The 57671-nt window shown below is 59.0% G+C and carries 43 protein-coding genes and 2 pseudogenes (1 of these 45 running past the window's edge); 34 read left to right on the top strand and 11 right to left on the bottom strand.

Annotated elements, in window-relative coordinates; translation table 11 throughout:
• A protein-coding gene (locus Q0X47_RS05005) for an aldose 1-epimerase family protein (protein WP_297723533.1) crosses the window boundary here: on the top strand, window positions 1-953 show its 3' portion. It extends 13 nt beyond the left edge of the window; the window shows 953 of its 966 coding nt (coding positions 14-966); its start codon lies off the left edge, out of view; the stop codon is at window positions 951-953.
• Between the two features lie 94 nt (window positions 954-1047).
• Here the strand turns inward: Q0X47_RS05005 and Q0X47_RS05000 are convergent, their stop codons facing one another.
• Entirely contained in the window at window positions 1048-1683 is a 636-nt protein-coding gene (locus Q0X47_RS05000; RefSeq protein WP_297723531.1) for a hypothetical protein, read from the bottom strand.
• 1183 nt (window positions 1684-2866) lie between these two features.
• Here Q0X47_RS05000 and Q0X47_RS04995 point away from each other — a divergent pair.
• Window positions 2867-3286: a hypothetical protein gene (locus Q0X47_RS04995; protein ID WP_297723529.1), complete on the top strand. Its 420-nt coding sequence runs from the start codon at window positions 2867-2869 to the stop codon at window positions 3284-3286.
• 116 nt (window positions 3287-3402) lie between these two features.
• On the opposite strand, the gene Q0X47_RS04990 is transcribed toward Q0X47_RS04995, so the two are convergent.
• Window positions 3403-4455, bottom strand: a complete 1053-nt coding sequence (locus Q0X47_RS04990) for a zinc-binding dehydrogenase (RefSeq protein WP_297723527.1) — start codon at window positions 4453-4455, stop codon at window positions 3403-3405.
• Between the two features lie 398 nt (window positions 4456-4853).
• Here Q0X47_RS04990 and Q0X47_RS04985 point away from each other — a divergent pair, with 398 nt between their 5' ends.
• The 3 genes from Q0X47_RS04985 (at window position 4854) to Q0X47_RS04975 (ending at window position 13836) form a co-directional block, all read left to right on the top strand.
• Window positions 4854-8363: a DNA-directed RNA polymerase subunit beta gene (locus tag Q0X47_RS04985; RefSeq protein WP_297723525.1), complete on the top strand. Its 3510-nt coding sequence runs from the start codon at window positions 4854-4856 to the stop codon at window positions 8361-8363.
• Between the two features lie 30 nt (window positions 8364-8393).
• Complete coding sequence (locus Q0X47_RS04980; protein WP_297723523.1) at window positions 8394-12287, top strand: DNA-directed RNA polymerase subunit beta'; 3894 nt, start codon at window positions 8394-8396, stop codon at window positions 12285-12287.
• 139 nt (window positions 12288-12426) lie between these two features.
• Window positions 12427-13836 carry an AI-2E family transporter gene (locus Q0X47_RS04975; RefSeq protein ID WP_297723521.1) on the top strand — a complete coding sequence of 470 codons (1410 nt, stop codon included), beginning with the start codon at window positions 12427-12429 and terminating at the stop codon, window positions 13834-13836.
• 153 nt (window positions 13837-13989) lie between these two features.
• Here the strand turns inward: Q0X47_RS04975 and Q0X47_RS04970 are convergent, their stop codons facing one another.
• Entirely contained in the window at window positions 13990-14454 is a 465-nt protein-coding gene (locus tag Q0X47_RS04970) for a PLDc N-terminal domain-containing protein (protein ID WP_297723519.1), read from the bottom strand.
• Window positions 14455-14610: 156 nt separating this feature from the next.
• Between Q0X47_RS04970 and Q0X47_RS04965 the strand changes: the two genes are divergently transcribed.
• Entirely contained in the window at window positions 14611-15003 is a 393-nt protein-coding gene (locus Q0X47_RS04965; RefSeq protein WP_297723517.1) for a hypothetical protein, read from the top strand.
• Between the two features lie 25 nt (window positions 15004-15028).
• Here Q0X47_RS04965 and Q0X47_RS04960 read toward each other — a convergent pair whose 3' ends face one another.
• A complete protein-coding gene (locus Q0X47_RS04960) occupies window positions 15029-16594 on the bottom strand; it encodes an AMP-binding protein (RefSeq protein ID WP_297723515.1) in 1566 nt (521 codons plus the stop codon).
• A gap of 34 nt (window positions 16595-16628) precedes the next feature.
• On the opposite strand from Q0X47_RS04960, the gene Q0X47_RS04955 reads away from it, so the two are divergent.
• From Q0X47_RS04955 to Q0X47_RS04915, 9 genes are all read left to right on the top strand, one after another.
• Window positions 16629-17753 carry a DUF3048 domain-containing protein gene (locus tag Q0X47_RS04955; RefSeq protein ID WP_297723513.1) on the top strand — a complete coding sequence of 375 codons (1125 nt, stop codon included), beginning with the start codon at window positions 16629-16631 and terminating at the stop codon, window positions 17751-17753.
• 44 nt (window positions 17754-17797) lie between these two features.
• A complete protein-coding gene (locus Q0X47_RS04950; protein WP_297723511.1) occupies window positions 17798-18850 on the top strand; it encodes a 1,4-dihydroxy-2-naphthoyl-CoA synthase in 1053 nt (350 codons plus the stop codon).
• Window positions 18851-18902: 52 nt separating this feature from the next.
• Window positions 18903-19808, top strand: coding sequence for a hypothetical protein (locus tag Q0X47_RS04945; RefSeq protein ID WP_297723509.1), 906 nt, complete (start codon window positions 18903-18905; stop codon window positions 19806-19808).
• Window positions 19805-20872 carry an enolase C-terminal domain-like protein gene (locus Q0X47_RS04940; protein WP_297723506.1) on the top strand — a complete coding sequence of 356 codons (1068 nt, stop codon included), beginning with the start codon at window positions 19805-19807 and terminating at the stop codon, window positions 20870-20872. Before Q0X47_RS04945 ends, Q0X47_RS04940 begins: the two co-directional genes overlap by 4 nt.
• A 47-nt stretch (window positions 20873-20919) precedes the next feature.
• Window positions 20920-21852 carry a PP2C family serine/threonine-protein phosphatase gene (locus Q0X47_RS04935; protein WP_297723505.1) on the top strand — a complete coding sequence of 311 codons (933 nt, stop codon included), beginning with the start codon at window positions 20920-20922 and terminating at the stop codon, window positions 21850-21852.
• Window positions 21849-22310, top strand: coding sequence for an FHA domain-containing protein (locus tag Q0X47_RS04930; protein WP_297723503.1), 462 nt, complete (start codon window positions 21849-21851; stop codon window positions 22308-22310). The genes Q0X47_RS04935 and Q0X47_RS04930 overlap by 4 nt, the downstream gene beginning before the upstream one ends.
• On the top strand, window positions 22310-26689 hold the full coding sequence (locus tag Q0X47_RS04925) for an FtsK/SpoIIIE domain-containing protein (protein ID WP_297723501.1): 4380 nt from the start codon (window positions 22310-22312) through the stop codon (window positions 26687-26689). The genes Q0X47_RS04930 and Q0X47_RS04925 overlap by 1 nt, the downstream gene beginning before the upstream one ends.
• A gap of 337 nt (window positions 26690-27026) precedes the next feature.
• Entirely contained in the window at window positions 27027-28871 is a 1845-nt protein-coding gene (menD, locus tag Q0X47_RS04920; RefSeq protein ID WP_297723499.1) for a 2-succinyl-5-enolpyruvyl-6-hydroxy-3-cyclohexene-1-carboxylic-acid synthase, read from the top strand.
• Between the two features lie 203 nt (window positions 28872-29074).
• Window positions 29075-31099 carry a S1C family serine protease gene (locus Q0X47_RS04915; RefSeq protein WP_297723497.1) on the top strand — a complete coding sequence of 675 codons (2025 nt, stop codon included), beginning with the start codon at window positions 29075-29077 and terminating at the stop codon, window positions 31097-31099.
• 159 nt (window positions 31100-31258) lie between these two features.
• Here Q0X47_RS04915 and Q0X47_RS04910 read toward each other — a convergent pair whose 3' ends face one another.
• Window positions 31259-32281, bottom strand: coding sequence for a LacI family DNA-binding transcriptional regulator (locus Q0X47_RS04910; protein ID WP_297723494.1), 1023 nt, complete (start codon window positions 32279-32281; stop codon window positions 31259-31261).
• A 142-nt stretch (window positions 32282-32423) separates the two neighbouring features.
• Between Q0X47_RS04910 and Q0X47_RS04905 the strand changes: the two genes are divergently transcribed.
• Both Q0X47_RS04905 and Q0X47_RS04900 read left to right on the top strand, forming a co-directional pair.
• On the top strand, window positions 32424-35486 hold the full coding sequence (locus Q0X47_RS04905) for a glycoside hydrolase family 2 TIM barrel-domain containing protein (RefSeq protein ID WP_297723492.1): 3063 nt from the start codon (window positions 32424-32426) through the stop codon (window positions 35484-35486).
• Window positions 35487-35498: 12 nt separating this feature from the next.
• On the top strand, window positions 35499-37022 hold the full coding sequence (locus Q0X47_RS04900) for an MFS transporter (RefSeq protein ID WP_297723490.1): 1524 nt from the start codon (window positions 35499-35501) through the stop codon (window positions 37020-37022).
• Between the two features lie 161 nt (window positions 37023-37183).
• Here Q0X47_RS04900 and Q0X47_RS04895 read toward each other — a convergent pair whose 3' ends face one another.
• The 5 genes from Q0X47_RS04895 to relB form a co-directional block, all read right to left on the bottom strand.
• The gene (locus Q0X47_RS04895; RefSeq protein ID WP_297723488.1) at window positions 37184-37465 is read right to left on the bottom strand and encodes a type II toxin-antitoxin system YafQ family toxin; all 282 of its coding nucleotides are present in this window, start codon (window positions 37463-37465) and stop codon (window positions 37184-37186) included.
• Window positions 37462-37734 carry a type II toxin-antitoxin system RelB/DinJ family antitoxin gene (locus Q0X47_RS04890; RefSeq protein ID WP_297723486.1) on the bottom strand — a complete coding sequence of 91 codons (273 nt, stop codon included), beginning with the start codon at window positions 37732-37734 and terminating at the stop codon, window positions 37462-37464. Before Q0X47_RS04890 ends, Q0X47_RS04895 begins: the two co-directional genes overlap by 4 nt.
• 143 nt (window positions 37735-37877) lie before the next feature.
• Window positions 37878-38570 carry a bifunctional demethylmenaquinone methyltransferase/2-methoxy-6-polyprenyl-1,4-benzoquinol methylase UbiE gene (gene ubiE / locus Q0X47_RS04885; RefSeq protein ID WP_297723484.1) on the bottom strand — a complete coding sequence of 231 codons (693 nt, stop codon included), beginning with the start codon at window positions 38568-38570 and terminating at the stop codon, window positions 37878-37880.
• Window positions 38571-38703: 133 nt separating this feature from the next.
• On the bottom strand, window positions 38704-38988 hold the full coding sequence (locus tag Q0X47_RS04880) for a type II toxin-antitoxin system RelE/ParE family toxin (protein WP_297723482.1): 285 nt from the start codon (window positions 38986-38988) through the stop codon (window positions 38704-38706).
• 9 nt (window positions 38989-38997) lie between these two features.
• Window positions 38998-39225 (bottom strand): type II toxin-antitoxin system RelB family antitoxin, encoded by a 228-nt coding sequence (relB, locus tag Q0X47_RS04875; protein ID WP_297723480.1) that lies wholly within the window; start codon window positions 39223-39225, stop codon window positions 38998-39000.
• A gap of 197 nt (window positions 39226-39422) precedes the next feature.
• On the opposite strand from relB, the gene Q0X47_RS04870 reads away from it, so the two are divergent.
• The 5 genes and pseudogenes from Q0X47_RS04870 to Q0X47_RS04850 all read left to right on the top strand — a co-directional run bounded on the left by Q0X47_RS04870 (window position 39423) and on the right by Q0X47_RS04850 (window position 43413).
• Entirely contained in the window at window positions 39423-40709 is a 1287-nt protein-coding gene (locus Q0X47_RS04870) for an ATP-binding protein (RefSeq protein ID WP_297723478.1), read from the top strand.
• 467 nt (window positions 40710-41176) lie between these two features.
• Window positions 41177-41724: pseudogene (locus tag Q0X47_RS04865) on the top strand (IS3 family transposase); the annotation flags it as partial.
• A gap of 29 nt (window positions 41725-41753) precedes the next feature.
• Window positions 41754-41933: pseudogene (locus tag Q0X47_RS04860) on the top strand (terminase TerL endonuclease subunit); the annotation flags it as partial.
• A gap of 12 nt (window positions 41934-41945) precedes the next feature.
• Window positions 41946-42557 carry a hypothetical protein gene (locus Q0X47_RS04855; RefSeq protein ID WP_297723474.1) on the top strand — a complete coding sequence of 204 codons (612 nt, stop codon included), beginning with the start codon at window positions 41946-41948 and terminating at the stop codon, window positions 42555-42557.
• Between the two features lie 307 nt (window positions 42558-42864).
• Window positions 42865-43413 carry a YbhB/YbcL family Raf kinase inhibitor-like protein gene (locus Q0X47_RS04850; protein WP_297723472.1) on the top strand — a complete coding sequence of 183 codons (549 nt, stop codon included), beginning with the start codon at window positions 42865-42867 and terminating at the stop codon, window positions 43411-43413.
• 649 nt (window positions 43414-44062) lie between these two features.
• Here Q0X47_RS04850 and Q0X47_RS04845 read toward each other — a convergent pair.
• The gene (locus Q0X47_RS04845) at window positions 44063-45367 is read right to left on the bottom strand and encodes an isochorismate synthase MenF (protein WP_297723470.1); all 1305 of its coding nucleotides are present in this window, start codon (window positions 45365-45367) and stop codon (window positions 44063-44065) included.
• Window positions 45368-45945: 578 nt separating this feature from the next.
• Here Q0X47_RS04845 and ndhC point away from each other — a divergent pair.
• From ndhC to Q0X47_RS04785, 12 genes are all read left to right on the top strand, one after another.
• A complete protein-coding gene (gene ndhC, locus Q0X47_RS04840) occupies window positions 45946-46305 on the top strand; it encodes an NADH-quinone oxidoreductase subunit A (protein WP_297723468.1) in 360 nt (119 codons plus the stop codon).
• 32 nt (window positions 46306-46337) lie between these two features.
• Complete coding sequence (locus Q0X47_RS04835) at window positions 46338-46883, top strand: NADH-quinone oxidoreductase subunit B (RefSeq protein WP_297723466.1); 546 nt, start codon at window positions 46338-46340, stop codon at window positions 46881-46883.
• Window positions 46880-47620, top strand: coding sequence for an NADH-quinone oxidoreductase subunit C (locus Q0X47_RS04830; RefSeq protein ID WP_297723464.1), 741 nt, complete (start codon window positions 46880-46882; stop codon window positions 47618-47620). The genes Q0X47_RS04835 and Q0X47_RS04830 overlap by 4 nt, the downstream gene beginning before the upstream one ends.
• Window positions 47617-48990 carry an NADH-quinone oxidoreductase subunit D gene (locus Q0X47_RS04825; RefSeq protein ID WP_297723462.1) on the top strand — a complete coding sequence of 458 codons (1374 nt, stop codon included), beginning with the start codon at window positions 47617-47619 and terminating at the stop codon, window positions 48988-48990. The genes Q0X47_RS04830 and Q0X47_RS04825 overlap by 4 nt, the downstream gene beginning before the upstream one ends.
• The gene (gene nuoE, locus Q0X47_RS04820; RefSeq protein ID WP_297723460.1) at window positions 48987-49688 is read left to right on the top strand and encodes an NADH-quinone oxidoreductase subunit NuoE; all 702 of its coding nucleotides are present in this window, start codon (window positions 48987-48989) and stop codon (window positions 49686-49688) included. The genes Q0X47_RS04825 and nuoE overlap by 4 nt, the downstream gene beginning before the upstream one ends.
• A 2-nt stretch (window positions 49689-49690) precedes the next feature.
• Window positions 49691-51019: an NADH-quinone oxidoreductase subunit NuoF gene (nuoF, locus tag Q0X47_RS04815; protein ID WP_297723458.1), complete on the top strand. Its 1329-nt coding sequence runs from the start codon at window positions 49691-49693 to the stop codon at window positions 51017-51019.
• On the top strand, window positions 51020-53632 hold the full coding sequence (locus Q0X47_RS04810; protein ID WP_297723456.1) for an NADH-quinone oxidoreductase subunit G: 2613 nt from the start codon (window positions 51020-51022) through the stop codon (window positions 53630-53632). It abuts the gene before it with no gap.
• Between the two features lie 5 nt (window positions 53633-53637).
• On the top strand, window positions 53638-54996 hold the full coding sequence (gene nuoH, locus Q0X47_RS04805) for an NADH-quinone oxidoreductase subunit NuoH (protein WP_297723454.1): 1359 nt from the start codon (window positions 53638-53640) through the stop codon (window positions 54994-54996).
• Window positions 54993-55721, top strand: a complete 729-nt coding sequence (gene nuoI, locus Q0X47_RS04800) for an NADH-quinone oxidoreductase subunit NuoI (RefSeq protein WP_297723453.1) — start codon at window positions 54993-54995, stop codon at window positions 55719-55721. Before nuoH ends, nuoI begins: the two co-directional genes overlap by 4 nt.
• Complete coding sequence (locus Q0X47_RS04795; RefSeq protein WP_297723451.1) at window positions 55718-56692, top strand: NADH-quinone oxidoreductase subunit J; 975 nt, start codon at window positions 55718-55720, stop codon at window positions 56690-56692. The genes nuoI and Q0X47_RS04795 overlap by 4 nt, the downstream gene beginning before the upstream one ends.
• On the top strand, window positions 56689-56988 hold the full coding sequence (nuoK, locus tag Q0X47_RS04790) for an NADH-quinone oxidoreductase subunit NuoK (protein WP_297723449.1): 300 nt from the start codon (window positions 56689-56691) through the stop codon (window positions 56986-56988). The genes Q0X47_RS04795 and nuoK overlap by 4 nt, the downstream gene beginning before the upstream one ends.
• Window positions 56989-57003: 15 nt before the next feature.
• On the top strand, window positions 57004-57671 hold a 668-nt coding region (locus Q0X47_RS04785), incomplete at its 3' end, for a proton-conducting transporter membrane subunit (protein ID WP_297723447.1).

Below are 57671 nucleotides of genomic sequence, written 5' to 3'. Positions count from 1 at the left end.
ATGACTTTATAGAACTTTGTGCCGGTCAATACCGCGCCCAGATTTCGCCTTTTGGTGGGGGCTTGTGGTCGTTGACTTTTGCGGGGAAGCCGCTGGTGGTGACCCCTCCTTTAACGCACCAGGGGTTGTCACGAGTGTCCCCGGTTCCGTTTGCGGCAGGGTGTCTGCTGGCACCGTGGCCCAATCGGGTGGACGGTGGAAATTTCACGTTCCAAGGCGAAACGTATCAGCTCGAAATCAACGAACCCGACCGCCGCAACGCCATTCACGGTTTCGTCAGGGAACGGCCTTGGCAACTCGATTCCGAAACGTCCGACAATCCCGCAGCGGTACGCCTCACGCTGGAAATGGAACCGCAGCCGGGCTGGCCGTGGCGACTCAAATACGTGATGAACTGGAGTGTTGACGCGACCCAAGGGTTGCGAGGCGAACTGCGGGTTTCCAACCTCAGCGATACGCCCTGCCCGTTTGGCTTCGGGTGGCATCCTTATTTAAGCGCGGGGGGCGCGAGCCTGGACGAATGCACCTTGCGCATCTCGGTAGGCAACCACCTCGTGCTCGATTCAACACGTAACCTGCCGACCGGTCTGGAGCAACCCGCGGACAGTGTTTTGGGCCAAGCGCGGCCGGTAGCTCTGCACGGACTGTGGCTTGATCACGCCTTTCGGGCGCAACCCGAGCCGGACGGGCGAGTCCGGGCCGCCTTGTGCCGGGCAGACGGTTCGGGGACGGAACTTAGTGCCGGGCCGTGGTGTCGGTGGCTCCAGATTTATACCGCTGACCCTGCTCACCAGCAGGCTTTCCCCGGCGTTCCTGACGGGCGCGCCCTGGCGGTCGAGCCGATGACCTGCCCACCTAACGCCTTGAGACGCAACCAGGATTTGTTGGTACTCGCGTCAGGAGAATCGCGTTCTTTCGCTTTCGGGCTACGCTCCCTCACCGCGGCACGCTGATGAATAGCCGTCACCCCGCACCCCCGACCGTGAAAGCCCGATGCCGGGCTTCGGAATCGTAACTTTCTCTATTTACATCGTCTTAAGAAGAGCATCAGAAGTTGGGTAACGAATCCTCGGCAGTGACAGGAAGAACGTCAGGCAGTTTGTCCGACAGGGCTAACGCAATTCTTTTATGGCATGAAACATAGATTCTGTCAGAATAGATTGGCTGAGTTAATACGCACGAAATTGAGGAATTAAAAAGGAGAGATGGCAGGCAAGAATTTAACGCGCTGGTGAGTTTACGTGACGAAAACTCACGTAGCGTGTATTCTTCAGGGCGTAGGAATGAATCAACAGGGCCGATGAGATGAGCCTGTTCTGCGCATACGGCATATCCACTCCAGAATATACCGTGCCAGGATTCGTATTCGGAGAAATCCGCGAGCGTGGCAGTCAGCTGAGATAAGTAAACTTCACTGTTAATTACGCCCTCGGCGAAGTGCAATTTGGAACCGGTGTCGATTGTTTCGAGTAGCTGAGGATTCCGGGAAACTTCAACCAAGGAGTAATGATGTTTCGCGGCGAGGTCCGCCCAGGAAAATGTGTCCTTCATATTTCCTATTGGTAGAAGCAGCATCAGAGTGGCATCAAAGTGTTTAAAGACCAAATCAGATACATACCCGGTACGATGGTCATTAGACCGCAGCGCGAGATTCGGGTCAATCGCTTTTAAGAATGAATACATAGTTTGCATGGTTCATCGGGCTATCAGTAGAGGCTTTGTCCCAACCATTTGCATTGGGATAAAATATAGATAATGTCACGTATTTAGACTTCATTGTTACAGGTAGCCTTAGCTCTATGAAGGAGTCTCTTACCTGCCAATCTTCCTGTAAATTGATGCCGAATTCTTGGTATGTGCATTTGTCGGGATTAACTGATTCTTTCTTGTAAATTTGCTCACACTGACGAACTAAAGTCGAGGGCGGCGGGGCGATTCTGTAAAACCGCAGTTCGAGAAGAGTGGGATTCTTTCGTGTTACGACTGGTATGTCCTCCATAGGTGTCGCCGTGTTGCCTATCTGTGCCTCGAAATCGGGTAACCACAGAAACTCGACTGGTGTAATCTCTTTTCCATTTACAACGAGTGTAGGGGGTGCGTCTGGTCCTACGTAAGCATATTCCAGAGCCGCAGGTGACGGATCTCGTGAAGTAGAACCTGTTGACCCGAGGGTGCAAGATGCCAGAGCAACTACAATCGCTGCAACTGAGGTGAAGTATAATGTCCGAGTTAGCATGAAAATCTACTGATTCGGTTATTGCCACCATTACCTGTCCTGGCGAAGTAATTCTTTCCATTCTCGGTTGTAAAATGTGCAGAAAAACCCCAATATGTGTGTGTTCCAGTACCTGAACAGGACTGGTGAGGATGTGCATCGTTGCTTGTATTCTTTCCGGTAGTTTCTGATCCATCGGAAGCCAACGGTTGGAATCCGTACGGAGTTTCGCGGTAGAGAGATGTCACTGTCTTAAGGTATTGAACGTTATTTGAGCATGTTATACGACCGTGTACCGATGCCATGTTGCCGCTCTTATGGGGCAGGAAGGTGTATCCCGTGCACTTCGAAGGTGAATAGACCGGTTTCGTGGGTACCACGGCACTCGACTGTGGACGCGCAGGGTTGGAGAAACTGATTCTACTGAGTGTTGAATCAACCTCGACTAGAGGAGTGGTTGGGCGTATCATTTCGCTGCGGCTATTGATGGGTAGAATTGGAGCACTGTCATTTTGAGAAGTGGCAACGCTGTCGAATCCCGAGGTGCTTAGTGCAAGAAGAGAAATAGCAGCAAATATAGCCTTGTTAGTAAGCATATAAGCCTCCTTGTAGTTTCAAGATTAATACCAACACTATATCACGGAGCTAGATGTGTTACATCACTCTCATAATCGATTTGCATTTCTGCCCGGGGTTTACGTTTTTCTGGAGCAGCCCGCGGACACTGTTTTGGGTCAAGCGCGGCCGGTAGCGTTGCGCGGACTGTGGCTTGACCACGCCTTTCGGGCGCAACCCGAACCGGACGGGCGAGTCCGGGCCGCCTTGTGCCGCGCCGACGGTCTAGGGACGGAACTCAGTGCCGGGCCGTGGTGTCGGTGGCTCCAGATTTATAGCGCCGACCCTGCTCACCAGCAGGCTTTCCCCGGCGTTCGCGACGGGCGCGCCCTGGCCGTCGAGCCGATGACCTGCCCACCTAACGCCTTGAGCCGCAACCAGGATTTGTTGGTACTCGCGTCAGGAGAATCGCGTTCTTTCGCTTTCGGGCTACGCTCCCTCACCGCGGCACGCTGATGAATAGCCGTCACCCCGCGTATCCGGCTGCGAAAGCCTAGTTCCTGGCTCAAGCAGCCGGATACGCCCTAATCGCTGTGGGTTACGGCGGATTAATGGGGGCGAAACGGTGGGGATTAATCAGCCCAAGGGTCGACCAGGATACGAATCGGGTCGCCTTCCTTAGTCTTGGTCATCTCGATACCGCGTTCAATTTCCCGCAGAGGCACAATACCGGATACGGAACGCGACAAATCCAGGCGTCCGGCCTTTAACAGCTCTGCCAGTAGGAAAATATCGACCGGTTTGTAACCCAAGTGACCAATTATCTGGTTACGCTGCAGACCAAACTTCAGAATCGGTCCGGCGTTCAAGTCTTGGGCGGACAAGCCTACCAGGACAGCGCGGCCACGATAGTCAAGCGAGGCCACCGCCTGCTTAAACGTGGACTGCAGTCCGACCGCGTCGAAAGCCACATCAATCATGCGCCCGTTGGTAGCCTCTTCAATCTTTTTTATTAAATCCGGGTCATCGGAACGGAACGCGTAATCGGCACCCAACTCTTTGGCGCGTTCCAGCACAGAATCACGAATGTCTATGGCAATCACGGGCAGTGCGCCGGCCAGTTTTGCCAGCTGGACAATATGAGTTCCTACCCCTCCCAGTCCCCACACCGCGACCGCGTTGCCCAGCGAGACTTTGCCGGAATCTTTCACCGCGCTAAAAGGTGTCGCCACCGCATCGGCAAGGATTGCCGCCTGATCCATCGGGACATGCTCGGGAACCCTAGTCATCCCTGCTGCATCCGCAACTGTGTATTGCGCCCAAGCGCCGTCATAGGCAAAAGCCATCAGCTGCAGGTTCTGGCAGTCAGCAAAGTTTCCGCGCCGGCATTGGCGGCAAACCATACAGGGACGCCCCGAAACCGGGATGACTCTATCGCCGACCTGCCAACCGTTCACGCCTGGACCGAGTTCGACGATTTCGCCGGAACACTCATGCCCCTGGGTGATGACTTTTTGTTGGGGTGGAAAGTTGCCGTCCAACAGGGAAAGGTCAGAGTGGCAAATGCCGCAGTAGGCGACCTTAATCAGCACCTGCCCGATGCCGGGTTTCGGAATTGGCACCTCCTCAATTTTCATCGTCATGGTGTCCGTGTACAGACGCTGGGCGAGCATTGTTCCTTCCATTTTTCTCCTCTTTCAGGGTGATAGCTGCATTGCTAATAAGCGGCGGAGCTAAGCTGCAGCGCTGAGCGCAACCGTGATTTGAGTCTACTCTCGTAAGACAAGAAATTAGGACTTAATGCCCAGAAAAAGTTTTGGGGTATCGGCACGCAGGCCGGAAAATTGCGTGAGGGTGGGAAAAGTTATAGAGTAGATATTTGCGTGTTCTTTGTCCGAGGCGACCTTAAACCGTTGATATTGCGTAAGTATGCGCCGGCAATATCAGGGCAGGTCAGCGAGGGACGAGATGTTCAAACGCCGGAGCGCATCGAGATTTTCAAGGCTGATTGCCGCGGTAGTGTGCGCGGTCGAGCCCGCCCTGAATTCTCGACCATCCATACAACATAAAGGAAACGGAAATCTTGGCTACGAAATCCAAAGAATCCTCCACTCACCCTTTCCGGGTGTCTTTTGCCCAAATTGATGAACCGATGGCACCGCCGAATTTGTTGGCGCTCCAGACCGAATCTTTTGACTGGTTCCTGGGGAATGAAGCCTGGCAGGAGCGTGTTAAGAAAGCCGATGAAACCGGTGATAAGCATGTTCCCCGCACTTCTGGCCTGCAGGAAATCCTGAACGAAATGAGCCCGATTGAGGACAACGGCGGCACCATGAGCTTGTCCTTTAAGGACTACACCTTGGAAAGCCCGCACTACACCATCGACGAATGCAAGGACAAGGACCTGACCTACAACGCGCCGATGTACGTGACGGCCGAATTTATTACCTACGAAACCGGCGAAATTAAGACCCAAACCGTGTTCCTGGGCGAATTTCCGTTGATGACCCCGCGCGGTACCTTCATCGTCAACGGCACCGAGCGGGTGGTTGTGTCCCAGCTGGTGCGTTCCCCCGGCGTGTATTTTGAAAAGACTGCGGACAAGACCTCGGACCGGGACATTTACTTGGGCAAGGTCATTCCCTCCCGCGGTGCTTGGCTGGAGTTCGAGATTGATAAGAAGGATACGGTTGGGGTGCGTATCGACCGCAAGCGCAAGCAGTCCGCCACCATTTTCCTCAAGGCGCTGGGCATGAGCATCGGCGAGATTCGCGAGGCTTTCCAAGACTTCCCGTTGATGCTGGAAACCCTGGAAAAAGACGGCGCGATTGAAACCCAGGATCAAGCCCTAGAAGATATCTACCGCAAGATTCGTCCCGGCGAGCCGCCCAGCGTGGAGGCCGGACGTAACCTGCTACATAACTTTTACACCAACCCCAAGCGTTACGACCTAGCCGAGGTGGGACGCTACAAGATCAACAAGAAGCTCGGTGTCGAGCGGGAAATGGGCGAACGCACCCTGGACCTGACCGACATTGTCGCCGCGTTCCGCTACCTGTTGGCGCTGCGTGCCGGGGACGATACGGTCAAGGTCAAAGACGCGGCCGGCAAAGAAACCGAACTGCACATCAAGACCGACGACATCGACCACTTCGGCAACCGTCGGGTGCGTCCGGTTGGCGAGCTCATTCAGATGCAGGTGCGCACGGGTATGTCCCGTATGGAGCGCACCGTAAAGGAACGCATGTCCACTCAGGACGTCGAGGCCATCACCCCGAACTCGCTCATTAACATTCGTCCCGTCGTGGCGGCCATCAAAGAGTTCTTTGGCACCTCGCAGCTGTCGCAGTTCATGGACCAAAACAACCCGTTGGCGGGTCTGACGCACAAGCGCCGTCTGTCAGCTTTGGGTCCGGGCGGCCTGTCCCGTGACCGGGCGGGTATGGAAGTTCGTGACGTGCACCCCTCGCACTACGGGCGCATGTGCCCGGTGGAAACTCCCGAAGGCCCGAACATTGGTTTGATTGGTTCGCTGGCGACTTTCGCGCGGATTAACCCTTACGGGTTTGTGGAAACCCCCTATCGCGTGGTTAAGAAAGGTGTCGTCACCAACGAAATCCACTACATTACCGCGGACGACGAAGAGGGCAAGAACATCGCCCAGGCCTCCGCGCAGCTCACGAAAGACGGACACTTCGTTGAATCTGCCGTGCTGTGCCGTTCCACCGGCGGCGACCCGGTGCTGGTCAGCCCCGAAGAAGTCGACTTGATGGACGTTTCGGCTCGTCAGATGGTGTCGGTCGCGACGGCGATGATTCCGTTCTTGGAACACGACGATGCGAACCGCGCCCTGATGGGGGCCAACATGCAGCGTCAGGCAGTGCCGCTGCTGAAGACCGAAGCTCCGCTGGTGGGCACCGGCATCGAGAAACGCGCCGCGATTGACGCCGGCGACGTGGTCGTAGCGAAGAAGGGCGGTGTCGTCACCGAGGTCAGCGCCGATATGGTACGAGTCCAGGAAGACGACGGTGAAACCCGCGTTTACGCGCTAGAAAAGTTCAAGCGTTCCAACCAGGGCAACTGCTACAACCAGCAGGCTATCGTTGACGAGGGCGACCGGGTCGAAGCTGGCGACGTCCTGGCTGACGGTCCCGCTACTGACGGCGGAGAGATGGCTTTGGGCAAGAACCTGCTGGTGGCCTACATGTCCTGGGAAGGGCTGAACTACGAGGACGCCATCATTTTGAGTCAGCGGGTCGTTTCCGAAGATTTGCTGACCTCGATTCACATCGAGGAACACGAAATCGACGCGCGCGACACAAAACTCGGCGAGGAAGAAATCACGCGGGACATTCCCAACGTTTCCGAAGCTGCCCGCAAAGACCTGGACGAACGCGGCATTATCCGTGTCGGTGCCGAAGTTAGCGCGGGCGACATCCTGGTCGGTAAGGTGACCCCCAAGGGTGAAACCGAACTGACCAGTGAGGAACGCCTGCTGCGGGCCATCTTGGGCGAAAAAGCGCGGGAGGCTCGCGATACTTCGCTGCGGGTGCCGCACGGGGAATCCGGCATCGTTATCGGTGTCAAGGAATTCGTGGCCGGTGACTGTGAAGACGCCGCGCTGGGACCCGGCGTAAACCACATGGTTCGCGTCTTTATCGCCCAGCGCCGCAAGATGACGGTCGGGGATAAGATGGCTGGACGCCACGGCAACAAGGGCTGTGTCTCCAAGATTCTGCCGGTGGAGGATATGCCGTTCCTCGAGGACGGTACCCCGGTAGACATTATCTTGAACCCGATGGGTGTGCCTGGTCGTATGAACCTGGGTCAGGTACTCGAGTTCCACTTGGGTTGGCTGGCTCACGAGGGCTGGGACATTAGTGAAGCTCGCAAGGCCGGTGAAGAGTGGGCTCAGGAGGTTCCGTTGGAGGTTTGCGAACCGGGACAGCACGTGGCGACCCCCGTGTTCGACGGTGCGGAGGCAGACGAGATTACCGGCCTGCTGCGCAACACTCGCGTCCGCGACGACTTCGACCGCCCGCTTATCGACGAAATGGGCAAAGCCAAGCTGTATGACGGCCGTTCCGGGGAACCTTTCCCGTACCCGATTGCTATCGGCTACAAGTACATGCTGAAACTGCACCACTTGGTTGACGACAAGATTCACGCCCGTTCTACCGGCCCGTACTCCATGATTACCCAGCAGCCTCTGGGTGGTAAGGCCCAGTTCGGTGGCCAGCGTTTCGGTGAGATGGAGGTGTGGGCTATGGAGGCTTACGGCGCCGCCTATGCCCTCCAAGAACTGTTGACGGTGAAATCCGATGACGTGCAAGGACGTGTGCGGGTTTACGAGTCTATCGTGCGCGGTGAGGACCTGCCCCAGCCGGGTATTCCGGAATCTTTCCGCGTGTTGATGCAGGAAATGCGTTCGCTGTGCCTGAACGTTGAGGCCTTGGACGCCGCCGGCAACGCCATCGACTTGCGTGACGATGACGACGAAGCCGGCCGCGGACCCAACAGCCTCGGTTTCGACTTGGGCAAACGGCCTAACGCCCCCGGCCTGCTGACGACCGACGAATTCATCAACGCCTAAGACGGACCGGAAGAAGAGGAAAGAACACAAATGTTGGATGCAAACAAGTTTGACAAGTTGCACATCGGTTTAGCGACCGAGGACGACATCAATGGCTGGTCCCACGGCGAAGTTAAAAAGCCGGAAACCATCAACTACCGGACGTTGAAGCCGGAAAAGGACGGCTTGTTCGACGAACGGATTTTCGGGCCGACCCGCGACTGGGAATGTGCCTGCGGCAAGTACAAGCGCGTGCGTTACAAGGGCATTGTCTGCGAACGCTGTGGGGTGGAAGTCACCCGTTCCAAGGTGCGCCGCGAGCGGATGGGTCACATCAAGCTGGCTGCCCCGGTGACGCATATCTGGTACTTCAAGGGCGTGCCCTCCCGGCTCGGTTACCTGCTGAATATCGCTCCGAAAGATCTGGAAAAGGTCATTTACTTCGCGGCTTACATGATTACCGAGGTTGACGAGGAACGCCGCCACAAGGACCTTGCCGATATGCAAAAGGAATCCGACCTGGCTCGTGAACAACTCGAAAAGAACCGCGACCTGGACGTCGAAAAGCGCGCCCAAAAGATGGAACAGGATATGGCGGCGCTGGAAAAGGACGGCGCCGAGAAATCCGAAATCGACAAGGTCAAGCGCAACGGCGAAAAGGAAATGCGCGCCATTCGCCACCAGGCCGAATCTGACCTGAAACTGCATGACGAAGTTTGGGAACGGTTTAAGAGCCTGAAAGTCGGCGACTTGGAGGGCAACGAGCTGGTCTACCGGGAAATGTATGCCCTGTACGGCACCTACTTCAAGGGCGGCATGGGCGCCCAAGCGGTGAAGGATCGTCTGGAATCTTTCGACCTGGTAGCTGAAGCCGAGGCCTTGAAAGAGGTCGTAGAGAGCAAGTCCGGTCAACAGAAAACCCGTGCTCTGAAACGTTTGAAAGTCATTAACGCTTTCCTCCAGACCGGCAAGCCGGCCTCGGCGATGGTGTTGGACTCGATTCCGGTCATTCCCCCGGACCTGCGCCCGATGGTGCAGCTGGACGGCGGACGTTTCGCGACTTCTGACCTGAACGACCTGTACCGTCGCGTCATCAACCGCAACAACCGTCTGCGCCGCTTGCAAGACCTGAACGCACCGGACATCATCGTCAACAACGAGAAACGTATGCTGCAAGAGGCCGTGGATGCCCTGTTTGACAACGGTCGGCGCGGTCGGCCGGTGACGGGTCCGGGCAACCGTCCGTTGAAGTCCCTGTCCGATATGCTCAAGGGCAAGCAGGGGCGTTTCCGTCAGAACTTGCTGGGCAAGCGCGTGGATTACTCGGGTCGTTCCGTCATCGTGGTCGGTCCGCAGTTGAAGTTGCACCAGTGCGGTTTGCCCAAGACGATGGCTCTGGAACTGTTCAAGCCTTTCGTGATGAAGGTGTTGGTGGAGAACGGGGACGCCAAGAACGTCAAAGCTGCCAAGCGGATGGTGGAGCGGCAAAACCCCCAGGTCTGGGACGTTTTGGACGAGGTTATCACCAACCACCCGGTGTTGTTGAACCGGGCGCCTACCCTGCACCGTTTGGGTATCCAGGCTTTCGAGCCGCTGCTGGTGGAGGGCAAAGCTATTCAGCTGCACCCGCTGGTGTGTGGCGCGTTCAATGCGGACTTTGACGGCGACCAAATGGCTGTCCACGTCCCGCTGTCCGCCGAAGCCCAAGCTGAGGCCCGCGTGCTGATGCTGTCGTCTAACAATATCTTGAAGCCCTCGGACGGCCGCCCGGTGACCATGCCCTCCCAGGACATGATTATCGGTATCTATCACCTGACTTCGGACGAAGATCCGGAAATGGTGCATAACCCGCGGTTTGATCCTGACGGCAACCGGGTGTTGAAGTACTACTCCAGCCCCGCCGAAGCCCGCTTGGCTTACGACAACGATGATCTGGCTTTGCAGGAAACCTGTGTGATCCGTATGGAACCGGGCGACTTACCGCCGGAGGATATGGAAATGCCGGAGGGGTGGCAGCCGGGAGACCGCTTTGAGCTGGAAACCTCCCTGGGGCGGGTTATCTTTAATGACTCGCTGCCGCGTGACTACCCGTTCGTGAACTACGTGGTAGAGAAAAAGAAACTCGGCAAAATCGTCAATGACCTGGCGGAACTGTATCAAAAGGCCGATATTGAGGTGTCCCTAGACGCGCTCAAGTCCTTCGGTTTCCACTGGTCGACCTGGTCGGGGATCACGATTTCTTTCACGGACGTGGTGCCGCCCTCGACCAAGCCTGCCATTTTGGAAAAGTACGAGAACCTCGCTTCTGACGTGCAAGCCGACTACGACCTGGGTGCCATCACCGAGGACGAACGCTACAGCGCCTTGATTGACCTGTGGCGGGCGTGCACGAATGAAGTGGCCGAGGAAATGCGCGAGAACTTCCCCGAACGCAACAATGTGTACCGCATGGTGAAGTCCGGGGCGCGCGGTAACTGGTCCCAGATTCAACAGATTGCTGGTATGCGCGGTCTGGTGTCCGACCCGAAGCAGCGCCTGATTGAGCGCCCGATTAAATCGAACTACCGCGAGGGTCTGTCCGTGCTGGAATACTTCATCGCGACCCACGGTGCCCGCAAGGGTCTGGCGGATACCGCCTTGCGTACCGCGGAATCCGGCTACCTGACCCGCCGTCTGGTGGACGTGTCTCAGGACGTCATTATCCGTGAGGAAGACTGCGGGACTCGCAAGGGTCTGACCATTACCATCGGTTCGGTCAACGAAGATGGCCAAGTCGAGCCCGACGAGCTGGTCGAGACCACCGCTTTTGCGCGTACCTTGGCTGTTGACGCGGTAGATGAGGCCGGTAACGTCGTGCTTGAGGCCGGGCAAGATGTCGGCGACGTGGCGATTAAGAAACTGCTCAAAGCCGGTATCACCCAGATTAAGGTGCGTTCCGTGCTGACCTGTGATGCGGCGATTGGTACCTGCGCCGCCTGCTACGGGCGGTCCCTGGCTACTGGCAAGCGCGTGGATATTGGCGAGGCTGTCGGTATTATCGCTGCTCAGTCCATTGGTGAGCCCGGTACTCAGCTGACGATGCGTACCTTCCACACCGGTGGTGCGGCTTCGGCGGCTGATATTACTCAGGGTCTGCCGCGTGTACAGGAGCTGTTTGAGGCGCGTACCCCCAAGGGCGAAGCGACCATCACCGAGGCTGCTGGCCGGGTGAAGATAAACGACGACCCGTCCGGCCCGCGCGAGGTTATCATCACTCGTGACGACGGCAAGGAGGATCTGGTCATCGAGGTGTCTCGCCGCCAGGCTCTGTTGGTTGCAGACGGCGATCACCTGGAGGTAGGTGACCGCCTGACCCAAGGTCCTATCGACCCGAAGAAACTGCTGCGCGTGAAAGGCCAAGCCGAAACCCAGCGTTCCCTGGTCAACGAAGTGCAGCAGGTTTACCACAGCCAAGGCGTAGATATTCACGCCAAGCACATCGAGGTCATCGTGCGCCAGATGCTGCGTCGCGTCACCGTGCTGGAGTCGGGCGACACTATGTTGCTGCCCGGTCAGCTCATCGATCAGGCGAAGTTCCGTGAAGAAAACAAGCGAGTCGTGGCGCAGGGCAAGCAGCCTGCCTCGGCACGTTCCGAGCTGATGGGTATCACCAAGGCGTCCTTGGCTACCGATTCCTGGCTGTCCGCGGCTTCCTTCCAAGAGACCACGAAGGTTCTGACCAACGCGGCGATGGAAGGCATCGACGACCCGCTGTCGGGCCTGAAAGAAAACGTCATCCTGGGCAAGCTGATTCCGGCCGGTACCGGCCTGAGTCGTTACCGCCGGGTGGAAATCAAGCCTTCCGCGAGCGGTCATGAGATGCTGATGTCGCAGCTGCCTTACAGCGACACGACCGGATTCGGGCTGTTCGATGACGATGTCGACCTGGAACACCCCTGGGGTTAGGGTCGAAAATGCCTGGTGACCTGTGATTACAGGGCTGAATCGGGTTTAATTCAATAGTTTCGGGGTTCCCGGTTCGCCAGCTGCGGTTGGCGGGCCGGGAACTTCAGTTTTTCAACACCCGGTTGATAGGGTTATGGCTATGGGAATGATAGATAAGGCCAAAGGGATGGTTCAGGCGGTAAAGTCTGGTGCCTCCGGTGACGAGTCGAGTAACCCTGCAGATGCGGGGAACACCGTCGAGGTAAAGGCGTCAGAGGTGAAAGTCTCCGGTTTGGCGGCCTGGCCTACCGGGATGCGCTTCGCTTTCGCGCTGGCTGCCAGCGCGCTGATAATTTTCCTGCTGTCTCTGATAGCCGGGGTGTTCATGCCGACTTTCCTGGCGTTTTCGCTGGCTTTGGCGGTGCGCCCGGTTTCCGAGTGGCTGATTCGCCACCGCTGGCCGGTGGGATTGGCAGCTTTGGTCAACATCGTGCTGCTGTTCGCCATTCTCTTTGTCATGCTGGGGTTGATTGCGATTGCCATCACCGCGATGGTCACGGAGTTACCCCGCTACGGCTCAAAGTTCCAGGCACTCTATGAGAACGCCATCAGTCAGTTGGATCAGCGCGGCCTGGACACTTCCGCCGTGTTGGATTCCTGGAAGAACGTGGATATCAACCGGATATTTTCCTACCTGTCCGGTTTTGCTAACCAGATTAGCGGCGCGGGAACGACCCTGTTCTTTATCATCATGGTGGCGATTTTTGTGGTCGGAGACATCGTCGTGGTGCGCCGCCGCGCCGCTGAGCTGGCTTCCTACGCGCCAGGTTTCGCCATCGCGCTGCGCAACTTCTCCCTGCGGGTGCGGACCTACTTCCTGATGACCACCGTCTTTGGTGCTGTCGTGGCGCTGGTGGACGTTGGAATTCTCTATGTGTTTGGCGTGCCGACCCCCTGGACCTGGGGCATCCTCGCTTTTGTGGCGAACTACATTCCCGCGGTGGGATTCATCCTCTCCATGATTCCCCCGATTCTGCTGGCTTTGGCGCTGGGCGGAGTGTGGCCGGCCGTCGGGGTCTTCATCGGTTACATGGTCGCATCGATGCTGTTCTTGAACATTTTGCAACCTCGCATAGCCGGCAACGCGGTGGGCTTGAACGCCACCGTTTCGTTCCTGTCTTTGATGGTGTGGTCCACGGTGATGGGCCCGCTCGGAGCGATTCTGGCGGTGCCTCTCACGCTGTTCTTCAAAGCTATCTTTGTGGACTCCGACCCGCGCACGGCCTGGATCGATGTGTTCTTCCGGCCTTCCGATGAACCCACCTCCCTGGTGTCCAGCCGCAAATCGCGTGACCGTGACGGCGATGGTTTGGATGATTCCACCGGGAAACCCCCGAGCATTGATACTCGGTTGCGTGAGGAACAAATCCAGGACGCGGCTGAGAAAGAGCGCGCTCGGGCGCAAGCCACCCTGGAGGAGCTGAACCAGGAGGCTTTAGAGCAAGCCGCTGAAAAGGCTGAAAAAGAGAAAGCCAAGAAGTCAGAACCCTCCGAGAAAAACGAGGAATAGCCGTCTGGCCTGTTACTTTCGCCCGGTAGCAGGTGAGATTTTCTCAGTTCACTAGGCCGGTGCGTGCTGTCCGCTGTGCGTCTCAGGGTTGCTCGGTGCGTGCGGTTGCACTAGCGAGGGCACAAGTCCGGATGGTCAGGATTTCGTTTCGGGTCAGTCCGCGGGGTCCGGCGGATTTTTCGGGTCAGTAGGTTTCTTTGCGTCGGAATTATCGTTCGGGCGGGGCTGGAGTTTTTCGTCCTCTTTCTCCCGCTTCTTGCGTTCGTATTCTTCACGCTGTTTTTCGCGCAGTTTCCGGCTGACTTCCTCGAGGAACTCCGGGTCGTCGTCAGGAGCACTAGGTTGCTGTGGGGCTGGTTTTCGCCCGAAACTGAGGGGTACGGATTCTTCACTCGACCAGATATTCGGTTCGATAACCCCGCCTTTGGCTTCTGCAGCGGCGACTCGCGACACGATTATCCACGCAATCGCCCCGATCGGGCTCAGCAGCAAAATCAGCAAAATCCACAAAATCTTTGGCACCTTGCCGGGCATGTTATCTTTCGGGGTGCGAATGCAATCAATCAGCGCATACAGGGTCAGCGCCAACCACAAGATAAACAACAAAACTCTGGCCACGGCTTCATCTTAACGTATAACCCGTGGTCTTTCTTGTTTTGTCGATTTCTGGACATGCCTGGAAGATGCTAACGGAGAAAATAGTATAAATAATGCGGGGGGACTACCGGTATCATGGTTTTTAAATTGTTTTCATTCGCAAAGGAGGGGTCGTAGATGTCTAACCCCAAATCACGCTGGATTCTCTTAGCCGCTTATGCCGTGCTGTTCCTGGCTTTGCCCTATTTGACCCAACCGATTTTTAAGTCTGTAGGCGATGGCGGTTTTGGGTGGATTTTGATGATTTTCTACCTGGCGCTACCACTGTTGGGACTGGGATGCGGGGTCGCGGACGGGATTGTCAACGGCTGGTCACTGTGGTGGCTCATCGCGCCGGTAGTACTGTTTATTCCGCACTTTTTTCTGGCGATGAACGCGGCTGCCGACCTCAGCGTCCACTGGGACGAATTTGTCCTGTTCACCGGCATCTATGTCGGTTTTGCGTTTATCCCCAACCTCATTGCGGGACTGGTCCGGAACTACCTCCAGCGCTCCCGAGCAAAGTCCTAAGCCCGCCCGGCCCTGCGGGGCTCGGTTAGCGTACCCAGGCGCGACCGGCGCGAAGTTCCCGTTTCGCCAGCTCGGTAACCTCGTGACGAGCCACCTTGCCCGGCCCTAACGTGGGCAGGTGCTGCACCACCACGACCACGCGGGGAGCGTGGGCGGCACCGAGTTCCGCGGTGACGGCGGTGCGAATCCGCGCCGCCAGAGAATCCGGCTCAGAAGTTCCGTCTTTCCCGCGAATTCCCAAGGAAGCCGGGGAGCCCAACATCGGGGCTAGCAAATCCACGTCAAGGTCGTCTCCGGGCACAACCACCGCGGTGACCAGTTCACCCCAGCGGGCATCGGGCAGCCCGACCACACACACTTGACCAACCCCCGGCACACTTAACGAGGCCTGCTCAACTGCAGAAGCATGAACCTTTACCCCGCCGGTATTGATGACATCATCGGTACGTCCCTGGATAATCAGGCGCGGGCCCTCCATACGGCCGGTGTCGGAAGTCTTAAACCAGCGGCGCGGCCCCATCTGAATCCACGGCGAAGCCTCCGCGGGATCGACTCCAGCCGGCGGTTTCTCCACGTAGCCCTCCATCAAGGACGTGCCGGTAATCCACACGGTATCACCCACGGTAGAAACTTGGGTACCCAGCAGGGGAATCCCGTCATAGACGCAGCCCCCGCAGGTTTCCGTCATTCCGTAGGTTTCCACCACGTGCCAGCCCACGGCCTTTGCCCGATCGGCCAGGAACGGGGTAAACGCAGCACCCCCGACCAAGATGGTGTCCACTTTCGCCAAAGCCGCGACCGCGTCCCCGCCCTCGTCCAGAATCTTTGACACCTGGGTGGGCACCAGCGACAGATACACCGGCAGAGTTGAATCCTTGGTGGCGCGTTCAACCGCACGCGCCAAGCTGGCGGGCTTAAATCCGTTGGTAGTATCCACGATGACGGGTTTTGTCCCGGAAATGAGCGAACGGGTCAACACCTGCAGCCCGGCCACGTGATGAGTCGGCAGTGCCAGAATCCAGCGGCCCGGCCCGCCCAGTGCAGCCAAGGTCGACCGGGCAGAGGACACCAGGGCGCTGGCGGAAATCGCCACCAAATGTCCGTTGCCGGTCTGGGAGCCGGAGGTCTGCATAATCAAGTCCGTTTTGGCTGGCAGCGGTCCGTTCAAGCGCGACCGCAGGGTTTGGCGGGCCTGTTCCGGATCGACTCCCGGAGCGATGGGAACCAGGATTTCGCGGACAAACTCGCTGGGGGGTACGTCCTCGGGTTCGCCCTCAAAAGCTCCACCCACGGGTATTTCGGTGTCGGTGGCGTCGAGGGAGGGCTCACCGGGTTGTGCGGGTGAGTCCGATTCCGCAGGCAAGTTCGGGGTTTGTGAGTCCTCTTCGGCGCGGACTTCCGCTAACGCCGCCTCCCAGTCGTAGTCGTCCGCGATTTGCCGACCGCTGCGGGCGAGTTCTTCCTCGGTAGTCAGAAAAGGCTCAATCGTGGTATCCAAAAATTCGGCCAGACTGACTACGTCCTGGGGTTTCGTGCCACCCGTCAGGAAACAGAACCGGACGGGAACTCCCCGCTTCGCTGTGTCACTCACCAACTTCACCCTGCCTTAACGCTAAAGTTCAATTATGGCTGTAACCTGGGATAACACCGCAGAAAATGTGGCAAACAAAGTTGTTTGCGCCGGACGTAGCAACGTGCCCGGAACCCGTCATACAGCCGGTTTCAATAAGATTCTAGCGGTTTTCGTGGCTTTCTGGACAATGCTGGGGATGCTCGGGTTGACGGCCTGTGCAAATTCGACTCCTGAGCCGGAAAAGACCCCTCCCCCCACCACCCAGCCCGAGGAACCCGCCTCTTGGCCCTTGACCGGCCTACCTCGTGAAGACCTAACCCCGCACCCCGCGGTGGCGGTGAAAGTGGAGAACACCGTGGCGGCTCGTCCGCAATCCGGGTTGGAGGACGCCGACATCGTGTTTGAAGAACAGGTTGAGGGCGGTATGACCAGGTATAACGCTGTGTTTCATATGCATACACCCGAGGAAATCGGCCCGGTGCGTTCCGTGCGGCCGATGGATCCGGGTATCGCGGCTCCGTTCGGGGGAATGCTGGTCTATTCGGGGGGAACTCCAGTGTTTGAATCTCGGGTTCCCGCTTCCGGGTTGCGCGGATTCAACGAGGATCAGGCGTTGGGTGCGCTGTATCGCGTGAAGTTTCGTGCCATGCCGCACAACCTCTACCTCTCGATTCCTAAACTTTACGAAAAGGTCGGCAAAGACCACACTATTGAACCCGACGCGCCCCCGATTCTCGATTTCGTCAACCCTGACCTAGGGGAGCCTCCCACCGCGGTTTCGTCAGGAACTCCGGCGAACACCCTGGCGGCCCGCTTCCCGTCCCTAGTCGCGGGCTACAACTGGACCGGTTCGCGCTGGCAGCGCACTGATGGGGGTGTGGCGGCGAGCGCCCGCTCGGGAGCCCCGCTGCAAACCGATAACGTGGTGGTGGTGTTGACCACCATCGTCGACACTGGCGCGAAAGACGCGGCCGGGGCTGCTGTCCCGGAAACGGTGTTGACCGGTGGCGGAACCGCCTATGTGGCGAGCGGGGGCTCGGTCGCCCAAGTGACCTGGTCCAAGGATTCCGAAGGCTCGCCGCTGCTGTTGACGGACTCGGCCGGCAAGCCCGTCCTGCTCAACCCGGGCACCACTTGGATTGAGCTGCTGCCCAACACTAACTTCAGTTTCCAGTAACCCCAGCCGGCCGCAACCCCCTGGTGAACAGTTAGAATCTAAGCGTGGACAATAACGCGGTTTCAGATGTTTTTGAGGCAAAACGGTGGCGAGAAGTCAGTCTGGAGGGGCTAAGCGATGTGACCTATCACCGGGGTGTGTTGGCGGACGGCAGCCCGGCGCCGGTGGTGCGCATTGCGTTCAATCGGCCCGAAGTGCGCAACGCTTTTCGTCCCCAAACTGTGGACCAGCTGTATCGTTGCCTGGACCACGCTCGCATGACTGCCAGTGTGGCCACGATTTTGCTGACCGGTAACGGCCCGGCGCGCGACGGCGGCTATGCGTTTTGCAGTGGCGGGGACCAGCGGGTTCGCGGCGCTGACGGTTACCAGTATCACGTGACCGTACCGCGCGACGACGCACCACAAGCGCCAGAGGGCGTGCCAAACCCGCCCGAACGCCCTTGTGAAACCCGAAACCCGGCCGACCGGACTGTTGACCTGAAACACCCGGAAACCCCAGAAACTACTGACAGCTCCGACCCGAGAGACGCGGCCGGACGCTACGGGAGGCTGCATATCCTGGAGGTACAGCGCCTCATTCGCGCCACCCCGAAACCGGTCATTGCGCTGGTCAACGGGTGGGCGGCCGGTGGGGGACACTCGCTGGTGATGGTCTGCGACCTGGCGCTGGCCAGCCGGGAACACGCCCAGTTCAAACAGGTCGACGCGAATGTTGGTTCGTTCGATGCCGGATACGGTTCGGGGCTGCTGGCGCGGCAAGCCGGGGATAAGCGCGCCCGCGAGATATTCTTCCTCGCCGAAACCTATTCCGCCGCCCAGGCCGAGGCTTGGGGAGTGGTGAACCGGGCGGTGGCGCACCAGGACCTGGAACGCGTGGGTTGGGAATGGGCGCTGACCATCGCCGGGAAATCCCCGCAGGCGATTCGCATGTTGAAATACGCTTTCAACGCGGTGGACGATGGCCTGGTCGGAATGCAAATGTTTGCCGGGGAGGCGACTCGGCTGGCGTACGGGACCGCGGAGGCTCGCGAGGGGCGCGACGCTTTCCTCGAGAAGCGGGCCCCGAACTGGGACGAGTTTCCGTATTATTACTAAGAGGGCTCGGTAACGGTCCAAACCCGAAATGTAAACCCGAAAGAAGGTCAGAGTGGATTTCACGTTCCTGGTTGCCACGCTGGTGGGAATCGCGCTGATAATCGTGACCTGGGTGACGCCCTACGCCAAATTCCTGCGCGATGGTTTTGGGAAAACTGAGCTGGGTAACCGGGTGGTGGCCATCATGATTCCCGGCCTGACCATTCTGTGCCTCGGGGTGACGATTTTCGAGGCCTGCGTGACTTACGGCACCGGCTTGTCCTTTTGGCGAGTGTGGGGGATTCCGCTGGCGGCCTTGCTGGCTTTGATTGGCCTCGGGGTGGCGTTTTGGGCGTTGATTCCCGCGCCGGTGCCGAGTTTCCTGCAGCCGCGATGGATGAAAGAGGAACGCCTCTATGGAGCTTTGGGAGCGCTGGAACGCACTCGCTGTGCGCAAAGGCGCCGGGAACGGGAAGTGAACCGGCGCGGCTTTGACTATTTCGACACCCAGATGATTGACGGGGTTTCGCTGGCTTACCCCGAAACTTGGGTGTTGAACCTGGAGCCGAGCGCCCCCGCGCGTGTTTCCGGGCTGAAACTGGAAAGCCGTTTTGCGCTGGATACGCCCCACGACTTTATCCCGCATTCGCGGATTTTGTTGATGTCCGCGCCCTTGACCAGCCCGGAGGACAGCGTGAACTGGCTGCGCCGCCTGGCGGTACCCGCCGGTTGGCAGCCGCGAGAAGTCGCGACTTCCCAGTTGGCCGAAAACCCTGCTATCTGGGCTGATTCGTGCCTGCCGGATGGTCGGGGAGTGCAGCAGCGCTGGGCGGCGGCTATCGGGGATACTTTGTGGGTGTTGGTTTTTCAGGTCGCCGGCTCCGATTTCGGGCCGCTTGCCGACGTGGGAGCGAAAGTCGCCGCCTCGCTGACCCTGCCGGACTCCGGGAGGACAGCCGGTCCCGTGGTGGCGTCGTGACCAGCAACGTTGAGGGTCGCAGCAGTTCCGCCCGCCTATCCCCTTTTGAACCAGGCCCGGCTGGTGCCCAGCTGTTTACGGCGCAGGGAATCAAGCGGGCGTGGGTGTTTTCCGTGCCGATGCGCGTCAAGTTTCGCAATATCACGGTGCGGGAAGGGCTGATTTTACAAGGCCGTGCCGGCCTGGCTGAGGCGGCACCGTTCGACAACTATCCCCCACAAGTCGCCGCCACCTGGTTTTCCGGGGCGTTTGCGGTGGCAGCACAGGGGTTACCGGCCTCGCCTTCCCCCGTTCCCCTCAACGTCACGGTGCCGGTCGTAGACCCCGACACCGCGGCGCGGCTGGTTCGCGAGTCGGGGTGTGGCACGGCAAAAGTGAAGGTTGCCGACCCGCGCAGCGACCTTGAGGACGATATCGCCCGGATTCGCGCGGTGCGTTCGGCCCTCGGGACGGAGGGGCAGATTCGGGTGGACGCCAACGCGGCGTGGAGTCTGGCTGAGGCAAAAACCGCACTGCCGCGTTTATCCGAGGCGGCCGGACCGGGCGGGTTGCAGTATGCAGAACAGCCCTGTCAGACCCTCGATGAACTGGTCGAGCTGCAGCGCGCGACGGGAATTGAGGTGGCGGCTGACGAAACTATCCGCCTGGGCGGACAGCTCACCGAGGTCATCGCCAGCGGGCTGGCCGCTGCCGTCATCAAAGCGATGCCTCTGGGCGGCCCAGCGTGTGCCGCGGCCCTGGTGGCGGACGGGCTGCAGGCGGTTGCTCCGGGTGGCACCAACGCGCCCCTCCTGGTGGTGTCCTCAGCTTTAGACACCGGGGTGGGCTTGAGTGCCGGACTGGCCCTCGCGACCCAGCTGCAAACGACAGTCGCCTGCGGGCTCGGGACACTGCGCTTGTTCACCGACAGTATCCTCACCGCGGATCCCCGCCTCGAAAACGGTTGCCTGTACCCGGCAAAAACCTTGGAATTGAAAGGAAATCTGGCGCCCGTGAGCCCGGCGGTCAGCGAACGGTGGCGCGAAAGAGTTGAACAGGTAGCCGCCGTGTTCGCTAGACTTTAGTTAGCAGCGGCAACGAAACTGCAAATAAGGAGCGAAAGACGAAACCGATGGAAATCGAAACCGGCACCTGGACGCTTCCCCACGGGGAAACACTGCGCTGGGCTGCCGCCACCGATATCGGCTTGAAACGAGCCGAAAACCAGGATTCATTCCTGGCGACTCTGCCGTTCTTTTTAGTTGCGGACGGAATGGGTGGTCACGCCGGAGGTAAACAGGCCTCGGCCACACTGCTGGGGCATATTCAGCCTCTGACCGGCACGAAGGTGAGCCTGCCGGTGGTGCGCGAATCCCTGGAGGCGGCCTGCGAGGAAGTCATGGGGCTGGTCGAAGAGAATATCGATTACACGATTTCGCCGCCGGGAACCACGTTGACAGGTTTGGTGTTGCTGGGTTCACTAGGAGGGTCCGCGGCTGACGGGACAGCGTCAGCCACTGCTACGGACGGGTCGGAAGCGGCGCAGTTCTTGGTTCTCAATGTGGGCGATTCGCGAACTTACGTGTTGAGAGAGGGGTTGCTGACCCGACTGACGCGGGATCATTCCCAAGTCGCCGAGATGGTTGAGGCGGGGATGCTGACCGTGGAAGAAGCTCGGGTCTGGCCGACTCGTTCGGTCATCACCCGCGCTATCGGAGCTGGTCAAGCTGGGTTGCCACAGATTGATACCTGGACTTATCCGGTCGCGGCGCCCCGGCGTTTCCTGGTGTGCTCCGATGGGCTGCATTCCATGATTGATGACGGCGCAATCGGGCGGGCTCTGGGAGACAATCCCACCCCCGAAGCGGCAGTAAACTCCCTGGTGAACCTGGCCTTGCAGGCGGGCGGGACCGATAATGTGACCGCGATTGTGGTCGACGTGACCGCCTCAGAATCCGCAACCACCCCCACTGAATCGACCGATTCCGCGCAATCCGAGCCGCCGGAGCCGCCGAGCTCCCTTCTGCCACCCCCGCCTCCCCCGAACAGCGAGGGACAACTATGAAACACAGCGCCGATGGGGGCAAAACGTTTACCGTGCGGATTTGTCCTCTGGGCCACCACAATCCGCCGGATTTTCCCCGCTGCCGGGTTTGCGGTGGAGCCCTGGATGCTCCGATTCAGGTGGCTTTCCCGAAATTGGGCTGGGTGCGTTCCACCGACCGGCAAACTGTTGAGCTGACGGGCGATTTGGTGGTGGGTCGCGCCCCGGAAACCCACGGGCATGAAGGGGTGTTTTCCCTGACCACTCCGCCCGAAATCCTCGAGATTTCCCGCACTCACGCCCGAATTTGCACCGAGGGATGGGAAGTCACCGTGGAGGATTTGGGTTCGGACAACGGTACCCGCTTGTGCCGGACGACAGGCCAGATGGTGGACTTACAGCCGCACACGCGGTACAACATTCAACCCGGTGACGTGCTGGAACTGGCGCCAAACTACCTGTTGAGGTTTGAAGCCTGATGCGCCGACCGGTTCGAATCTTGGTGGATGGCAGCCCCGCCGAAGTGCTGTTAAACGCGGACGCGCGAGCCCGAGTTGCCGATGTGGCCACAGCTTTGGGCGGGGGGCCGACGTCTCGTCTCAGTGTGACACCGTTGGCGCCCCTGTTGGATCCGGGCGGCACCGGGTCACTGCCGGTCGTTGCTGAGTCTTCTGGTTCACAAGTCTCGAGGGGCGAGGCTGGCGGGGCAGGTCCGGCTCAGGTCGGTAAACCTTACGTGCTGCCGCGGGCCTTGCCGGTGGCAAAAGCGCCGATACCGCCGGGGGCAGGTTTGGCGCTGGTGGGGGAGAGTGACGAGCTGCCGCCAGCTCCGGCGGGAATGAAGTCACTGCTGGCTTATTCACCGCAACCGGTGACCGACCCCGAACCGTTGGGAATCAACGTAGAAATTCCGGCTCGGCCCCGCTTGTGGCTGGCGAATCCTGCGACGCTTGCCGTGCCCGTGGTGCCGGTGGCCCTGTTTGGGGTGTTAGCGGTCATTTTTCCCAGTGCTGCGGCGTTTGCCCTGCTGGGGCTCGCCGTAGTAGCGGGCGGCGCCGAAGTGGGGTGGGCTCTGACCCAAAACCGGGCGGCTTGGGTGCGTTATGAACGCGACATGGCTGCGCTCACTCCGCAGATTCAGACGGCTTTGGACCAGCGTGACGCGGCGATACGTGCCAGTGTCACCGACCTGGCAGATCCGCGCCGCGCCCTGCTGCCCGGACTGTGGGGACACGCGAGTACGCAGATGCGGATTCCGGTCGGTTTTACCCAGGTTTATCCTGAAATCACGTTGAAAAACTCCGACCAGGCAGCGCCGTTTCGTGGCTGGGGACCGATGGCGGGGACAGTACATGAATCCGGCGCCGTTGTTCACCGGCCAGGCGGCACCGCGGCCCCTGAACCGGCCTCTGGCACGGAGACGAGTCACCCGACCTCGGGACAAATCGCAGCAATTAACCGCAGAATCAGCGCGATTGGTGCCGCTACGGTCGGTGAGGGGCATACCGGCTGGGAGGTCGCCTATGTTCCGGCGGATTCCGGGCCGCTGGCGGTGACCGGTCCGCGAAACCTGCGCGGACCCGCGGTGAATCAGTTGCTGATTCGCGCCGCCCTACGTTATTCCCCAGCCGACCTGAAAATCGTGGTTGCCGCGGCGAAACCTGCACAATGGGCGTGGGTTAGCTACCTGCCTCATGGTGAGGCGGTGCGCGAGGATTTAGAGTTAGAGCCGGTCAGCGATTTGAGCGAAATCAGCGCCGAACGCCTCACGCAAGCCTGGACCAGCCGCAAGGGCCAGCGCGGCTCACGCCAACGCCTGTTGCTGGTGGTGGACGGAGAAGTCCCGGCCGGCTCACAATGGGAAAATTTCGGTGCGGAACCTGGCGTTTGGCTGGTTAACGCGGTTGACGACCTCAGCAGTGCGGTTAGTGCTGCTCGGCAAGTCCTGGACCTGGCGACCGGGTCTTGGCAAGACGGTGTGTCCCGCATTCCCGGAACCGTACCGCCCAGTGCGCACCACACCGCTTCTAACGGGATTCCGCTGCAGTCCGCCCGCCCGACCCTGCTGAGCGTGGAACCTCTGCTGCTGACCACCCCCAGTGCGCGAAAAGTCGCCGAACTCCTGGCCAACCTGAAGCTGCCCGGTAAAACCGCCGAGCCTTTGCCGGTAGTTGCCCAGCTGACCGATGTTTATCCCCTGACGCCTGGCGAAAACGCGGCTGTTTTAGGCGAGTTGGGGGACGGGTCCCGCTGCGCGGCGGCCATTGGCTACGGCACTGCCGGCCCGGTGATCTTGGATTTGGCTGACGGCAAGAACGCCATCGTGGCAGGAGAAAACCAGGCTGCCCGAACCAATGTCATCGCTGCCTATCTGGCGGGCTTGGCATTGACCCAGCGCACGGAGGACGTGAACTGGGTCATTTTTGACTCCCGCGGCACGAAATGGGGCGAACTGGGGCAAGCCCCACATTGTTTAGGTATCGAGCCGGGGCGGGGAGATGCCGTGTTTGCCCGGCTGCTGCGCTACTTGGAAGCGGAAACCGAGCGGCGCGAAATTTGGCTGCGCGAATCCGGGGCGGGCAGTCTGGCAGGGGCGCGCGGAGCCAAAATCGCGGGAGTCCCGGCGGATTTAATTGTTGTCATAGCTGTCGGGGAGGCATTTACCTCACGGCAGCTCTCGCAGCTGGCGGAGCGGCTGCATATGTACCGCGCCCTAGGGTTGCACCTGCTGCTGAGCAGCGGGGATACCGAAAAGCTCCCCCGTGAAGCCCTGAAGTACCTGCCGACACGTGTGGTGCTACACCTGGAGGACGCAGTCCTAGAGATGGTTTGCGGCAGTTTTGAAATTGACCCGCACTCGGCTTTCTCACAATCCGGTCGCGGAGTCCTGCTGGTCGGCGGGGTGGCCACTGGTTTTCAGACCCTAAATACCCTGATGACTACCGATTTTACCGACCCGCAGTTGGCTCCCGTGAGCTTCACCGCCTTGGGCGGAGCGGCGTTCCCGACAGCCTTATCGGCGGGCGGACAGGAGCGAGTGCTAGCCCTTATGGGTGGGCATTCCAGCCGGGCTGGCAAGAGCGGGCATCAGCCCGCGGCTGAGGTGCCGCGGGTGGCAACGCCGCTGGCTGTGCTGGCAGGGTCGTTTTGCCGCGGGAAATCCGCAATCCGGCGCTGGACTTCCGGGCTGGAAAAGGTCTATGACTTGGCCGCCTTGGGGCAATCCAGCGACGCGGAGTTCCGCCTGGGGGTGCGCGATGACCTGGGACGCCAAGATGTCGTCCCCTTTGGCTTTAGTCCTGACCGCGAGGGCAATCTGTTTGTGGCGGGTCCGCGCGGCAGCGGGCGCACCGGAGTGTTGCGAGCTATCGCTGCCGATAGTTTGAACACCGGGGGTCGTCCCGTCACTCTCTATGTTTGCAGCGCCGACCCCACCCTCGATGTCTTGTCGAGCTGGGCAAACGTGGGCGTGGTAGCTCATGCCAACGAGCCGGAGACGATTGCTGACACGATTGAGTACCTGGTCAGCCGGTGGCGTTGGCGCACCGAAATTGCGTTGCGCAACGCCACCCGCAGTTTCCCTGAACTGCGCGAAGTGCTGCGCGGCGAACAGCCCGGTGAGCAGCCCGGCGAACGGAACGGTGCCAAGTTCCCGAACTCGGCTATACCCGGACAGGACGCCGGTGCGAACGCAGGCAAAGCCCTCGGCGCAACCCGCAGCGCGAACCCCGGGGCAACCCGCAGCGTGAACCTCGATGCTAATGGCGTAGTGGGCGGTGAAACCGACCGTGGCGAGCGCATTATCGTCGCGATTGACGGCCTGGAAGCCGTGCTGGAATCCCTGCCGGGAGCCAGTTCCGCCAGTTTTCTGGAACTCATCACCGGAGGCAGAGTCGTCGGAATCCATTTCGTCATCAGCGCCGAAAGCGTCGAGAACCTCCCGGCAGCGTGGCGAGGCGCATTCGGAATGCGAATTGAGCTAAACGGTTCCGTCCCTGGCCGCGGCCTCGTCGCGGATGACCCGCGAGCTATTCAAATCGCTGTCCTCGGTAACGATCCCTCTGAACCCGCCCAGACACGCATCCTGGAACGCTTGGGCACACTGGCAAAACCCGTGGCTCACCAGATTGACCGATTGGCGGTGCCGGTGTTCGCCACCGCCCTCACCGTTGCCCCCAAGGGAGAAATGGCGCTGGGGCTGAGCGCCCCCGGAGGCTGGCAAATCAATAACATCACTAGCGGGGTTTACCTCATCGCGCGAGGCGACGGGGAAGTCGACCGGGCGGTGAGCTTAGCGGTCATGCGCTGGCTGGCTCGTTCGCTGCGTACTTCCAGCCCGGACACCGGTATGGTACTGTTGTCTGCCCAGAGCCGTGAGGACAGCTCACCCGCGCTGGAAACTCTGGCTGGCCTGGAGATTTGGGACGCGGTAGCCTGTGGTTTCGCCGACTTCCGCGACTTTTATCACCAGCTGCTTTCCGTTGCGGAACAAAAATCCCCGTCGGGATTCCCCGGTTTAGCTATCTTTATCGCCGACCTGCCCGGATTTGCTCAAAACACGGACTCCGCGACAGCCATGGCAGAAGTCCTCCGCGCTGCACGTAGCCGCGGACACCTGGTTTTCGCCTCGGGCGCTGCCACTTCCCGTGATGGGCTGTCCTGGATGACTGACTCCGAGTTGAATGCGGTAGTGAAAGCTCCCGCTGCGGGACTCTCTCTCGGTTTGAGCGCCGCCGACACCACCGCCATCTTCGGCGTCAGCGTCCCCCAAGACGGTACCGCATTCCCGCCCGCCCGTGGCTATTGGATTCACCGCGGACAGGCCACCAAAATCCAGCTTCCCCAAGAAAACGGCTAAACACACGCGCTGTAGACAACCAAACGCTCGCGCCACAGCATGGCTGAACATTAGCCCTGCAAAATGGTTTAGCATCAGTGCTACACAACGGCTAACGTCAGCACTACCAAACTGGCGAACGCCCGCGCAACCAGACGGCTAGCCTCCCGCGCTGTGCCGGTATTGAGCTGAATCGAAACCTGTTGACTGGGTTCTGTGCATAAACCTCCTTTCGATGTGTGCGATAGTACTTGAAAGGTAGCATTGACCCCGGAGACGAAAATTTTGCAGTTTTTGAAACGGCATTCGTTTCCCGGCATTCCAACGGTTTACCGGCTTTGCGGGGAACGCGAAAGGCATGATGCGAACAGTGAAAGGGCGAGTTGTGGGCGACACCAGTCAGCGGGACAATCAAGACGCTTCAAACCAGCAATACGCTGAGGAATTGGTGCGTTTACTGGTGAAGCAGGGATTCAGGGACTGGTTTTACTGCCCCGGCTCCCGTGATGCCCCCTTGGGTTACGTCCTGAACCACTTAGCAGCCAGCCACCGCCTGGACCTACACGTTCGCATTGACGAGCGCGATGCGGCTTTTATGGCTCTCGGGGCGGCGCGCGCGGGGCATCCGGCAGTTTTGGTGATGACGTCCGGCACCGCGGTGGGCAACGCCCTGCCCGCGGTGATGGAGGCGGCCCACGCGGGTCTGCCGTTGTTGGTCCTTAGCGCGGATCGTCCCGCGGCGCTGCGCGGCACCGGCGCGAACCAAACGACCTGGCAGCCAGGGATTTTTGGGGATTTCGTGCGTTTTGTCGCGGATATTCAACCCGGCATAACCCCCGCGGAGCTGCAAGATGCCGTGTCGGCAGCGGTGGCAGCTTGTCAGGGCGAAAGCTGCTCGCCCCACCCTGCCACCGACGAAAAACACTTCCCCCTCCCCGGGCCGGTACATATCAACGCCAGCTTCATCGAACCTTTGGCACCTCCCGAAACTATAGAAGCGTTCGCCGCTCGAGCTTCCGCCAGCGCTATCGCTAGCGAGGAACCTCTGGATCCACACCAGGCGCCGTGCGGCACCCTGCTGATTGCCGGAGACCTCAGCGACGCCACCTACGCGAACTTGTGCGAGGCGGTCGAAATCGCGGGGATTCCCGTCCTGGCCGAACCGCAAACTGCCTGGCGGCGCCATCCTCACGCGGTGCGGGCCTACGCCAAAGCCGCCGGAACCACATTGGCGGCGGTGGTCGAACACAACCTGGAGCGAGTCATTGTCGCGGGTCGTCCTACCTTGACCAGGCCGATTACGCGGCTCATTTCCCGCCGCGACATCCCCGTGGAAACCGTGGGGGCGCCGGGCACAACGGTCAACCTGGCCGACAACATCGCACGCCAGTGGGCGGACGCGTCCACCCTGGCTTGTGAACTGGCGAAAGCGGCGCAACCGTCACAAGGCTCGGCTCCCCACCGACCCGCCGCCGAGGCTCCGGAAAGCTGGCTGGAAATGTGGCGTGCCGCGGGCGAAAAAGCAGCCGCGGCACTGACCCAGGACTGGGGTTTTCACAGCGCGGCGCAGGTAATTTGGGACAGCACTATGTATTCGCCCGAGCCGGTGGACCTGTTCCTAGGGGCTTCCCTGACTATCCGCGTTTTCGACGCGGTGGCGCGCAATTCGGCCCCGAACCCGATTCCGGCTCTCCCGCGGGCGGACGTGCTGATTCCGCGCGCACCGAGAGAAAATCCCGCACACCCCGACTCCTCCACACCCACTCAGGCCGTAAATCCCCAGGTCAGTTTCCTTGCCTCGCGCCGCGTCTTTACCAATCGGGGCCTAGCTGGGATTGATGGTACCATCGCCTCGGCATGGGGGGCGGCGCTGGCGCGGCGTCAGCCGATGCGGCTGGTCTTGGGGGACGTGTCGTTTTTCCACGACTTGGGTGCCCTGTGCCACGGCCGCGCTGAAGAAGTGCCGAACTTGCAGGTCATCGTCATAAACAACGGGGGCGGACGGATTTTTGGCGGTCTGGAGCACGGCGCGGCCACGGCGGATACCTTCACCAGGATGTTCCTAACTCCCCAGGTAGGAGACGTTTGCGGGTTGGCTCGGGCGGCGGGCTGGCAAGCCGAGCGGGTCGACAGCTTGACGGGGCTGGCCTCGGCCCTGGCCCAACCGGTCAGGGGGCTGAGCCTGTGGGAGGTCGTCCTGTGAGCTTAACTTTGAACAATCCGGTGGTGAGGGAATTTATTGCAAAAGTGTCGAAATCAGAGATAGGAACTCTCGTGCCGGTGTCTGAGAACCCAAACCCGGCAAATCCTACCTGGGAATGAGCTTTGACGGCAGGCCTCCGCCAGAATCCCAGGTAATTTTGAAGTCACCGGGTCAAAACCGGTGAGAACTTATGAGGAGAAACAGTGAGCGATACGAATAACCCCTGGGCTTCCCCCGAGGAAACGCCCGCGTCGGAACACCAGGAAAACGCCGGGTCCACTCCGGAACATCAAGAAACGCAGATTCCCGTGAATCCCCAGAACTCTAATGAGGGCGCAGCGCTAGACAACCCGCAGCCCGCCCAGACACAGACCCCGAGCCTGAGCGGTCGGATTATCTCGGTTACCCCCGCCGGTCAGGCCAGCGCTGAGCCTGCTGAGGCCAGCGATAACGCCGACCTGTCCGGTGCTAGGGCGGTTGCGCAGGGTTCTAGTGAAGTCGCGAGTGCGGGGTTCACCAGTCCGTCCGGTGACGGTTTCACAAGACCGGGTGGGGACGGTTTCACGAGTCCGGGTGGTGACGGGTTCACCAGTCCGTCCGGGAGCGTCTCCGCTGGCCAGCCTGTGAACAGCTCCACCGGTTCGTTCGATACCACCCCGACCAACGCGACTGCCCCCACTTCTGCCAACGCCGCCAACGCGACCAATCCGGCGAGCACGAACCCTTCGGCACAGTACGGAGCCAACGCCTTTTGGGGCACCACTCCGGGCTTTTCCGACCCCCTCGCGAACCCGGCCAACCCGCTATCCGGCGCGGCCAGCCCGAACCAAGGTCAGCCAGTCGGCGCCAACCCCGGCATACCGGGCAACCCCGGTGGTAACCCCGGCGGCAACCCGTTCGCGACTTCCGACCCCTTTGCCGGCACCCGCGGGGCGACGAACCCGCTGCAAAACAGCTTGACCTGGGCGGCGACCCCGGGGGATAAAAAGGAAAAAAGCCGTCCCGGATGGGGAGCCTTGATTGGCGTGGCGGTGGCCGCATCGCTGCTGAGTACCGGCGGTTTGTACGCTATCGAACAGAGCGGCTTGTTCGGGCATGACGGGGAAACCACCAGTTCCACCCTGTTCAATCCGGAGGACAAGGACGTCGCCACCCCCGAGCCGGTGGCAAACTCCAACTCGCAGAACCCGAACTGGGAGGCCGTGGCCAAAGCGGTCCGCCCCGCCGTGGTGGCGATTTCGGTGGAAACGAATAACGGATCCGATCAGGGCTCCGGCTCGATTATCGACTCGAAAGGCCACATCCTGACCAATAATCACGTGGTGGCGGGAGCAGCGGACGGCAACGGAATCATCACCGTAGAACTGTATGACGGACGCTTGTACAAAGCGAAAATCGTGGGCCGTGACGTGCTGACCGACCTGGCGGTGATAAAAATCGAGAACCCGCCGAAAGATTTGACCGTGGCGCCGTTGGGTAACTCCGACAACCTGAAGGTCGGGGAATCGGTCGCGGCCATCGGTAACCCTCTGGGGTTGTCGTCTACCGTCACCACAGGCATTGTCTCGGCGCTGAACCGTCCCGTGCGGGTGCAAGCGGTGCAGGGAGGCAGTCCCGACAGCGAGGATGAGCAAGATCCCTTTGGTCTGCGGCGTTACTTTGGTGGCGGGATGCTGCAACCTTCTCAGCCTGAAAAAAGCACCGCTCCTACCGAAGTCACCACGAACGCGATTCAGGTGGATGCGGCGGTGAACCCGGGTAACTCCGGCGGTCCTTTGTTCGATTCACGAGGGCGGATAGTGGGCGTGACCTCGTCCATTGCGAGTCTTTCGGGTTCCGGCGGCTCGACCGGCGAGGGCCAGGCGGGCTCTATCGGATTGGGCTTTGCCATCCCGATTAATCAGGCTTCGATGATTGCCACCCAGCTCATTGATCACGGCGAAGCGGTGCACGCGGCTCTCGGTGTCGTCGTGGGCCAAGAGGTCGCCACCGTGGACAAAGTGTCCCGTTTGGGTGCGCGGGTCCAGGAAATCAACTCCGGTTCCGCCGCGGATAAAGCCGGTTTGAAACAGGGCGACATCATCACCAAGATTGATGGCAAGCCCGTGAAAGGCTCGTTGTCCCTGGTCGGCTTCGTGCGCCAGTATGCCGTGGGCGACACGGTGGAACTGACCGTGGTGCGTGACGGAAAGGAACAGAAGATCCCCGTAACGCTCCAGGCGCAATAGCCGCGAGCACGTGTTTGGCTGGCCTGGCCGCTGCCTTCGGGCGGCGGCCAAGCCAGCATTTAAGCCGGGCGGCGGCCCCAAGTGAGGCGTTGGTGAGTTTTTTCAGGACACCGAACTTTCGCGTCGCTAGGTTTCCGTTCAGATTCCCAGCCGCAGCGTTCACAAGTGGGGTGGGGCGGCAGTGGTAGACCTCACGATGAGTTCGGTGGGAATCGTCCGGTGCAGGTCGGTGGTTTCCCCGGCCAGCTGACGGACGATGAGATTGACCATTTCCACTCCGGCCGCATAAAAATCCTGACGCACCGTGGTGAGGGGCGGGAAAGAAAACTCGGACATTTCGATACCGTCAAAACCGATAACGGAAACATCTTGCGGAACTCGAACCCCGTTCTCGTGCAAGGCCCGCACCAGCCCCAAAGCGATTTCATCGTCCGCGCAGAAAACCGCGGTCACATCGGGATTCTGTGCGAGTCGTTTCCCGGCCGCATATCCTGCCTGGGCCGACCAATCTCCGGGAATGACGGGCGGCACCTTTCGCCCGGCCGCCCGAAGACACTGTTCCCAAGTTTCCTGGCGAACTTGGGCGGAACGGGAACGTTTCGGGCCGCTGATGTGAAAAACTGTTCGGTGGCCCAGCTCCAGCAGGTGTTTCATGGCAGCTTTGACCCCGCCCACCTGGTCGGCAGAGGCCGAGGGATAAATGTCCACCAAGTTGGAATCCGAGGACGCCACCGGCAAATGGGGAGGAATCGCCAGTTGCTCCGCGCTGGCGTCCCCGCATTGCACAATGACCAGTCCATCAATATCCTCTTGGGACAGCAGTGACATAGCGCGGTGGGCCTGGGAGGTGTGCGGATATTCCACCTGCACCAAACTGACGGAAAAACCAAGTTCAGCAGCCCGGTCGATGACCCCGTTGGAGGTGTGTGCCTCCCCGGTGCGCCGAATTTCTTGGGTCAGCAGTCCGATGACGTCATAGGTGCCGGTGCGCAAGGCACGGGCGGCGCGGTTGGGGGTGTAGTTGAGTTCGGCGATGGCGCTCAACACGCGCTGGCGGGTTTCGTCAGAAACATTTTGGTGTCCGCGCACGACCCGAGAAACTGTCTGCGCCGATACTTCCGCCCGCAGTGCCACGTCATGTATAGAGCTGGCACCGTTTGTTTTGCGGGGATTTCGGGCCATGGGTGTAGCGTATCAAGCCCCAGTGAAGTTTCATTTGCGACTTGCCCAGCGAAAACTGTGTTATCGTTACCAGTATCGGTGAGAACGATAACACCAGTGTCGGTGTATTCGATTCCCGCGGTATCGCCACGAGGAGACTTCTATGCAGCTACCAAATCACCACCAGAACCTCAACGTTTTGCACGAAAATACTTTGGCGCCACGGGCCTACTACATTCCGGTTTCTCCTAAGGTCGCGCACGCCTCGGAACATATCCCGAATTTCAACCTGGACCGTGAACATTCGGACCGTTTCCAGCTGCTCAACGGTGCTTGGGAGTTCGGATTCTATCCCTGTGTAGAGGACGTGCCGGAGGATTTTTTCACTCCCGGAGCCCCGGCGCTTCCCGACACGATTCCCACCCCCGGTGCGTGGCAGTACCACGGTTATGATTCCCACCAGTACTCGAACATCAACTACCCGTTCCCTTTGGACCCCCCTTATGTGCCCCACGCCAACCCCACTGGTGCCTACCGTCACAAGTTTCACTACCAGCCAGATCCGCAAGCTCCCGACGCCACCCTCGTTTTTGAGGGCGTTGACTCGTGTTTCTACCTGTGGCTGAACGGGCGTTACGTGGGGTATTCACAAGTCGCCCATGCGACTTCCGCGTTCGAGGTCACCGAGTTTCTGCGGGAGGGGACGAATACGCTGGCGGTACTGGTCTGCAAGTGGTCGGACGGCAGCTACCTGGAAGACCAGGACAAGTTCCGCTGTTCGGGCCTGATCCGTGATGTCTACCTGCTGAAACGCCCCGCGGTACACCTCAACGATTACTTCCTCACCACCGAGACACAGCCCGATGGTGCCTGCGTAAAACTGCGCGCGAATTTCAGCGGGGAACCCTGCCCGGTCGCGGTAACGCTCACCGACGGCCCCAACATTCTGGGGCAAACCGAGCTACACCCCTTGTGCGACGGGGACGAAACCTACACCCATGCCACTGAGTTCCACCTCGAACACCCGAAACTGTGGAATCCCGGCGCACCCCATCTCTATACCCTGGTGATGGAGTCTGCACACGAAGTCATCACGGAACGGGTCGGTATCCGTACCGTGACCATTACGGACGCCGTGCTGAAAGTGAACGGCAACCCCATCAAGATTAAAGGCGTAAACCGTCACGAAAGTGAGGCTCAGACCGGACCGGTCGTCTCGCTATCCCAGATGAAACGGGATTTAGAACTGATGCGCCAGCACAATATCAACGCGGTGCGCACCGCCCACTACCCGAACTGCCCGCAGTTCTATCATCTGTGCGATGAGCTGGGATTTTACGTGATGAGCGAAGCGGATAATGAAAGCCACGGCACCCGAAACCGCGTCCTCGCAGACGAAACGGAAGAGAACGTGGTGGAGCTGTGGAACAAACCTATTGCGGACAACCCGGAGTGGATTCCCGCCACCCTGGATCGGGTCCAGCGCTGCGTTCATAGTGAAAAGAATCGTCCTTGCGTGTTTTCCTGGTCGACGGGCAACGAATGTGCCTACGGGGTGACTTTTGAAACTGCGCTGCAGTGGATTAAAGACTTTGACCCCACCCGAGTGACGCACTACGAAAGCGCCTACTATCGGTCCCACGACCGCTCTTATGATTACCGCAATATCGACCTGTACGCCCGTATGTACCCCCCGTTTTCCGACATCACCGACTACCTGGAGAACCTCGGCGACAAGCCGTTCCTGCTGGTGGAGTACTGTCACTCGATGGGCAACGGTCCGGGAGATTTGGAGGATTTCTGGGCTCTGGTGGAGGCGGACGCGCGGATGTGCGGCGGGTTCATCTGGGAATGGTGTGACCACGCGGTGCCAGACGCCGACGGCCGTCTGCTTTACGGCGGAGACTCGGGGGAATACCCCCACGACGGGAACTTTTGCGTCGACGGGTTGGTCAGCCCCGACCGTACCGAGCACATCGGGCTGTTGGAGGCCAAGAATGTGTACCGTCCTTTGCGCTTTACCTATGACCAAAAGGCTGGGCTACTGCGGGCTACCAATACGGCTGACCACCTCAATGCTGCCGATTTCGCCACCCTGAAATGGGTGAGGGTGCGAGACGGTGAGGAGGACAGCGGCACTCTCGAGCTGCCCCCGATTGCGCCTCACCAGAGTGTAGAGATTCCGTTTTCCGTGGACGTTCCTGCACAAGGGCGGTGCTTCCTGAGGGTGGAAACGTACCTGTCCCGTCCGTTCGCCTGCCTGGAGGCGGGACATTTGTTGGGGTTCGACGAGTTTGCTCTGGACAACGCCGACCCGCGCTGTCTGCCCGCCCGGCAGCTCAGCCAGGAACTCCAGACTATTCCGGCGCCTCATGCTCCCCGCATCGAAACCAACCCCAAGGAAATCGCGATTGAGCTGGGCGCATACACTTACGTGTTTTCCCGGTTCACCGGAATGCTCACCGATTGGCGTGGCGGCGCGGGGTCGCTCCTGACCCGGCCGATGGAACTCAACATTTGGCGCGCCCCGACCGACAACGATATGTATATCCGGCCGCGGTGGGAGCGGGCGCACTACGACCGTTGCACCCCTTATGCCTATTCAGTCGAGGTGGTGTCCGGTGCGAGTGTGGTGGTGAAATCGCAGGTAGCGATGGTGGCGCCGTCGATTCAGCCCATTTTGAAAGCGGACCTGGAGTGGACATTAGGCGCCGATGGGGCCTTGCGAATGAACGCCAGCGTCACCCGTGATATGCAGTTTCCGGAACTACCGCGCTTGGGATGGCGAATCTTCTTGGACCAAAACTTTACCCACGCCGACTGGTCAGGGCTGGGACCGCACGAAAACTACCTCGACAAACGCCGTTCTGCCTGGCACGGGCGTTTCCACAGCGCTGTTCGCGACCTGTTCCAACCCTATCTGCGGCCACAAGAAAACGGGTCGCGCTCCGCTTGTGACTACCTCAAGTTGAGCGGGGAAAACGCCAGTTTAGAGGTGGTGAGCGCGGCGGAGTTCAGTTTCAACGCGTCGCACTTTACGCAAGAAGAACTGGGGGAGAAAGCCCACGATTATGAACTGGTTGAAACCCCGGAAACCGTACTGTGCCTGGATCATTGCATGGCGGGAATCGGTTCCCAAAGCTGCGGACCGAAGTTGCAGGAATGCTACCAAGTCGGCGCACCGCACTACGACTTTTCTTTCACTCTCAAGTTTTCCAGCAACTAAGAAAGGTGCCTCATGGAAGAAAAGAAATATCTCAAGTGGTACAACAAGGTAGGGTACGGCTCTGGCGATATTGCCGGAAACGTGGTCTACGCTTTCCTTTCAGCGTTCGTGATGATTTATCTGACGGACACGTTAGGGCTCAGCGCCGGCGTCATCGGAACTTTGATTATGGTGTCGAAGTTCTTTGACGGGTTTTCGGACATTATCTTTGGGCGTCTAATGGACCGAACCCACACCAAGATGGGCAAAGCACGTCCGTGGATGTTCTGGGCGTTCTTTGGCTGTGCGGCCATGATTATTGCGATTTACGCGATTCCGACTTCTCAGGGCAAGACCGCGCAATATGCCTGGTTTTTCATTGCCTACACCCTGCTGAACGCGGTTTTCTATACCGCGAACAACATTGCTTACGCCGCGTTGACGGCTCTGATTACCAAGAACCGTTCCGAGCGTGTCCAGATGGGCTCCATCCGTTTCATGTTCGCTTTCGGAACCAGCTTGACCATCCAAACCATCACGGTGGGAGCGGTTCAGATGATGGGCGGAGGCGCTGACGCTTGGCGGAACGTGGCGATTATCTATGCCATCGTCGGCATCCTTTCTAACAGTTTGGCGGTCTTTTCGGTGCGGGAGCTGTCTCCCACCGAGCTGGCGGAAGGTGATGCACAGGCTGCGAAAGACGACGACGATGTCACTTTCTTGGAGGCGCTGAAGCTGTTGGGCAACCGCTACTACGTCATCATCGTGGTGTGCTTTATCTTGATGCAGTTCTTTACCGCGACGTTGAATATGGGCATTTACTTCATGACCTACATCTTGGGTAACGCCAACCTCCTGGGGGTCTTCGCCTGGGCCATCAACATTCCCTTGATTATCGGGCTGTTGGTGACTCCGCTGGTGGTAGCCAAGATTGGGCGGATGCAGCCTGTGACCATCGTGGGATACGTGGTGGCGGTGCTGGGACGTCTAGGGGTTATCATCGGTGCCTCGATGGGGTCGATTCCCCTGATGCTGTTCTTCTCCGGTCTGGCGTCCCTGGGTATGAGCCCCCTGCAGGGGACGTTGAACGCCTTGATCGCAGAGATTAGTGAAAATACGTTCTTGCGCACCAAGAAACGTATCGACGGCATGATGTTTTCCTGTTCCTCACTAGGGGTCAAGATTGGTTCCGGCGTCGGCACGGCAGTCGCGGGCTGGCTGCTGGAGTTGGGCGGATACGACGGCACCGCGAAAGTCCAGAGCGCTTCGGCTCTCCAGATGATTCAGTTCATGTATCTGTGGGTGCCGATGATTGCTAACCTGCTGATTTTGGGGTTGCTGTTCTTCTTGAACGTGGAAAAGAAGAACGAGAAACTTCGCGAGAACCTCGAGACTGGCGAGCTCCCCGTAGTTTCAGCGTTGCTGGAGCACCCCAATCCGGAAGAACCTATCTCTGAAAGGATTGTGCAAGGCCACGCTATGGGTTCAGGCGCCGAGGAATCGAAGGGTCTGCACCCGCACGAACCTACCGACGAAAAACCTGATTCTGAGGAGTGAACGCGGGGGCGGCGGCGGGTCTAATCGTGCGGTTAGACCCGTTGTCGCCCTCCGGGTTTAATTTGCGCCCGGGGCGGCGGCTACTTCAGCTTGTAACCCCGGTGCAGAGCGACGATACCGCCGGTGAGATTCTTGAGCTGCCTGGAAACAGGCAGCTCAAGTTATTTCTGGAACAGTTCCGCGTGGGTTCCGAGTCGATAGAGCATCAGCACGAGCACGTTGCTGCGGATTTCGTAGATCAGCAGCCAGTCCGGTTCGATGTGGCATTCCCTGGTTCCCGCGAAAGCGCCGGAAAGGCCGTGGTCGCGGTATCTTTCGGGCAGAGTGCCTCCCTCTGCCAAGACTTGGATAACTTTGAATAGTTTTTCTAAATCCCGGTGCTGCTTTTTTGCGAGTTTCACGTCCCTCTTGAACTGACTCGTAAATCTGACTTCGTACTTCATACTTCCAAGGCGGCCTTTAGCTCATCGAGAGTCGAGTAGCCCTTTATGTTGGGGTCGGCTGCTATCCGTCGCCCCTCCCTTATCGCGGCAGCGGTAGCGTCATTGGGGACATTCAGACTCAACTTGAAAGGAATTCCCTGTTCGCGAATAGCAGTACGCAAGAACATATTAATCGCTGTGGTCATGTTGAGACCCAGTTCCGAAAAGACGCGGTCGGCCTGTTCTTTGACCTCTTTGTCAGTCCTGATGTTCAAATTCGTTGTCGTCATAGTGCCCCTCCTAAGTTCGATTTTAGTAAAAAGTTTGTCTATCATCAACACGATGTCATTATAAAAGCCGAGCATGCGACGAAAAAACGTCACAAGGAACTTTTGCGTTTTGGCGAATCTAGGAGATGCGCACGGGGTGGCGGCTACTTCAGCTTGTAACCTCGGTGCAGAGCGACGATACCGCCGGTGAGATTCTTGAGCTGCAGGCGCTCGAAACCCGCCGCGCACAGTTGGGCGGCGAACTCGTATTGGGAGGGCCAGGCCAAAATGGATTCGGCCAGGTAGTCATACGCCACCGCGTCGGTGGAAAACAGCCGGGCAATCGGCGGCATGACCCGATGCAAAAAGAACCGATAAACTGCTCTAAACGGGGCAAAGGTTGGGCGGGAAAACTCGCACACCACAAGGTGGCCGCCGGGCTTCAAGACGCGGTAAAACTCGCGCAACGCCTTGTCGGGGTCGGTAACGTTGCGCAGCCCGAAACTGATGGTGACGCAGTCAAAAGTGTTGTCAGGAAAGTCCAGGTTCATCGCGTCGCCCTGCTGAAAGTCAATCTCCGGGTGACGCCGGCGCCCCTCGGCAATCATGCCTTCGGAAAAGTCTACCGCCACGACTTTGGCTCCGGCGCGCACGAACTCAATCGAGCTGGCACCGGTCCCGGCGGCCACATCTAGCACCTTCAAGAATGGGCGCGTCACCACCGCACGCTTGACGTGGGTGCGCCACACTTTTTCCTGCCCCAGAGAGGCGAGAAAATTCATCAGGTCGTAACGACGGGCCACGGCATTGAACATGGATTGGACGTCGTGAGGATTCTTGTCTAGGTTCGCGCGCATGGGTTCTATCCTACCGCCAGGTCCGCGGCTGGGTATTCGTGCATTTCCTGTTCGCGCCGGCGGAACGGTTTTAACTATTGCTGATTGAATGATCGTGGCATGCGATGTCCGCAGGTGGCTTATGAATCAGTGGCTAAATCTTGGGTAATGGGCGATAGATACCTTGTCTGTGCCCGGCGCGGACAAGGTTAATCACGAGTTCCTGATTTTTAATCTGTCCTATCACTCGGTAGGAACCGATTCTCCAACGCCAGCCGTTTTTGGTTCCTTGCAGCTGTTTACCTTGGGGGATACCTCTGGGGTTCTCGCATCCATCCAGGTGGTCGCGCACCCACGTCACGAGGAGGATGCGTTGCTTTTTAGGGATACTTTTTAGGTCTTTGCGAGCGGCATTGGTCCAGCAAACTTGATAAGACATTTGCGTGGGTCACTCAGCTTCCATGACTTCGCGCATAATCTCATCCGTGGTGTAACGGGCGCCGTCGTCTTCTTTCAGGGCTTGCATATAGTCTTGCGTGTCGAGGGCATCTTCCAGTTTTTCTAACGCTGCCCGACGGATAAATTGTGAAAAGCTGATTCCTAAGAAGTCAGCATATGCTTGTATCCATTCACGTTCCTGCTGGTCAAAACGTATCGCGGTGGTAGTTTTCGCCATTGCACTCCCCTCTCGCATTGCGCTGTAATACGTTAAGCGTAGCACTTAAATGTCGATAGGGAGTTGAATAGTTCATTGTTGGTGAGTGGGTTTGGTGGCAATGGCCCAGAGTCCTGAGTCAGGTCTGCTGCACACGCGTGCTTTGAGTGATTTTGATACATGTAGCAAAATCACTCAAAGCGGAGTAGGCTAACAGTGTGGAAATCCGCCGGGACGTTTATCTCAACCAGCTCATTGACCGGATGCAAAACGGGATGATTAAAGTCATTACCGGGGTTCGACGCTGCGGAAAAACCTACCTGCTGTTTAGGCTTTTCGCTGAATATCTGCGTCGGGAACTGGGAGTAGATGATGAACACATTATTGAAATCGCGCTGGACACGGAAGATGCGACAGCTTACCGCGACCCCGGCGTGCTTAACGATTACCTGAAATCCAGGCTCCTTGACAAAACCTCGCAATACTACGTGCTCATTGACGAAGTCCAGTATGCGATAACAGACCAAGAGCTGAAAGGGACGGCGGCTCCGCGCCTTTACGGGGTCTTGAATGGGTTGCTCCGTTCCCACAACGTGGATGTTTACGTGACAGGCAGTAACTCGAAGATGCTTTCCTCTGATGTGCTGACCGAGTTTCGCGGCCGCGGGGACGAGGTCCGGGTGCGGCCACTGTCTTTTGCAGAGTACATGAGTGGATTCGACGGGGATCGGTATGGCGGTTGGGCGGAGTATGTGCTCTATGGGGGAATGCCGTTGGTGCTGTCGATGCGCAGTGACCAGCAAAAGTCGCGCTACCTGGAGCGCTTGTTTGCGGAAACTTATTTAAAGGACATTATTGCCCGGAACGGAATTGAGAAAACGCAAGAGCTAGAGGACTTGGTGAATGTGCTGGCTTCCTCGGTTGGCTCGCTGGTGAACCCGTCGCGGATAGAGGCGACATTTAAGAGCGTCCTGAAGTCAAAACTCAGCGCTAACACTATCGCGTCCTATATCGGGTATTTGGAGGAGTCTTTCCTGGTCGAGGCAGCATCTCGCTATGACGTGAAAGGTCGAAAATATATCGGGAGTCCGCAAAAATACTATTTCGAGGACGTGGGTCTGCGTAACGCTAGGTTGAACTTTCGTCAAGTCGAGGAAAACCACCTGATGGAGAACATTATTTATAATGAGCTGCGCCTGCGGGGTTTCTCGGTCGATGTCGGTTACGTGGAAAAACAGGCTCGTCAAGATGGCAAAGTCATTCGGAAAAACCTCGAGGTAGATTTTGTGGCGAATCTGGGTTCGCGGCGCTGCTACCTGCAATCAGCCTGGCGTATCCCGGACTCGGAAAAGGAACGCCAAGAGAAAGCTCCGCTTGTTGAGGTCCCGGACAGCTTCAAGAAAATCTTGCTGGTGCGCGATACTGTGAAACCCACCTATGACCAGCACGGAATCCTTACTATGAGTGTCCTAGATTTCTTGCTGAATCCCAATAGTCTCGATTAGTTCCCTACGTTAGTCCTGTCAGGTTAGGGGTTCCGGTGGGGGCTTCGTTGCTGGGGGCGCTCGCGGCGAAAAGGGGATTTCCCCCTCGCGTTTTGCGCGACTATTGTCGCAAAACGCTCACCAGCCTCTCGCTGAGTCGCCCCCCTGCTCCGGCCGCGCCCGGTATCCCGGTCCGGGTCACTTTTGTGGGTAAAAGGTGGGATTTGGGCTGTAGCTGCCAATAATGGCAGCTACAGCCCAAATCCCCCTAGTTATCCACGTTGATAGTGCCTCTGAGTTTCTCTAAATAGCTGGGATAAAAACTATTTAAACGCCTCGGTGTGCCATATATGGCACACCGAGGCGAATTAATAGGTTTAAGTGTGCCGGCCGGAAACCTTGGGTCGTAAAACTGGGCGAATGCGGTGGTGTTCGCCGGACGCACAGTAATAAAAACCAGACCCGCTCAAGTACCAGATTCTCGCCCGGATTTGGTGAATCGGCAGTCCACGGCAAGTAGACCCAACGAACTGTGGGTTGCTGATATCACGTATGTTCGAACCTGTCCGGGTTCGTGTATACAGCGTTCGTAACCGATGTTTATAGCCGAAAGATTGTAGGCTGGGCGACGCGATCCTCAATGAAAACCGAGGCTCTACCGCTGGAGGCGCTCGAGCAAGCCATCCAGGCAGCGAAAGAAACTCTCGTGAATCTTACGCATCACTGCGATCATGGCTCGCAGTACACGAGTATTGCCTATAACGAGAAACTGGCTGATTACGGGATCAAGCCCTCCACGGGGAGGGTGGGTGATTCCTACGATAACGCGCTAGCCGAGGCTATCAACGGCCTATACAAGGCTGAGTTGATCTACTCCCACCCCTGGGCATCACTGACAGAGGTTGAGTTCGCCACGCTGAACTGGGTGCACTGGTGGAACAATGAGCGCCTACACGAAGCGCTCGGATACCGCACTGCAGCCGACATCATCGATATGTATAATCAAACCCGGGTCAGCTCACTGACCCCCGTATAAGAAACGGAACAAAACCCAGGACACTTCAGGTCGATAACATTCATGTGCGTACCGACCCTGCAGGGAATATCAAACCCGACAAACAAAAATCCACCGAGAAGATTGATGGAGTCGTCGCCACGATCATGGCCCTCGACAGAGCCATCCGAAACGGCACTGGGCACGTGAGCGGCAGCATCTACGACCAACGAGGACTACTCGTTATTTGATAGTATTTTCGTATGGACAATTTTAGAGAGCTCTCATGTGAAGATGCCAGAAACTTGATAGGTTATACCTGTAGGCCTATGGGGAAGTATTCTTCAGTTCGTTACTGCGAGAATGCCCCTCGTATTGTAAAGGCACAAGAGCAGGCCAAGAAACAACCGGTTCCTCCTGAAGAAATCATCAAGTATGTCAACGAGTTTTTGAAGGCTTTGGACATGCCGACTGTTGAATCCCCACGGCTAGATCTTCCTTCGGGGCTGATTAATGATGAACTCGAAGATTACATTGACAGCCATCTGTATGCGCCGATATGTGACGCTGGAGGAGATTGCCGAGACCTGGTGTGGATGAAATTCACTAACCTTGGTTTCCTTGGAGTTGTTGCTGTAAGTAACGACATCAATTTCGACATACCAAAAGATGGGGATTCCCACTTATGTAAACGGAAAACTTCAGGAATCATTGTTCATGCCCTCGGACAATCGTGGGATAGGAGATTCGTGCTTGCTTTTCCGCTGAAATCTATTCCGGAGGATTTGCGCCGAGGTCACATTGAAACTGGCATTGGGAATTACCTGATAGAACGCAATGTTCCGATACTGGATTACTACTCGCACAGATACTAATTTCAGTACGTGATTTGAGAGCCTTCCTTTCGAGGAGGGCTTCTCCCTTTTATTGGAGACAACACATGGGTTTCATTGATTGGCTTCGAAGCAATAGTTGGGTTAAAGGACAAATTGTGTGTTTTTTATCCGTCGTGGCGAAGATTACAGCGTTGAAGCATGCCCGGTTTGGGGCTAAATTTAGCCCCAAACCGGGATACACTTAAGGCCTATTAGCCCCTCGCTGGTCGCCATAGGGGGTAGTGTCGGCTGGCGAGATTACCGACCGCACGCCGAAACCCGAATACCCCAACAGTTAGGAAATGCCATGAACTTAGATTCTCGCCCCCTCGCCCCACACCCTTATGCTGAGGCGCTCCCGCAGCTACCGTCCTTTACCCTTACCAGTGAAAACTTACAGGAGGGAGTGGCCATGCCTCGCGACTTTTCCGGGGAGGGCGCAAACCATTCCCCCCAATTGTCCTGGTCCGGAGCACCAGCGCAGACCGCCTCTTACGTCCTAAGCTGCTTCGATCCTGATGCTCCCACCCCGTCCGGCTACTGGCATTGGACGGTGGTGGATATTCCCCCGTCAGTGACTTCCCTGCCGCTGGGGGCAGGAGCGGACGACGTGACCATTCAGGCCCTGACCGAGGGGCGAGCATTTCATATCCGTAACGATAGCGGGGATTTTGCTTATGATGGTCCTTTCCCGCCGGCGGGGGACCGGGAACACCGCTATGTTTTCGCAGTTCACGCCTTGAAAATCCCCAGCCTGGAGCTGGATCCGGCCACCGCGACGAACGCCACGGTACACTTCATGAGCCTGTTCAACGGTTTGGCGCGCGCGACCCTGACCGCCACCTATCGCCGCTAGTGGCTTAGCGGTGCGGCGGCGCTAGGCCGGTGGGGGCGCTTCGTCGCGGGGGCGCTCGCGGCGGAAAGGGGGAGTACCCCCTCGCGTTTTGCGCGACAATTGTCGCAAAACGCTCACCCCCCAGCCTCTCGCTGAGTCGCCCCCTGCTCCGTCGCGCCTGACACCCAGTTCGTTTTTTTCTTGCGGAGTGCAAAAACGGCGAATTTGGGACGGGATTTGTCGGCGGAGGAGCCGCGTGTGCCGTCAAGTGGGGCAGAGGCGTTAAGAAACGGCATAGGTGTGCTGTTTTAGCCGAAATTCAGTGCAGGGTGGTCGCGCCCGACACCCCGGTCCGGGTCACTCTTGCGGATAAAAGGTGGGATTTGGGCTGTAGCTGCCAATAATGGCAGCTACAGCCCAAATCCCCTTAGTTAGCCACGCCGGGGAATCTAGCGAGCGTGCACGAGTGACCGATTTCGGTTCGGTTTGCCGCCCCCTGATTCAGCTGAAAACGGGTCTACCAGCTGTTTTGCAAAAGCTCGGGGGAGCCGTGGGGCGGATTTTGGTTTGAAATCGGTCGTTCATGCAGATACCCTCAGCCGGGGTTGCAATTGGCGCACTCAACCCGCCCATTGGCGAGGTCGGGCAATTCTCCCGCGCGCCCCGCGGGTCACTCAGCCGACAAGTCCAGGCAATCCCGGATTGGCGCCAGTTTTGCCCCGGTTTCCCGCCACTCGGTTTCCGGGTCGGAATCTGCCATGATGCCCGCCCCGACCCAGGCCTCCACGCCGAGGGCATCGAGCTGGGCACACCGCAGCGCTAAAGCCAACTGGCCCCCTCCTTGGGCATCGACCCAGCCGACCGGCCCGGCGTAACGCCCGCGATCCGCTTCAAACCGGGAGATAAACGTCCGCGCAAACTCCCGCGGCAGCCCGCACACCGCTGCCGTGGGGTGAAACTGCGCGACCAGGTGCAAAAGCGTCTTGCCCGCCGGCACCCGCAGGTGCAAATCCGTAGCCAAATGGGTCAGATTCGGCAGCTGTAACAGGTAGGGCCCGCTCGTCTCCAAATCGGGGTCGACGCGGCGCAAAGGCTCCACCACCGAACGCAGCGCCACCTGGTGTTCCGCCAGGTTCTTGGCCGAATGAGCCAAATCCAAATCCTCGCCGGGCGTCGCCGTGCCCGCCAAAACTCGCGAATGTGCCCGTCCCGCGGCGGCCTCCAGCAGCATCTCCGGCGTGGCTCCGACCAGCCCTCCGACATTGAAAATCCAGCAAGTCGGGTAGCGTTCGCGCAGGCGGGCAGCCAAAGCCCCGCCGGCTGTCCGCGCCCGCTCCGCGCCAGCCTCCCCGGCGAACTCGAAGCGTGCCGGGCGAGCCATCACGATTTTCTCCGCTTTGCCCGCCCGGATAGCGCGCACGGCGGCGGCAACGTTTTCCTGGTAAGACGTTTTTCCCACTACGGCGGCGGGTCGCGTCTGCAGGGCATCTTGGCGCTGGCGGTGGGGAAAGTTTTTAATCCAAGCCATGGCGGCCCGATACAATCGGTCCGCTCTAGGCTCATCAACACTCGCGGCCTGATAAGCCACGGTAATCCACGCCCCCTCCTCGTCGCTGCCCACCAGGAATGACGGCAGAACAAACACCGAGGCAGCCGCGCTATTAAAACCAAAGGACGCGAAAGCCACCGGACCCGTGCCGCGTCGCTGCACCGCATCAAACACCTGGGCGTGGTGTCCCACCAGGTACCACGCCGCGCCCGCCCGATCCAGGTCCGAGCCGTCCTCCCAATGCCAGGCCGGCGCAAAGTCCTGACCGGGAAAATCCCCCAAACCCGGCGCAGCCAACGTCAAGGAGGCGCCTTGTGCAGGGGGAGAAGCAAAGAAAAATCCGTCCGTGGGGAGTGCCGCGGCCTCCATCGGGACCAGCTCCGGGGACAAATCGCGGTCAAGAGCGCGAGTGTGGACGAATAGCATCCATCTATCCTAGGTTCCCCCGCTCAGCGCCCAAAACCAGCAGGGTAGCACGCGGGCAGACTCCCGACGCGGCCCTACGCCCGAGAGTACAGAACCTCCCGCCAGCCGCAATACCGGAATTTGAAGCGGTTATTGTTTAGTGCCGCCGAGGTTCAGGGTTCAATCTGACGTTCAACCCCGGGGGTGTCCCCCCGTGTCACTGCATCGCGGTATTACTGAGCCGGGAGCCCGCGGGTTCCCTGTATATCGTCACCGGGTTAGAGGACGGGTGGGGACGTTGCCCGCAGCGAGCCGGGAGATCCGCGCGACAGACCGACCCCCGGCGACACCCCGCCAACCGCCCTCCGAATAGGGACCCAAGTCCCAATAAGAAAACTCTTTTTTTCCTAAATCGAATCCGCGCTACGGGCCGCAGGCTGCCCAAAACCCGGAGAAGCTCGGCGATAATCCTGCATTCTGTGCAAAATTTACTGAGTTAGGGGGAAAAACTGTAGGGTGGAGCTGGCAACTCGCCTGGGAAGATTTTGCTGGTTACGGTGCCGGCAGGCAACTCAGGTGTTTTCAAAGATGGAGAAGCTATGAACGTTTACGTAGCGCTGCTGATAATGCTGTTAGTAGCCGCGGTAGTGGCCTTAGCTGGGGTTTTGTCCGGTTATCTGTTCGGTCCCACGAAACCAAACCGCGTTAAGAATGCCAACTATGAATGTGGCTGTGACCCCACTCCGGCTCGCGGAAACCAGGCGCGTTTCCCGGTTAAGTACTACCTGACCGCCATGATGTTTATCGTTTTCGACATCGAGGTGGTTTTTCTTTACCCCTGGGCGATTTCCTTTTTCCAGCAAGGAAAGTTCGGCATGTTCGTCATGATGACTTTCGTGGAACTGCTGGCAGTGCCTTTTATCTATGTGTGGGCCCGTCGCGGCTTTGACTGGAACTAAACCGTTCCAAGTATTTTGGAGGAAACCATAAAATGTTGGATCAAGATTCTGACGGCTTGGCGGCCTTGCCGGAAAAGCTCACTGATTTTGCTCGCGCCCTCTCGATTTGGCCCGTCACGATGGGTTTGGCGTGCTGTGCTATTGAGATGATGGCGACCGCGGCCTCACGTTTCGATATTGCCCGTTTCGGTTCGGAAGTGTTCCGTTCCTCTCCGCGTCACGCTGACGTGATGCTGGTTTCGGGTCGTGTCTCGCACAAGATGGCCACCATCATGCGCAACGTTTATGACGAGATGGCCGACCCGAAGTGGGTCATCTCGATGGGGGCTTGCGCCTCGTCGGGCGGCGTGTTCAATAACTACGCCATTGTGCAGGGCTGCGACCACGTGGTGCCGGTAGACATCTATTTACCGGGTTGCCCGCCGCGTCCGGAAATGCTGCTGGGGGCGTTGCTGAGCTTGCGCGACCACATCAAGGTCGATCCTTTGGGCAAGAATCGTGAGGAAGCCATCCGCAAGGCGGAAGCCGCGGCGCTACAGGCGGCCTCATTGAACGACATGAAGGGACTGATGGCGTGAGCGAAGAAACTCAAGATTTGCAAGCCGCCCCGGAGGGTGAACTGGAGCCGAAACTGCCCCAGTACGCCAATCCTCGCGGCGAATCCCTGGGGGTGCGCGACAACCCGTTCGGGGTTCACGGCACCGGCGACACTTCCGGTTACGGTCAGTTGCACCGGGAAGTTACGATGCCCGGGCAGTCTCCGAAGCCTTACGGGGGCTGGTTCGACGAGTGTGTGGACTACCTGGAGGAGGATTTGCGTAAGGCCGGAGTGGATCCTCTCACTGCCATAGACCGGGTCGTCGTTTCCCACGGTGAGCTGACGATTCACGTCGCCCGCGAGCACCTGGTGACGGTCGCAAAAGCACTGCGTGACGACCAGGACTTGCGCTTTGAGCTGTGCATGGGCGTGTCCGGGGTGCATTACCCGCACGACACCGGGCGGGAACTGCACGCCGTGTACCACTTCATCAGCGTGACCCACAACCGCAACCTGCGCATCGAGACTGCGGCTCCCGAGTCAGACCCGAAAGTCCCCTCCATCGTGGATATATACCCCGGAAACAACTGGCACGAGCGGGAAACTTTCGACATGATGGGCATCATCTTTACCGGCCACCCGGCCTTGACCCGATCCCTGCTTCCCGATGATTGGGTCGGACACCCGCAGCGTAAGGACTACCCGCTGGGCGGGATTCCAGTGCAATTCAAGGGCGGCACCGTCCCGCCGGCTGACACGCGGAGGAGCTACAGTTGAGTACCGAAACTATGAACCCAGAGGCAAAAACGCAAAATGTTCATGCCACGGCGGGGGCTGGCGAATATGTGCCGGGAATGCCGGAGTTTTCCGTTCAGGACGGGGAATGGGCCGCGATGGCCGCTGACCTCGAGTCGGCTCACAATGACCGGATTGCCGTCAACTTGGGCCCGGTGCACCCCTCGACTCACGGCGTGTTGCGCGTAGTGGTGGAACTGGAAGGCGAAACGATTAAGGATTGCCGCCTAGGCACCGGCTACCTGCACACCGGTATTGAAAAGTCCATGGAATACCGCACCTACAACCAGGGCGTGGCCTACTGCACCCGCATGGACTACGTGGCGCCGTTTTTTACCGAAGTCGCCTGGTGTTTGGCGGTCGAAAAAGCTCTGGGGGTAACGGATCAGGTGCCACGGCGGGCTAAAGAAATCCGGGTGCTGTTGATGGAGCTGAACCGGATTGCTTCGCACCTGGTCGCTATCGGCACCGGCGCGAACGAGCTGGGCGCGACGACCATGCTGACCACCGGGTTCCGGGCTCGTGAAGAAATCCTGCGGATTTTTGAACACATTACCGGCCTGCGCATGAACAACACCTATATGCGTCCCGGCGGCGTGTCCAACGACCTGCTGGACGACACCATCGACATGATTCGTGAAAAGCTCCCGCTGGTCAAACGCGACATTGGCGAAATGCAGGACTTGATTATGGCCAACCCGATCTTTATCGGCCGTATGAAGAACGTGGGGTGGTTGCCGCTGTCCACCATGATGGCACTGTCCCTGACTGGTCCGTGTCTGCGGGCGGGCGGTTTGCCGCTGGATATGCGCAAGTTGCAGCCCTACTGCGGGTACGAGACTTACACTTTCGATGTTCCCACCCGCGACCATTCCGACTGCTACACGCGTACCGAGGTGCGTTTTGAGGAAATGTATCAGTCTCTGCGCATTGTCTACCAGGTGCTGGATCGTTTGGAGCAAAGCGAGGGTGAGCCGGTCATGATTGCCGACCCCAAGTTCGCTTACCCCTCCAAGCTGACCATCGGCGCGGACGGCCAAGGCCAGGATCCGGAGCACGTGTCGCATATTATGGGGCATTCGATGGAGGAACTCATTCACCACTTCAAGCTGGTGACCGAAGGGTTCAGAATCCCGCCCGGTCAGGTGTACACCCAGATTGAACACGCCAAGGGCATCCAGGGCGTGCACCTGGTAACCGACGGCGGTACCCGCCCTTACCGCGCGCACTTCCGCGACCCCTCTTATGCAAACCTGCAATCTGCCTCCATGATGTGCGAGGGTGGCTTGATTTCTGACTTGGTGGTGTCAATCGGTTCGATTGACCCGGTGTTTGGAGGTGTGGATCGATGAAACCGTATCCCGAGGACGTCAAAGCGCGTCTGGTTCGCGAAGGCCGAGAGATTATTGCTCGCTATCCCGAAGGACACTCGCGTTCGGCGCTGTTGCCGTTGCTGCACCTGGTGCAGTCCGAAGATGGCTTCGTGTCCGCCAACGGTATCGAGCTGTGCTCTGAACTGTTGGGGATTAGCCCCGCGGAAGTTTCGGCGGTTGCCACGTTCTATACCCAGTACAAGCGCCGTCCCAACGGGGAATACAACGTGGGGGTGTGTACCACTTCGCTGTGTGCCGTCATGGGTGGCGACGAGATTTGGGAAACCGTGTGTGACCACTTGGGCATTGGTAACGGGGAAACGACCGCGGACGGGAAAGTTACCCTGGAAGCGATTGAATGTAACGCTGCCTGCGACTTTGCCCCAGTCATCATGGTGAACTGGGAATTCTTCGATAACCAAACTCCGCAATCGGCCGTGAAACTCGTTGACGATTTGCGGGCGGGCAATCCGGTGAAACCGACCCGCGGCCCGAATCACGTCCCGACCTTTAAGGAAAACGAGCACCTCTTGGCTGGTTTCGAGGACGGACTGGCCGATGAGGGCGAATCCGCCGGTGTCCCCACCCTGTTGGGCAAGCGCATCGCTGCGGAAAAAGGTTGGGGAATCCCCAGCGACCCGGGCTGGTCCGCTCCCGAACCGAAGGAAGGTGAATAGTCATGAGTGAACTGAACCTGACGGACATTCCTGGTGGCGAGGTGCCGCTGACCCCGATTTTGTCGGATATGTGGGGTGTGGACCGGTCTTGGACCCTGGAGGCCTACCGGGCGCGCGGGGGATACCAGGGTCTGGAAAAGGCCAACTCGATGGATCCCGCCGATGTGTTGGCTGCGGTCAAGAACTCGGGGTTGCGTGGGCGTGGTGGCGCTGGCTTCCCCGCTGGTTTGAAGTGGTCGTTCCTGCCTCCCGATGACGGTTTGCCGCGCTACCTGACAGTGAACGCTGACGAGTCCGAGCCGGGGACCTGCAAGGATATTCCACAAATCATGGCGAACCCGCACGCCCTCATCGAGGGAATGGCGATTTGTTCCCGCGCGATTCGCTGCGAACACGCTTTCGTGTATCTGCGCGGAGAAGTGACCCACCCGCTGCGCCGGCTGCTGGCCGCTATCCGGGAAGCTACCGAGGCGGGACTGCTGGGCGACCTCAAGATTACCGCCCACTCCGGGGCAGGAGCCTACATCTGCGGTGAGGAAACCGCTCTGCTGGATTCGCTGGAAGGTCGGCGCGGACACCCGCGGTTGAAGCCGCCGTTCCCGGCCGCCCAGGGCTTGTATGCCCGTCCCACCGTCATCAACAACGTCGAGACGATTTCCCAGGTCGCCGGCATCTTTAAGTATTCGGATAACTGGTACGCCTCGATGGGTACGGAAAAGTCCAAAGGACACGGGATCTTCTCGATTTCCGGCCATGTCGCCCACCCCGGCCAGTTTGAGGCGCCGTTCGGAATTACGATGCGTCAATTGTTGGGATACTGCGGCGGGATGCGATCCGGTCATGACTTGAAGTTTTGGGCGGTGGGGGGTTCCTCGGCACCTATCTTTACCCCCGAAGAACTCGATGTTCCCCTGACTTATGAGGAAGTCGTCACCGCCGGGTCGATGCTGGCTACCCGCGCTATTCAAGTGTTTGACGAAACGACTTCGGTCGTGCGCGTCATGACCCGCTGGATAGACTTTTATCAGCATGAATCCTGCGGCAAATGCACCCCGTGCCGGGAAGGCACCTATTGGATGAAGCAAATCATGCACCGCCTCGAAGCCGGTAAAGGCGAGGTCGGCGACGTGGACAAGCTGCTGTCGATTACTTCCGAGATTGGCGGGCGCTGTTTCTGCGCGCTGGGCGACGCGGCCATCACGCCGGTGAAGTCAGGCATTCAGCGTTTCCGTGACGAGTTTGAAAAAGGCTACACAACCCCGGCTTGGGAGTTGTTCCCCTACGAACGCAGCGTGTACTACCACGAGGCATCGGGCGAGGCAGGTAAATAAATGAGCGACGAAGTGCAAATGGTCAATATCAAAGTTGACGGCAAGACCCTGGAAGTGCCCAAAGGCACCCTGGCGATTCGGGCTTGCGAGATGGCAGGAGTCTACGTGCCGCGCTTCTGCGACCACCCGTTGCTGAAACCGGTGGCCGCCTGCCGCGCGTGCCTGGTCGAGGTAGCTATGCCCAACCGGCAAGGCGAGGTCGCCAAGATGCCTAAACCGATGCCGGCCTGCTCGACCACCTGTTCGGACCGGATGGAGATTTACACCCAGTTCAGCTCCAAGGTCGCGGCGAAGGCCCAAAACGGTATCTTGGAGTTCCTGCTGGTCAATCACCCGCTGGACTGCCCGGTTTGCGATAAAGCCGGGGAATGCCCGCTGCAAAACCAGACTTTCATGGAAGGCAACCCGACCTCGCGTTTCACCGATAACAAGCGTGTCTGGCCCAAGCCGGTGCGTCTGACTTCCGAGATTCTGCTGGATCGGGACCGCTGTGTGCTGTGCCAGCGCTGCGTGCGTTTCGGTAAGGAAATCGCCGGTGATGCCTTCTTGGACCTCCAAGGGCGGGGCGGCGGTTCTTCTCCGCGCGACGACCACTTCTTTATGGGCGAGAACATCGGTTCTTTCGACACGCAGGTGTTGGGGATTTATGACGAGGAGGCGAACCCGGACGGCGCTACCGTCACCCCTTGTGAATCTATGACCGGCCCGAGCGGGGAGCCCGGTATTATCGGTTCGATGCATTCGGGTAACCCGGACGTGGCGCACCGCGACGTGTCCGGTCGACGTTTCGCCTCGTACTTCTCCGGTAACGTCACCCAGATTTGTCCGGTCGGAGCGCTTACGAACGCCTCTTACCGTTTCCGGGCGCGTCCTCACGACCTCATTTCGACCCCCTCGATTACCGACCAGGACGCCAGTGGGGCGGAAATCCGCGTCGATGCGCGCCGTGGGGTCGTGCTGCGCCAGCTGGCGGGGGATAATCCCGAAGTCAACGAGGAATGGATTTCTGACAAGGATCGTTACGCTTTCGCGTGGCAGTCCTCTACCGACCGTTTGACCCGCCCGATGGTGCGCAACGACGCGGGCGAGTTGGAGGAAACCGACTGGGGCACTGCCCTTTCCCGGGCCGCCGCCTATGTTAAAGAATCTGCGCAAAACTCCGAAGTCACGTTCTTTCCCGGTGAACACCTCACCCTCGAGGACTACTACGCTTGGGGCAAGTTCGCCCACGTGGTGGGCAAATCGAACATCGTGGATGCGCGCTCACGGGACTTCCGTATGGACGAAGTGAACTTCATCAGAATGCGGGTCGCGGGACGTCCTCTGGAAGTGACCTACCAAGACGTTGAAAAAGCGCCGTTTGTGTTCCTGGTCGACCTGGAACCGGAGGACGAATGCGCCACCCTGTTCCTGCGGCTGCGTAAAGCCACACAAAACCACGGCACAAAAGTCGCCACCCTCGCCTCGTTCTTGAGCGAAGGGGCGCGCAAACTCGGTGCCACCCTGGTGCAAAACCAGCCGGGGGAGCAACTCCAAATCCTGCAAGACATCATCGATGGTAAAGGCGAGTTTGCGTGGGTGAAGGAATCTCTGAGTCAGCCCGGCTCGCTGGTGCTGATGGGAGAGCGCGCCAGCTTGGTCGTTGACGAGCTGGAATATGCCGCACGCTTGGCTGACGCCACTAATGCTGCCTGGGCGTGGATACCGCGGCGTGCCGGTTCGCGTGCTGCTATCGAAGCGGGCTGTTTCCCCGGTCTGCTGCCGCGTGGCCGCCTAGTGACCGACCCGGCAGCTCGTGCCGACATTGATGCGGCTTGGGATCTCAAGGAGCCGCTGCACGAGAATCTGCCGCTGTGCTTCCGCTGCATGTTGACCCCCGAGGCTTGGGAACAGTTCCTACCCGGCACCACCATGGTGATGGGCGGGGTGGACCTGCGCGACCTGGAGGATCCGGACGGAACACGGGAAGTCCTCAAAGGTGTGAAGCACGTCATCCAGCTGGAAGTGCGCAAAACCGAGATTACCCAGTACGCCGATGTCGTGCTGCCGGTGGCTCCGCCGCATGAAAAGAGCGGAACTTTCATCAACTGGGAGGGCCGGCTGCGCCCCTTCGGTCAGGCTTTGGCGTCCCACGCACTGCCGGACTGGAAGGTCATGAATCTGCTGGGTCGGGCCGCGGGCTACGACTTGGGGCTGGACTCTTTGGCCGCTATCTGGCACGAGTACGAGGAGTTGGGTCCCTGGCAAGGCATTCGTTTGGGGGCGCCGTTCCGTGAGGATCCTCCCATTGTCCCGCCCGAGGCCGGTCAGGCCTTGGTCATCACCTGGAAGCCGCTGCTGGACGCGGGGCGCTGCCAGGACGGTGAACCGTACTTGGCGGGAACCGCCAGAGTTCCGGTGGTGCGCATGAGCGCGGAAACCGCTCGGGAAAACGGTATTACCGACTTTGCCAAGATTACGGGGCCGAAAGGTGCCTTGACCCTGCCGGTGGTGCTTACGGACATGCCGGAGCGGGTCGTGTGGATGCCGGAATCTTCCCCCGGATCTTTGGTTCACGAAACCTTGGGTTCGGCTTACGGCCAGCTTGTTAGCTTGAAAGCAGCGGAGGCGTAACCATCATGTACACATTGATTCCTATCCTGACCGTTATGGGAGCTGACTTGTGGCCCGCCGGGGCGTCGGCTCCGAAAGGGGCTGACTTCAGCCAGGAAACCTGGTGGATTTCCCTGATTAAAGCCCTGATTATCATCGTGACGCTGATTCTCTATGTGCTCTTGGCGCTGTGGGTGGAGCGCCGCGGCTTGGGGCGTATTCAAACCCGTCCTGGTCCGAACGTGCGTGGTCCGCTCGGTCTGCTCCAGGCGGTTGCGGACGCCGGCAAGATGGTGTTCAAAGAAAACTTCCGTCTCAAGGGCGCCGACACCCTGATTTATCTGGTTTCCCCGATTCTGGTGGCATTCACGGCTTTCGCTATCTTCGCGCTGATTCCTTTCGGTCCGAACGTGACGATTGGCGGAATATCCACCCCGCTGCAGCTGTTTGACTCCGGGGTCGCCACCTTGATTGTGTTGGCGATTTCCGCCGTCGGTATCTATGGGATTGTTCTGGGCGGCTGGTCAGCGAACTCTCCGTTCCCGCTGCTGGGTTCCGTGCGTTCCACGGCTCAAGTTATCTCCTACGAACTGGCGATGGGCACCGCGTTGGTCAGTGTATTCATCATGGCTGGTTCCATGTCCACCTCCGAAATCGTGGAGGCGCAAAAGGATCCGAGCTGGCTGCTGGGACTGCTGCCCGCCTTCATCGTCTATCTCATCGCTTCTTTCGGGGAAACGAACCGTCTGCCGTTCGACCTGACCGAATGCGAAAGCGAGCTGGTGGCCGGACACCAAACCGAATACTCGGGAATGAACTTCGCCTGGTACTACCTGGCCGAATACATCAACATCTTTAATGTTTCCGCCGTCGCGGTAACCATGTTCCTGGGTGGCTACAAAGCGCCGTGGCCGTGGGACTTCATGAACCCCGTCACCGGGTCTCCGTGGTGGGGGATTCTGTGGTTCACCCTCAAGGTGTGGTTCCTGTTCTGGATTTTTGTGTGGGTTCGCGGCACTCAGGTGCGTTTCCGCTATGACCAGTTCATGAACCTCGGCTGGAAGGTCTTGATTCCCATCGGCTTCGTGTGGATGATGGCGGTGGCCTGGATTAAGGCTCTGCCCGTGTTCTTCGGCTTCAACTCGCAACAAATCATGATTGCGGTGGCTGTGGTCTGCGTGGTGCTGCTGGTAATCGTGATGCTGATTCCCATCAAGAAAGTGAAACCGCCCGTGGCCAAACCCTTTGACCCGATGGCGGACGGATTCCCGGTCCCGCCCCTGCCCGGACAGGAGCTGCCCCCCAGTCCGCGTTCTGGACTCTTGAAAGTTACTCCCAACACCCCGGCTGAGGCAGCCATCACGGGCGGAAAGGAAGAAAAGTGAGCGCAGAAACTTCTGACAACAATTTGGTCGCCTCCCCTGACGAACCGGAAAACACCGCTGGTGCCGGTCCTGCCCCCACCGCAGACGCGGATCCGCAACTGTGGCAACGTAAGAAAAAAGGCGCCATCGCGGAGTCGCTGAAAGCAGTCGCCGGTTTCGGGGTCACGTTCCGCAACTTCTTCCGCCCCTACGTAACTGAACAGTACCCCTTCGAAAAGGTGCCGACCCAGCCGCGCTACCACGGACGCCACCAGCTGAATCGTTACCCGGACGGCTTGGAAAAGTGCGTGGGCTGCGAACTGTGCGCTTGGGCGTGCCCGGCCGACGCCATCTATGTGGAGGCCGCCTCGAACACCCCGGAGGAACAATACAGCGCCGGGGAACGTTACGGGCGGGTCTACCAAATCAACTATCTGCGCTGCATCTTTTGCGGGATGTGCATCGAAGCCTGCCCGACGCGGGCTCTCACGATGTCCAACGATTACGAGATTTGGGACGACAACCGCGAGGATTTGATTTTTGAAAAGGACCGCCTGTTGGTTCCTTTGGATGCCGGAATGCTCGACACGCCCCACCCGATGGCGTCAGGCACTTCTGACATGGATTACTACAACGGAAGCGTCACCGGCCCGACCCCCGACCAGATTGACTGGGTCGCGAGTCGCCGTCCGCACGATGCCTCCTTGGCCAGCGCCGGGAAACCGGCACAGGAGGTGAAAGCATGAGCCACTTGCTGCAAGCGGCCGCGGCCTTACCCGAGATGGGCACCGGTCAGACAATCTTCGTAGCAGCGTGTTCCGCTCTAGCGTTGATTGCGGCTTTGGGCGTCGCGTTGTCGAATCGAGCTGTTCACGCCGCGGTCTATATGGTTGCCATGATGGTGTGTGTGGCAGGCATCTACTTTTCGGTTGGTGCCGAGTTCCTGGGCGCGGTCCAGATTGTGGTTTACACCGGAGCCATCATGATGATGTTCCTGTTCGTCATTATGTTGGTGGGGGTGCAAGCCGTGGACTCGCCACGAGATTCCAAAGTTGTGACCGTCGCGGTGTCGGTACTGTTGGCCATCGCTTTCGGGATTATGGCGATAGTCGCGGCCGCGAACACCACGGTGAACGGGGCTCCGGCGCAGCCCAGCGGGGATCCGAATCCGGTCCAGCTGGCCACCGAAGTCATCAACACTTACTATGCGCCGCTGGAAATGATCGCCACCCTGCTGATTGTGGCCGCGGTCGGGGCGATGAGCTTGACCCACTCTGAGGCGCTGTTGCCGCGCGTGACCCAGTCTTTCCTGGTGAAGCAGCGGATGAAAGCGTACCGGGAGACTGGTCACGTCCTGGGCCAGACCGTGCCGCCGGGCGTTTATGCCGAAACCAACGCGTTGGACGTGCCGGCTATCAGCGGCGAAACCCAGCGTCCGGTGTCGGAATCGGTGCCGCGCGTGGTGCGAGTTCGCGGCGAAGAACGGTCGCTTGGGGAAGCCTCGCCGTGGACGGCTCGCGCTCTGGCGGCCGAAATCAGCGGCGACGTGAGCTTGCACGGAGCGAAAACCTCCACACTGGTCGCGCGTTCCGGCGCGGCGGGAATGCCCGGACCGGGCGCTCCCGAGATGACGGCGGAACTGGAAAAGCCGCTCGACAAAACTATTGCGGGCCAAACCGAACCTGGTGAAGCCACGAAAGAAGGAGAAAACGCATGAACGTGATGTTCCTGGTATTCGTGGCCCTGGGCCTCTTTGCCGTGGGCTCCCTGACCGTGCTGCTCCACCGTTCCGCAGTGATTGCCCTGATGGGTGTGGAAATCATGCTGAACTCGTGCAATATCGCGCTGGTGGCTTTGGGAGAAGCCAACGCTAACATGACCGGCCAGGTCCTGGCTTTCTTTGTGATGACCGTGGCGGCGGCGGAAGTCGTAGTCGGCTTGGCCCTGATTGTGTCGCTGTTCCGCTCCCGGCGCACCACCTCCCTCGACGACTTCAACCTGTTGAACGGCTAAGGGGGAAAGGAAAATATGTTGCAAACTTTCAATCTTGTCAACGGGCTGGCTAGCGGCGCGATTCTGGAATTCGGAGCCGCCACCGGCATGGCTCAATACGCCTGGCTGATGATTGCCATTCCTTTCGTCAGTTCCATGTTCCTGCTCATTGCGGGACGTCGCGTGGATTCCTGGGGACACTACCTGGGAATGCTGGCGCCGTGGGCTTCCTTCGTGATTGGCGTGGCCATTCTGGCGGATATGCTGGGACGTTCCCCTGAGAATAGGGCGCAAAGCCTGATGGTGTGGAACTGGCTGCCCGGCTCGGAAGTGAACGTGAACTTCGGTCTGCTGCTGGATCCGCTGTCCATCTCGTTCGTGATGCTGGTGACGTTCGTCGGTGGCCTGATTCACATCTATTCGGTGGGTTACATGGCGGCTGACCCCGACCGGCGCCGTTTCTTTGCCTACCTGAATTTCTTCGTGGCCTCCATGCTGACCCTGGTGCTGGGCAGCTCTTACCTGGTGACGTTCGTCGGTTGGGAAGGCGTCGGTTTGGCGTCCTACCTGCTGATTGGTTTCTGGAACCAGGTTCACAACAACGCTTTGGCCGCGAACAAGGCTTTCATCATGAACCGTGTAGGCGACTTGGGGCTGCTGCTGGCGATGATGTCGATGTTCGCCGTGGTCGGCTCCGTGGATTT

The organism is uncultured Mobiluncus sp. (assembly GCF_947254095.1).
Taxonomy (GTDB): Bacteria; Actinomycetota; Actinomycetes; order Actinomycetales; family Actinomycetaceae; genus Mobiluncus.
This window is presented reverse-complemented; position numbering and strand designations above follow the sequence as displayed.

What these genes read in the sequence shown, in the direction of transcription:
- Q0X47_RS05000 (WP_297723531.1), bottom strand. Translation starts at nt 1,683, where the DNA reads ATGTATTCATTCTTAAAAGCGATTGACCCGAATCTCGCGCTGCGGTCT.
- Q0X47_RS04990 (WP_297723527.1), bottom strand. Translation starts at nt 4,455, where the DNA reads ATGGAAGGAACAATGCTCGCCCAGCGTCTGTACACGGACACCATGACG.
- Q0X47_RS04980 (WP_297723523.1), top strand. Translation starts at nt 8,394, where the DNA reads ATGTTGGATGCAAACAAGTTTGACAAGTTGCACATCGGTTTAGCGACC.
- Q0X47_RS04975 (WP_297723521.1), top strand. Translation starts at nt 12,427, where the DNA reads ATGGGAATGATAGATAAGGCCAAAGGGATGGTTCAGGCGGTAAAGTCT.
- Q0X47_RS04965 (WP_297723517.1), top strand. Translation starts at nt 14,611, where the DNA reads ATGTCTAACCCCAAATCACGCTGGATTCTCTTAGCCGCTTATGCCGTG.
- Q0X47_RS04955 (WP_297723513.1), top strand. Translation starts at nt 16,629, where the DNA reads ATGGCTGTAACCTGGGATAACACCGCAGAAAATGTGGCAAACAAAGTT.
- Q0X47_RS04935 (WP_297723505.1), top strand. Translation starts at nt 20,920, where the DNA reads ATGGAAATCGAAACCGGCACCTGGACGCTTCCCCACGGGGAAACACTG.
- Q0X47_RS04930 (WP_297723503.1), top strand. Translation starts at nt 21,849, where the DNA reads ATGAAACACAGCGCCGATGGGGGCAAAACGTTTACCGTGCGGATTTGT.
- Q0X47_RS04925 (WP_297723501.1), top strand. Translation starts at nt 22,310, where the DNA reads ATGCGCCGACCGGTTCGAATCTTGGTGGATGGCAGCCCCGCCGAAGTG.
- menD (WP_297723499.1), top strand. Translation starts at nt 27,027, where the DNA reads ATGATGCGAACAGTGAAAGGGCGAGTTGTGGGCGACACCAGTCAGCGG.
- Q0X47_RS04910 (WP_297723494.1), bottom strand. Translation starts at nt 32,281, where the DNA reads ATGGCCCGAAATCCCCGCAAAACAAACGGTGCCAGCTCTATACATGAC.
- Q0X47_RS04905 (WP_297723492.1), top strand. Translation starts at nt 32,424, where the DNA reads ATGCAGCTACCAAATCACCACCAGAACCTCAACGTTTTGCACGAAAAT.
- Q0X47_RS04900 (WP_297723490.1), top strand. Translation starts at nt 35,499, where the DNA reads ATGGAAGAAAAGAAATATCTCAAGTGGTACAACAAGGTAGGGTACGGC.
- Q0X47_RS04895 (WP_297723488.1), bottom strand. Translation starts at nt 37,465, where the DNA reads ATGAAGTACGAAGTCAGATTTACGAGTCAGTTCAAGAGGGACGTGAAA.
- Q0X47_RS04890 (WP_297723486.1), bottom strand. Translation starts at nt 37,734, where the DNA reads ATGACGACAACGAATTTGAACATCAGGACTGACAAAGAGGTCAAAGAA.
- ubiE (WP_297723484.1), bottom strand. Translation starts at nt 38,570, where the DNA reads ATGCGCGCGAACCTAGACAAGAATCCTCACGACGTCCAATCCATGTTC.
- Q0X47_RS04880 (WP_297723482.1), bottom strand. Translation starts at nt 38,988, where the DNA reads ATGTCTTATCAAGTTTGCTGGACCAATGCCGCTCGCAAAGACCTAAAA.
- relB (WP_297723480.1), bottom strand. Translation starts at nt 39,225, where the DNA reads ATGGCGAAAACTACCACCGCGATACGTTTTGACCAGCAGGAACGTGAA.
- Q0X47_RS04855 (WP_297723474.1), top strand. Translation starts at nt 41,946, where the DNA reads ATGGACAATTTTAGAGAGCTCTCATGTGAAGATGCCAGAAACTTGATA.
- Q0X47_RS04850 (WP_297723472.1), top strand. Translation starts at nt 42,865, where the DNA reads ATGAACTTAGATTCTCGCCCCCTCGCCCCACACCCTTATGCTGAGGCG.
- Q0X47_RS04845 (WP_297723470.1), bottom strand. Translation starts at nt 45,367, where the DNA reads ATGCTATTCGTCCACACTCGCGCTCTTGACCGCGATTTGTCCCCGGAG.
- ndhC (WP_297723468.1), top strand. Translation starts at nt 45,946, where the DNA reads ATGAACGTTTACGTAGCGCTGCTGATAATGCTGTTAGTAGCCGCGGTA.
- Q0X47_RS04835 (WP_297723466.1), top strand. Translation starts at nt 46,338, where the DNA reads ATGTTGGATCAAGATTCTGACGGCTTGGCGGCCTTGCCGGAAAAGCTC.
- nuoE (WP_297723460.1), top strand. Translation starts at nt 48,987, where the DNA reads ATGAAACCGTATCCCGAGGACGTCAAAGCGCGTCTGGTTCGCGAAGGC.
- nuoF (WP_297723458.1), top strand. Translation starts at nt 49,691, where the DNA reads ATGAGTGAACTGAACCTGACGGACATTCCTGGTGGCGAGGTGCCGCTG.
- Q0X47_RS04810 (WP_297723456.1), top strand. Translation starts at nt 51,020, where the DNA reads ATGAGCGACGAAGTGCAAATGGTCAATATCAAAGTTGACGGCAAGACC.
- nuoH (WP_297723454.1), top strand. Translation starts at nt 53,638, where the DNA reads ATGTACACATTGATTCCTATCCTGACCGTTATGGGAGCTGACTTGTGG.
- Q0X47_RS04795 (WP_297723451.1), top strand. Translation starts at nt 55,718, where the DNA reads ATGAGCCACTTGCTGCAAGCGGCCGCGGCCTTACCCGAGATGGGCACC.
- nuoK (WP_297723449.1), top strand. Translation starts at nt 56,689, where the DNA reads ATGAACGTGATGTTCCTGGTATTCGTGGCCCTGGGCCTCTTTGCCGTG.